This is a genomic window from Mesorhizobium sp. M8A.F.Ca.ET.218.01.1.1 (assembly GCF_004791165.1).
GTDB lineage: Bacteria > Pseudomonadota > Alphaproteobacteria > Rhizobiales > Rhizobiaceae > Mesorhizobium.
This window is the reverse complement of record NZ_SRUZ01000008.1, coordinates 230,925-288,225: the sequence shown is the minus strand read 5'-3', so window position 1 is coordinate 288,225 and position 57,301 is coordinate 230,925. Positions and strand designations below refer to the sequence as shown.

The 57,301-nt window shown below is 63.6% G+C and carries 51 protein-coding genes and 2 tRNA genes (2 of these 53 only partly in view); 33 read left to right on the top strand and 20 right to left on the bottom strand.

Going from position 1 to position 57,301, the window contains the following annotated elements:
* From EN861_RS27480 to EN861_RS27470, 3 genes are all read left to right on the top strand, one after another.
* Positions 1-155: the final stretch of a hypothetical protein gene (locus EN861_RS27480; RefSeq protein WP_135866767.1), read on the top strand. 283 nt of this gene lie to the left of the window's left edge; the window shows 155 of its 438 coding nt (coding positions 284-438); the start codon falls outside the window, past its left edge; its stop codon occupies positions 153-155.
* A 98-nt stretch (positions 156-253) separates the two neighbouring features.
* A complete protein-coding gene (locus tag EN861_RS27475) occupies positions 254-1,303 on the top strand; it encodes an energy transducer TonB (RefSeq protein WP_245512119.1) in 1,050 nt (349 codons plus the stop codon).
* A 59-nt stretch (positions 1,304-1,362) separates the two neighbouring features.
* Positions 1,363-1,677, top strand: coding sequence for an antibiotic biosynthesis monooxygenase (locus EN861_RS27470; protein ID WP_127872698.1), 315 nt, complete (start codon positions 1,363-1,365; stop codon positions 1,675-1,677).
* 12 nt (positions 1,678-1,689) lie between these two features.
* Here the strand turns inward: EN861_RS27470 and putA are convergent, their stop codons facing one another.
* Positions 1,690-5,298 (bottom strand): bifunctional proline dehydrogenase/L-glutamate gamma-semialdehyde dehydrogenase PutA, encoded by a 3,609-nt coding sequence (putA, locus tag EN861_RS27465; RefSeq protein ID WP_135866765.1) that lies wholly within the window; start codon positions 5,296-5,298, stop codon positions 1,690-1,692.
* 162 nt (positions 5,299-5,460) lie between these two features.
* On the opposite strand from putA, the gene EN861_RS27460 reads away from it, so the two are divergent.
* A complete protein-coding gene (locus EN861_RS27460) occupies positions 5,461-5,913 on the top strand; it encodes an Lrp/AsnC ligand binding domain-containing protein (RefSeq protein WP_135866762.1) in 453 nt (150 codons plus the stop codon).
* Positions 5,914-5,970: 57 nt separating this feature from the next.
* On the opposite strand, the gene EN861_RS27455 is transcribed toward EN861_RS27460, so the two are convergent.
* A complete protein-coding gene (locus EN861_RS27455; protein WP_135866760.1) occupies positions 5,971-7,170 on the bottom strand; it encodes a cytochrome c peroxidase in 1,200 nt (399 codons plus the stop codon).
* Between the two features lie 7 nt (positions 7,171-7,177).
* The gene (locus EN861_RS27450) at positions 7,178-7,627 is read right to left on the bottom strand and encodes a FixH family protein (RefSeq protein WP_135866758.1); all 450 of its coding nucleotides are present in this window, start codon (positions 7,625-7,627) and stop codon (positions 7,178-7,180) included.
* A gap of 151 nt (positions 7,628-7,778) precedes the next feature.
* Here EN861_RS27450 and EN861_RS27445 point away from each other — a divergent pair, with 151 nt between their 5' ends.
* Positions 7,779-8,702, top strand: coding sequence for a sugar kinase (locus EN861_RS27445; RefSeq protein WP_135866895.1), 924 nt, complete (start codon positions 7,779-7,781; stop codon positions 8,700-8,702).
* 5 nt (positions 8,703-8,707) lie between these two features.
* Here EN861_RS27445 and EN861_RS27440 read toward each other — a convergent pair whose 3' ends face one another.
* From EN861_RS27440 to EN861_RS27430, 3 genes are all read right to left on the bottom strand, one after another.
* On the bottom strand, positions 8,708-9,730 hold the full coding sequence (locus tag EN861_RS27440; RefSeq protein WP_135866756.1) for an aldose epimerase family protein: 1,023 nt from the start codon (positions 9,728-9,730) through the stop codon (positions 8,708-8,710).
* 86 nt (positions 9,731-9,816) lie between these two features.
* The gene (locus EN861_RS27435) at positions 9,817-11,274 is read right to left on the bottom strand and encodes an NAD-dependent succinate-semialdehyde dehydrogenase (RefSeq protein WP_127280496.1); all 1,458 of its coding nucleotides are present in this window, start codon (positions 11,272-11,274) and stop codon (positions 9,817-9,819) included.
* 182 nt (positions 11,275-11,456) lie between these two features.
* The gene (locus EN861_RS27430; RefSeq protein WP_135866754.1) at positions 11,457-12,407 is read right to left on the bottom strand and encodes an AEC family transporter; all 951 of its coding nucleotides are present in this window, start codon (positions 12,405-12,407) and stop codon (positions 11,457-11,459) included.
* Between the two features lie 106 nt (positions 12,408-12,513).
* On the opposite strand from EN861_RS27430, the gene EN861_RS27425 reads away from it, so the two are divergent.
* Entirely contained in the window at positions 12,514-15,534 is a 3,021-nt protein-coding gene (locus tag EN861_RS27425; RefSeq protein ID WP_135866752.1) for a caspase family protein, read from the top strand.
* Positions 15,535-15,634: 100 nt separating this feature from the next.
* A complete protein-coding gene (locus EN861_RS27420) occupies positions 15,635-16,183 on the top strand; it encodes a histidine phosphatase family protein (RefSeq protein ID WP_127872704.1) in 549 nt (182 codons plus the stop codon).
* On the opposite strand, the gene EN861_RS27415 is transcribed toward EN861_RS27420, so the two are convergent.
* Both EN861_RS27415 and EN861_RS27410 read right to left on the bottom strand, forming a co-directional pair.
* Entirely contained in the window at positions 16,180-16,650 is a 471-nt protein-coding gene (locus EN861_RS27415; RefSeq protein ID WP_135866750.1) for an SRPBCC family protein, read from the bottom strand. The two genes, EN861_RS27420 and EN861_RS27415, sit on opposite strands and share 4 nt — an antisense overlap.
* Positions 16,651-16,667: 17 nt before the next feature.
* The gene (locus tag EN861_RS27410) at positions 16,668-16,904 is read right to left on the bottom strand and encodes a hypothetical protein (protein ID WP_245464499.1); all 237 of its coding nucleotides are present in this window, start codon (positions 16,902-16,904) and stop codon (positions 16,668-16,670) included.
* A 261-nt stretch (positions 16,905-17,165) separates the two neighbouring features.
* On the opposite strand from EN861_RS27410, the gene EN861_RS27405 reads away from it, so the two are divergent.
* The 8 genes from EN861_RS27405 to EN861_RS27370 all read left to right on the top strand — a co-directional run bounded on the left by EN861_RS27405 (position 17,166) and on the right by EN861_RS27370 (position 23,971).
* A tRNA-OTHER gene (locus EN861_RS27405) sits at positions 17,166-17,239 on the top strand.
* Between the two features lie 2 nt (positions 17,240-17,241).
* Positions 17,242-17,310, top strand: a tRNA-Leu gene (locus EN861_RS27400).
* A gap of 358 nt (positions 17,311-17,668) precedes the next feature.
* A complete protein-coding gene (locus EN861_RS27395; protein ID WP_189343748.1) occupies positions 17,669-18,811 on the top strand; it encodes a slipin family protein in 1,143 nt (380 codons plus the stop codon).
* Positions 18,812-19,041: 230 nt separating this feature from the next.
* Positions 19,042-19,335, top strand: coding sequence for an acyl carrier protein (locus EN861_RS27390; protein ID WP_027029416.1), 294 nt, complete (start codon positions 19,042-19,044; stop codon positions 19,333-19,335).
* Between the two features lie 55 nt (positions 19,336-19,390).
* The gene (locus EN861_RS27385) at positions 19,391-20,581 is read left to right on the top strand and encodes a beta-ketoacyl-ACP synthase (RefSeq protein WP_127872705.1); all 1,191 of its coding nucleotides are present in this window, start codon (positions 19,391-19,393) and stop codon (positions 20,579-20,581) included.
* A 50-nt stretch (positions 20,582-20,631) separates the two neighbouring features.
* Positions 20,632-21,909 (top strand): beta-ketoacyl-ACP synthase, encoded by a 1,278-nt coding sequence (locus EN861_RS27380; protein ID WP_127279729.1) that lies wholly within the window; start codon positions 20,632-20,634, stop codon positions 21,907-21,909.
* Between the two features lie 36 nt (positions 21,910-21,945).
* Positions 21,946-22,974, top strand: a complete 1,029-nt coding sequence (locus tag EN861_RS27375) for a zinc-binding dehydrogenase (protein ID WP_127279730.1) — start codon at positions 21,946-21,948, stop codon at positions 22,972-22,974.
* Between the two features lie 13 nt (positions 22,975-22,987).
* Complete coding sequence (locus tag EN861_RS27370; protein ID WP_189343747.1) at positions 22,988-23,971, top strand: lipid A biosynthesis lauroyl acyltransferase; 984 nt, start codon at positions 22,988-22,990, stop codon at positions 23,969-23,971.
* 70 nt (positions 23,972-24,041) lie between these two features.
* Here EN861_RS27370 and EN861_RS27365 read toward each other — a convergent pair whose 3' ends face one another.
* Positions 24,042-24,470 carry a L,D-transpeptidase gene (locus EN861_RS27365; protein WP_127278311.1) on the bottom strand — a complete coding sequence of 143 codons (429 nt, stop codon included), beginning with the start codon at positions 24,468-24,470 and terminating at the stop codon, positions 24,042-24,044.
* A gap of 217 nt (positions 24,471-24,687) precedes the next feature.
* Here EN861_RS27365 and EN861_RS27360 point away from each other — a divergent pair, with 217 nt between their 5' ends.
* The 5 genes from EN861_RS27360 to EN861_RS27340 all read left to right on the top strand — a co-directional run bounded on the left by EN861_RS27360 (position 24,688) and on the right by EN861_RS27340 (position 31,075).
* Complete coding sequence (locus EN861_RS27360; protein ID WP_127278310.1) at positions 24,688-25,968, top strand: acetylornithine deacetylase/succinyl-diaminopimelate desuccinylase family protein; 1,281 nt, start codon at positions 24,688-24,690, stop codon at positions 25,966-25,968.
* Between the two features lie 161 nt (positions 25,969-26,129).
* Positions 26,130-27,608 carry an ABC transporter substrate-binding protein gene (locus EN861_RS27355; RefSeq protein ID WP_127278309.1) on the top strand — a complete coding sequence of 493 codons (1,479 nt, stop codon included), beginning with the start codon at positions 26,130-26,132 and terminating at the stop codon, positions 27,606-27,608.
* Between the two features lie 34 nt (positions 27,609-27,642).
* Positions 27,643-28,590: an ABC transporter permease gene (locus EN861_RS27350; protein WP_127278308.1), complete on the top strand. Its 948-nt coding sequence runs from the start codon at positions 27,643-27,645 to the stop codon at positions 28,588-28,590.
* The gene (locus tag EN861_RS27345) at positions 28,587-29,456 is read left to right on the top strand and encodes an ABC transporter permease (protein ID WP_127278307.1); all 870 of its coding nucleotides are present in this window, start codon (positions 28,587-28,589) and stop codon (positions 29,454-29,456) included. Before EN861_RS27350 ends, EN861_RS27345 begins: the two co-directional genes overlap by 4 nt.
* Entirely contained in the window at positions 29,453-31,075 is a 1,623-nt protein-coding gene (locus EN861_RS27340) for a dipeptide ABC transporter ATP-binding protein (RefSeq protein ID WP_135866746.1), read from the top strand. Before EN861_RS27345 ends, EN861_RS27340 begins: the two co-directional genes overlap by 4 nt.
* A 103-nt stretch (positions 31,076-31,178) precedes the next feature.
* Here the strand turns inward: EN861_RS27340 and EN861_RS27335 are convergent, their stop codons facing one another.
* Positions 31,179-31,610 carry a TerB family tellurite resistance protein gene (locus EN861_RS27335; RefSeq protein WP_127278305.1) on the bottom strand — a complete coding sequence of 144 codons (432 nt, stop codon included), beginning with the start codon at positions 31,608-31,610 and terminating at the stop codon, positions 31,179-31,181.
* A gap of 119 nt (positions 31,611-31,729) precedes the next feature.
* Here EN861_RS27335 and EN861_RS27330 point away from each other — a divergent pair, with 119 nt between their 5' ends.
* The 4 genes from EN861_RS27330 (at position 31,730) to EN861_RS27315 (ending at position 34,163) form a co-directional block, all read left to right on the top strand.
* On the top strand, positions 31,730-32,515 hold the full coding sequence (locus tag EN861_RS27330) for a TSUP family transporter (protein WP_127278304.1): 786 nt from the start codon (positions 31,730-31,732) through the stop codon (positions 32,513-32,515).
* A gap of 51 nt (positions 32,516-32,566) precedes the next feature.
* On the top strand, positions 32,567-32,737 hold the full coding sequence (locus tag EN861_RS27325) for a hypothetical protein (RefSeq protein ID WP_127278303.1): 171 nt from the start codon (positions 32,567-32,569) through the stop codon (positions 32,735-32,737).
* Positions 32,738-32,840: 103 nt separating this feature from the next.
* Positions 32,841-33,671, top strand: a complete 831-nt coding sequence (locus tag EN861_RS27320; protein WP_127278302.1) for an AraC family transcriptional regulator — start codon at positions 32,841-32,843, stop codon at positions 33,669-33,671.
* Between the two features lie 72 nt (positions 33,672-33,743).
* Entirely contained in the window at positions 33,744-34,163 is a 420-nt protein-coding gene (locus tag EN861_RS27315; protein WP_127278301.1) for a VOC family protein, read from the top strand.
* Positions 34,164-34,166: 3 nt separating this feature from the next.
* Here the strand turns inward: EN861_RS27315 and EN861_RS27310 are convergent, their stop codons facing one another.
* The gene (locus EN861_RS27310) at positions 34,167-35,642 is read right to left on the bottom strand and encodes a cobyric acid synthase (protein ID WP_135866744.1); all 1,476 of its coding nucleotides are present in this window, start codon (positions 35,640-35,642) and stop codon (positions 34,167-34,169) included.
* A complete protein-coding gene (locus EN861_RS27305; RefSeq protein WP_127279365.1) occupies positions 35,642-36,256 on the bottom strand; it encodes a dimethylsulfonioproprionate lyase family protein in 615 nt (204 codons plus the stop codon). Before EN861_RS27305 ends, EN861_RS27310 begins: the two co-directional genes overlap by 1 nt.
* Before the next feature lie 136 nt (positions 36,257-36,392).
* On the opposite strand from EN861_RS27305, the gene EN861_RS27300 reads away from it, so the two are divergent.
* On the top strand, positions 36,393-37,559 hold the full coding sequence (locus EN861_RS27300) for an isobutyryl-CoA dehydrogenase (protein WP_127279364.1): 1,167 nt from the start codon (positions 36,393-36,395) through the stop codon (positions 37,557-37,559).
* A 26-nt stretch (positions 37,560-37,585) separates the two neighbouring features.
* Positions 37,586-38,470, top strand: a complete 885-nt coding sequence (gene mmsB / locus EN861_RS27295; RefSeq protein ID WP_127279363.1) for a 3-hydroxyisobutyrate dehydrogenase — start codon at positions 37,586-37,588, stop codon at positions 38,468-38,470.
* Positions 38,471-38,751: 281 nt separating this feature from the next.
* On the opposite strand, the gene EN861_RS27290 is transcribed toward mmsB, so the two are convergent.
* From EN861_RS27290 to EN861_RS27270, 4 genes are all read right to left on the bottom strand, one after another.
* A complete protein-coding gene (locus tag EN861_RS27290) occupies positions 38,752-39,396 on the bottom strand; it encodes a cytochrome c oxidase assembly factor Coa1 family protein (RefSeq protein ID WP_127279362.1) in 645 nt (214 codons plus the stop codon).
* Between the two features lie 105 nt (positions 39,397-39,501).
* A complete protein-coding gene (locus EN861_RS27285; RefSeq protein ID WP_127279367.1) occupies positions 39,502-39,867 on the bottom strand; it encodes a hypothetical protein in 366 nt (121 codons plus the stop codon).
* Positions 39,868-39,990: 123 nt separating this feature from the next.
* Positions 39,991-41,370, bottom strand: a complete 1,380-nt coding sequence (locus tag EN861_RS27280; RefSeq protein WP_127279361.1) for an aspartate aminotransferase family protein — start codon at positions 41,368-41,370, stop codon at positions 39,991-39,993.
* Positions 41,371-41,613: 243 nt separating this feature from the next.
* Positions 41,614-43,689 (bottom strand): prolyl oligopeptidase family protein, encoded by a 2,076-nt coding sequence (locus EN861_RS27270; protein ID WP_135866742.1) that lies wholly within the window; start codon positions 43,687-43,689, stop codon positions 41,614-41,616.
* A gap of 122 nt (positions 43,690-43,811) precedes the next feature.
* Here EN861_RS27270 and EN861_RS27265 point away from each other — a divergent pair, with 122 nt between their 5' ends.
* Positions 43,812-44,363 carry a hypothetical protein gene (locus EN861_RS27265; RefSeq protein WP_135866740.1) on the top strand — a complete coding sequence of 184 codons (552 nt, stop codon included), beginning with the start codon at positions 43,812-43,814 and terminating at the stop codon, positions 44,361-44,363.
* Positions 44,364-44,382: 19 nt separating this feature from the next.
* On the opposite strand, the gene EN861_RS27260 is transcribed toward EN861_RS27265, so the two are convergent.
* Entirely contained in the window at positions 44,383-45,543 is a 1,161-nt protein-coding gene (locus EN861_RS27260) for an MFS transporter (protein WP_135866738.1), read from the bottom strand.
* Positions 45,544-45,639: 96 nt separating this feature from the next.
* Positions 45,640-46,815, bottom strand: a complete 1,176-nt coding sequence (locus tag EN861_RS27255) for an MFS transporter (protein ID WP_127278736.1) — start codon at positions 46,813-46,815, stop codon at positions 45,640-45,642.
* 255 nt (positions 46,816-47,070) lie between these two features.
* On the opposite strand from EN861_RS27255, the gene EN861_RS27250 reads away from it, so the two are divergent.
* From EN861_RS27250 to EN861_RS27235, 4 genes are all read left to right on the top strand, one after another.
* A complete protein-coding gene (locus EN861_RS27250; protein WP_127278737.1) occupies positions 47,071-48,648 on the top strand; it encodes a trimethylamine methyltransferase family protein in 1,578 nt (525 codons plus the stop codon).
* A 135-nt stretch (positions 48,649-48,783) separates the two neighbouring features.
* Positions 48,784-49,269, top strand: coding sequence for a DUF559 domain-containing protein (locus EN861_RS27245; RefSeq protein WP_135866736.1), 486 nt, complete (start codon positions 48,784-48,786; stop codon positions 49,267-49,269).
* Entirely contained in the window at positions 49,266-51,836 is a 2,571-nt protein-coding gene (locus tag EN861_RS27240; RefSeq protein WP_135866734.1) for an FAD-dependent oxidoreductase, read from the top strand. The genes EN861_RS27245 and EN861_RS27240 overlap by 4 nt, the downstream gene beginning before the upstream one ends.
* 9 nt (positions 51,837-51,845) lie before the next feature.
* Positions 51,846-53,201, top strand: a complete 1,356-nt coding sequence (locus EN861_RS27235) for a Xaa-Pro peptidase family protein (RefSeq protein WP_135866732.1) — start codon at positions 51,846-51,848, stop codon at positions 53,199-53,201.
* Here EN861_RS27235 and EN861_RS27230 read toward each other — a convergent pair.
* Together EN861_RS27230 and EN861_RS27225 are read right to left on the bottom strand one after the other, a co-directional pair.
* Complete coding sequence (locus EN861_RS27230; RefSeq protein WP_135866730.1) at positions 53,166-53,993, bottom strand: PhnD/SsuA/transferrin family substrate-binding protein; 828 nt, start codon at positions 53,991-53,993, stop codon at positions 53,166-53,168. The two genes, EN861_RS27235 and EN861_RS27230, sit on opposite strands and share 36 nt — an antisense overlap.
* 93 nt (positions 53,994-54,086) lie before the next feature.
* Entirely contained in the window at positions 54,087-55,106 is a 1,020-nt protein-coding gene (locus EN861_RS27225; protein ID WP_189343746.1) for a fatty acid desaturase, read from the bottom strand.
* A gap of 230 nt (positions 55,107-55,336) precedes the next feature.
* On the opposite strand from EN861_RS27225, the gene EN861_RS27220 reads away from it, so the two are divergent.
* The gene (locus EN861_RS27220; protein WP_127280234.1) at positions 55,337-56,194 is read left to right on the top strand and encodes a helix-turn-helix transcriptional regulator; all 858 of its coding nucleotides are present in this window, start codon (positions 55,337-55,339) and stop codon (positions 56,192-56,194) included.
* Between the two features lie 118 nt (positions 56,195-56,312).
* A protein-coding gene (gene bmt / locus EN861_RS27215; RefSeq protein ID WP_189343755.1) for a betaine--homocysteine S-methyltransferase crosses the window boundary here: on the top strand, positions 56,313-57,301 show its 5' portion. The gene runs 34 nt beyond the window's last position; the window shows 989 of its 1,023 coding nt (coding positions 1-989); it begins with the start codon at positions 56,313-56,315; its stop codon lies off the right edge, out of view.

Here is a 57,301-nt window from a genome sequence, read left to right as displayed (position 1 = left end):
TGACGCGCTTTGACCTGGCCGGCACTGACTGCGCCAAGGTCAGCCGCGTGCTGATCAACAGCGCCACGGAATGCGCCGGCACGGGCGTCGAGCCGGCCGCCTGCATGCGCAAGCTGAAGACGGACACCAGGACCGGCATCGCTTTCGGCGTCTGAGGGCGGCGGTGGGACTGGAACCCGACTTGGCGCGACATATGGTGGCCCGGCCGCTGGCCGGCCTTCCGCTGTTTGAGCCAGTCCATCTTGATTTGACAATGACGCCTGGGCCGCTGCATTTTCCGCCGCGCGACATGCAGGAAATCAGTCCCCTCCCCAACGTCGGCGACGAGTTGGCCATCGTGCCGGCCGAGCCGCTTGCCCAGACGCGGCCGCCTGCCGGCAACGGCAAGTGGGCAACGGCGATCGCCATCTCGGGCCTGCTCCATGCCGCGGTAGCGGCGGCTTTTCTGATCTCACCCGCCGGCACGTTTGTTTCCAGGCAGGCGGAGCAATCGGAAGGCGGCGATCACACGGGCGACAAGGTAGCCGGCAGTGCGCTGGACAAGGACCCCGCGGCAATGAATGTCACGTTGGTGCCGAACCAGCCATCGGCCAAACCACATCGGGCAAAGGCAGCCAGGCCGGCGCCGCCGACGGAACCTTCGCGGCCCACGCCGGAAGCTGTGACACAGGATCGCGAGCCCGTCCGGGACGCCGCGAAGCAGGCTTCGGAGCCCTCGCAGGAACCGGCCAAACAGCCAATGGTGACACCCGACATACTGGTGACGGCAAAACCCCGCCCGGACGACCAGAGCGTGGCCGCCAGGAACGAAACGCAGGCGCAGCCGAGCGTCCAGGCCGAAACCGTCGAGATGCCTGTCGCCGCTCCCGATCACCCGCCGACACCCTATGCAAGGCCGACTCCGGCGGCCGCGCCTGCGACAGCTGCAGCGGCGGATGAACGGAGCGGTACGGCCGACGGCCAGGATCGGCCGGCGCAAGCGGCCAGCATGGGCAAGAGGCAGAAAGAGGCCGGCAGCGCCGCGGAAGACAGCTACCGCGGCGACGTCTTTCGAAAGCTCGGCAGCGTCAATCGAACTCTCCCGCCTTCGCTGCAACTGGCCGCGCGAAACAATGCGGTTGTGGCATTCGCCATAGGCAAGAAGGGCAACATAGATCAGTTGCGTATTCTGGAAAGCTCGGGATCGAAGACTTTCGATGAGGCCGCGCTTGGCATCGTGCGCAAGGCTGCTCCCTTCCCTCCAATTCCGCCACAGGCCGCGAATCCGGGTTTGGAATTCGAGGTCGGGATCGGCCCGTTCTAAGATGTGAGCAGCACAAACGTTGCGGCGCCAACCATCAACATCCGCAGGAAAGGGACCCCATGTATATCGCCATGAACCGCTTCAAGGTGCAGACCGGCTCCGAGGCCGATTTCGAAGCCGTGTGGAAGAACCGCGATTCCAGCCTTGCCGAGATGAAAGGCTTCCGGGAATTCCATCTGTTGCGCGGCCCGGCCAACGAGACCGAAGGCTACACGCTGTTTGCCTCGCATACGGTCTGGGCGAGCCACGCCGACTTCGTCGCCTGGACCAAATCGGAGAACTTTCGCGCCGCCCACCGCAATGTCGGCACGACAAAGGTCCATTATCTCGGCCACCCGCAATTCGAGGGTTTTTCCGTCGTCGAAGGCGCGTAAGTACCGACTAATCTATGCGGCGGCCAACAGGCTGGCATTGCCGCCGGCCGCCGTGGTGTCGACGCAGACGGCCCGCTCATGCGCATAGGCCGCGGGATTGAGCACCTCGCTGACCAGCGGCACGATCGGCCCGCTGCGCTCGGCGATGACCTTGCGCACGATGCGCGCCGCCTCGGGCGTGCCTGAAAAAGCAACGACATCGACGCGCAGCGAGCGCGCCTCGACCGGATCGGGGCGGCCATCGATGGCCGCCAGCGGCAGGCCTTTGCCGGTCAGCGCCGACAGTGCCGCCGGGGCACCTGGCGCCACGGCCAGCACTGCATTGCCGGCGGCGAGCGCCTGGATGGTCTGCGCCAGCAGCGTGTCGGCGTCCGGCCCCAGGCACAGCACCCGGCCGCGCGGCGACAGTGACAGCGTGTTGGCCTCGCCGGTCGGGCCGGGCAAATCGACCTGACCGAAATCGATTGCAGCGGCGGCACCGATCGCCGCCGCGCCCTTGCCGCGCAGATGTTTCCTCAGGATGGCGATCCGGTCCGGCCGCGTCGACCAGCCGCCCAGCGACGGATCGGGCAGATTGTCGGCCAGTTCGGTGGCGGTGACCTTGTGCCCGTCGGCCAGGTGCGTGCCAGCTTCCGGCCCCTTGCGGAAGCGCCTGAGATAATGCGGGCCGCCGGCCTTCGGCCCGGTGCCGGAGAGGCCCTCGCCGCCGAACGGTTGCGAACCGACCACGGCGCCGATCTGGTTGCGGTTGACGTAGATGTTGCCGGCATGAATGCCGTCGACGAAATGCTGGACGCGGCCCTCGATGCGGGTGTGCAGGCCGAAGGTCAGGCCATAGCCCTTGCGGTTGATGGCGGTGATGACGCTGTCGATCTGGTCGGCATCGAAACTGGCGACATGCAGCACAGGCCCGAACACCTCGCGCTCCATGTCCTCGATGCCCTTGACCCGCAAGACATGCGGCGCGACGAAGCGCCCATCCTTGGGGGCCTCGAGCTTGGCGATCAGCCGGCCCTCAAGACCCTTCTTCGTGCAATAGTCGCGGATCGAGGCCTGCGCCTCATCATCGATGACCGGGCCGACATCGGTCGAGATCAGCCAGGGATCGCCGATATTGAGCGCCTCCATGGCGCCCTTCAGCATCTCCAGCATCTTCTTCTCGACGTCCTTCTGCACATAGAGCACGCGCAGCGCCGAGCAGCGCTGGCCCGCACTCTGGAAGGCCGACGCCAGGATATCGCGCACCGCCTGTTCGGGCAGCGCTGTGGAATCGACGATCATGGCGTTGAGACCACCGGTCTCGGCGATCAGCATGGCGTCCGGCACGGCGGTCTCGGCCAGTTGTTTCTCGATCAGCTTGGCGACTTCGGTCGAGCCGGTGAAGCAGACGCCGGCAATGCGCGGGTCCGCTGTCAACGGGCCGCCCACCGATGGGCCGTCGCCGGGCAGGAGCTGGATGACGTCTTCCGGCACGCCAGCCTCGCGCAGCATCTCGACCGCGCGGAATGCGATCAGCGGCGTCTGCTCGGCCGGCTTGGCGATCACCGAGTTGCCGGTGACGAGTGCCGCCGCGATCTGGCCCGTGAAGATGGCGAGCGGGAAATTCCATGGCGAGATGCAGACAATGGCGCCGCGCGCTTGCGTGCCCGCCTCGGCGTTTGCCGCCTCGGCGGCGTAGTAGCGCAGGAAGTCGACGGCCTCGCGCACCTCGGCGACGCCGTCGGCCAGCGATTTGCCGGCCTCGCGCGTGGCGAGAGCGAAGAACTCGACCGCATTGGCCTCGTAAAGGTCGGCCGCGAGGTTGAGGATCGCGGCACGCTCGGCAACCGGCCGTTTTGCCCAGGCCGGCTGCGCCTCGACAGCGTTGCGCACCGCGGTCGCGACCTGCTTGGCGGCGGCCTCGTGAACCGTGCCGACGACCTCGGAAGGCTTTGCCGGATTGACGATCGGGCGCTGCTTGCCGTAGCCGGCGGCGCGCGTGATCGGCTTGGCGTGCCAGCGATCCGACCCGGCAAAGGCCGCTTTGGCCTTGTCGATATCAGCCAGCGTCACCGTGTCCGTAATGTCGAATCCTTTCGAGTTGCGGCGCCCGATCCCAAAGATCTGGGATGGCTTGGCGATCGCCGGATTGGCGGCCGGCCCCTGGCTTTCGACCGTTTCCAGCGGATCACGCGCGATGTCCTCCGGCTCGACGTCCTCGTCGGTCAATTGGTGCACGAAGGAGGAATTGGCGCCGTTCTCCAGCAGGCGACGGACCAGATAGGCAAGCAGGTCCGAATGTGCACCGACGGGAGCGTAAATGCGGCAACGCGTGCCCTCTGACCGGCGCACGGTTTCGTGCAAGGCCTCGCCCATGCCATGCAGGCGCTGGAATTCGAAGGTATCGCGGTTGTCAGCCATCGACAGGATGGCGGCGACGGTGTGGGCATTGTGGGTGGCGAATTGCGGATAGATCCGGTCGGTCATGCCAAGCAGTTTTCTCGCGCACGCAATGTAGGAAACGTCGGTGTTGGCCTTGCGCGTGAACACGGGATAGCCTGAAAGGCCGAGCGTCTGCGCCCGCTTGATCTCGGTGTCCCAATAGGCGCCCTTGACCAGCCGCACCATGATGTTGCGATTGTACTTTTTCGCCAGTGCATAGAGCCAGTCGATGGTGAAAGCCGCGCGCGGACCGTAGGCCTGCACGACGACGCCGAACCCGTTCCAGCCGGCGAGTTCCGGCTCGGCCAGCACCCGTTCGATGACGTCAAGCGACAGGTCGAGACGATCGGCCTCCTCGGCATCGATGTTGAGGCCCATGCGCGAATGCCTGGCCGCGAGTGCCAGCGACAGCAGCCGCTCGGCCATCACAGGCAGCATTTCCTCCTTCTGCGCCAGCTCGTAGCGCGGATGCAACGCTGAGAGCTTGACCGAGATTCCATGGTTGAAGCGGATATCAGGGCCGTTGGAGCCGGCATCGAGCGAGGAAATGGCGTCGGCATAGGCCTTGTGATAGCGCAGCGCATCGGCCTCGGTGCGGGCCGCCTCGCCCAGCATGTCGAAGGAATAGAGATAACCCTTCTGCGTCATCGGCCGGCCGCGCTTGACGGCCTCGGCGATGGTGCGACCCAGCACGAACTGTTCGCCCATCTCGCGCATGGCGGCGGCCACCGCCTTGCGGATGACCGGCTCGCCCAGCCTGCGCACCATCGAACGCAGCGTGCCTTCGATGCCGCCCTCGCCTTCGTCGAGCACGCGGCCGGTCAGCATCAGCGCCCAGGTCGAGGCGTTGACGAAGATGGAACTCGAACCGCCCGAATGCGCCGACCAGTCGTGCGGCGCGATCTTGTCGGCGATGAGGTCGTCCATCGTCTCGGTGTCGGGCACGCGCAGCAGCGCCTCGGCCAGGCACATCAGCGCCACGCCTTCCTTGGTGGAGAGACCGTAGGCGGAGAGGAAGACTTCCATCAGCCGGGGATCTGTAGAGCCCCGCACCGCCCGCACCAGGTCGGCCGCGCGGGCCGAGATCGCCTTGCGGTCTCCGGCCGAAAGTCCGGTCGCCTCGGCCAACCGCGTTACCGCCTCGTCTTCGTCGGGCAAATAGTTGGCGCGGATCTGCTGGCGGATGGCGTCGAGCGGCATGGCGGTCCTATGAGCAACCATAAGGGAACGGGCCGGCGGTCACCGGACCGAATGGCGCAAGCTAGCACAGGGTGCGGATTTCAGTCGGTCCAAAGAAATCGACACCGCAGGTCATTTGATCTATCACTACGGCACAAACTCAACAGATTGACCGCATTTTCCATGACAGAAGACCAATTGGACCGCATCGACAGGAACATCCTGTCGGCGCTGGCCGGCAATGGCCGGCTATCCATGTCGGAATTGGCGGCCAAGGTCGGCCTGTCGAAGACACCGGTGCAGGCGCGGGTGAAGCGGCTGGAGAGGGATGGCTACATCAGGGGCTACCAGGCGATCATCGACCGCGAGCGCATGGGTGAAGGCCATGTCGCCTTCGTCCAGGTGAAACTGTCGGACACTCGATCCGCGGCGCTCGATGCCTTCAACCGGTCCGTACAGGCCGTGCCGGAGATCGAGCAGTGCCACATGATGGCGTCGAGCTTCGATTATCTCCTGAAGGTCCGCACCCGCGACATCGCCGCCTACCGGCGCGTGCTCGGCGAGCGCATCTCGGCCCTGCCCCACGTCGCCCAGACCTCGACCTTCGTGGCGATGGAGACGGTGACGGACCGATGACCATGATCCGAAAAGTGGAAGCCGGTTCTCGGACAAGATCACGGTCAACCAGAAGGGCTATTCCGACAGCGTCTTCAAAAACGCCACGAGTGCGGCGCGCTCGCGGTCCGATAGCTCCAGGGGGTGGACCTCGGATACCCCTTCGACGCTTGGTGCGGCCTTGGCATAGTGAGCCACCACCTCGTCGAGCGATGAAAACTGCCCGGCATGCATGTAGGGCGGCCGTGTCGTAGCACCGCGCAGCGACGGCGTCTTGTAGGCGCGCACCAGTTCCGGCGCATCCTTGACCATGAAGCGCAGCTCGCCGCAGGCACTGGCCTCGCCATCGCGATAAGCGCCGAAGCAGTTGAAGGGGTCGGCCTCGACCTGCGCTACCGCGTCGACGCGCCCGCGATCCGCCGGCAAGCCGGCAACAGGCGGCACACCCGTATTGTGAAAACCGTTGTCGGTGAAACGCGGGCCATTGTGGCAGGTCACGCAATTGGCCTTGCCGATGAACAGTTTCAGCCCAAGGATTTCTTCCCGCGAAAAGGCCGCATCGCCTTTCGGCTCGGCGCCTGTGGCAAGGTCCAGCGCAAAGCGGTCGAATCGCGTCGGCGTCGGCTCGATCGAGCGTTCGAAAGCGGCAATCGCCTTGCCTATATTGGCATAGACGCTGTTGATGGCGTCACGCTGCGCATCGCTCATCGCGTTCCAGGCAGCTTTTTCGGTATCGCTTCCAAGCGGGCTGGCATTCAGCGGAATGCCGGAAAAATCGGGCAATGGCCCGAAGATGCGCTCATAGCGTTCGCCGAAGCGCGCCTTCATGTAATGCGCGTAGGCGGTGCGGTTTCCCGCCTGTTCCAACGGATTTTCGAGGGGTGTCAGCGCCTGCGCCCACAGGCTGTCGCGGCGGCCATCCCAGAAGAACCAGGGGTCGCGCGCCACACCGGCCAGCGGCATGGTGCGCCGGTTGGTCCGGCCGACACCCACCGCCTGTGGCAGGTCGTCCTGGAATTGGCGGTCGATCTTGTGGCAGGTCGAGCAGGACACGGTGCCGTCGCGGCTCATCCCAACATCGAAGAACAGCGTCGAGCCGAGCGCTGCGGCGGCCGGCACATCGGCGAAGCGGTTGGTGGTGTCAGGCTTCAGCGCCGGCAGCGTATTCAGCGCGAGCGAAGCAATCGTCTTCTTCTCGGCATCGGAAAAATCCGGCTTGCCGCAACCGCCAAGGAGCACGGCCACCGTCAGCGCCAAAAAGCAGAAAAGGCGCCTCATCGACCGCTCACAGCACCACGTTGAACAGCACAGTGTCGGAGCCCGCGCCGGACGATATGGCGAAACGCAGTTGCCACCAGCCGCTCATGGTGAATTTGAGCCCCTCGATGCGGTAGCGTCCCTCGCCGAGATAGTCGGTCGCCTGCGGACTGGTCGGCAGACCGTGATTGTGCTGCGGCATGCCGCCGGAGATGGCGATCGCGGCTCGCTCCACCGAAGCCCCTGTCTTTGTCTTCAGCGTCAGCACCCAGGATTCCAGCTCGCCCTGCCGCACCACGCCGCGTTCCGGCACGAAACTCGCTACGTACAATCCGTTGTCGGTTTTCTTCGTCCTCGAGACATCCGGACCGACAGGCTGTGCCGAATGCGGCACGGTCAGATAGACGACCGCGAGAACGCCGACCAGCAAAGCAGCCAGACCAAGACCTGCCAGGAGATAACGCCATAACGATGCCAAACCGGTTCCTCTTCTGCGGATAACGTTCTGCCGGACGGATCGCATCCCGCCAGCCTGTGGGAAAACGCTGTGGCGGAAAAAAGCCTGCTTGCCAAGCATGGCGCTGCGTCCGGCAAAAAGCTACAGCACCGACATCACTGGAGGATTGCAGATGATGGGAAACGGCGTCGCCTCGATTGGCGAATGCATGCTGGAACTGTCGGGCCAGACGGGCCCGAACTGGCGCATGGGTTTTGCCGGCGACACGTTCAACACGCTGTGGGCGTTGCATGCGCTGAGCGCTGACCTGCCGGCAACCTATGTCTCGGCCTTCGGCGACGACCCCTTCTCCCAAGGCCAGATCGCTTTCTTCGCTGAAAACGGCATCGGCATCGGCTCCAGTCCGGTCATACCGGGCGCGCGCCCCGGCCTCTATGCGATCACGCTGACCGGTGCCGAACGCTCCTTCACCTACTGGCGTGGCGACGCCGCCGCGCGGCAGCTGGCTTCGGATCCGGCGGCACTATCGAAAAGCATGCAGAATCAATCGCTTGTGTACTTTTCCGGAATCACTTTGGCAATTCTCGACGATGCCTCGCGCAAGACGCTGCTGGCGGCCGTGGGCAAGGCGCGCGCGGCGGGCTCGACGATCGCCTTCGATCCCAACTACCGGCCACGACTGTGGCGCGGCCGCGACGAAGCGCAGGCAGCGATCGTCGAAGCGCTTGCCGTCACCGACATCGCGCTGCCGACCTTCCCTGACGAGCAGATGCTGTTCGGCGATGACACCCCGCGGGCGACCGCCGAGCGGCTCAGGCAATGGGTTGGCGAAGTTGTCGTCAAGAATGGCGAGCAGCCGGCACTGATTGCCGAAAACGGATCATTGCAGGACGTGCCTGCGATCCATGTCGCGGCCCCCACCGACACCACCGGCGCCGGCGATTCCTTCAATGGCGGCTATCTCGCCGCCCGTCTTGCCGGCCACAACCCGCAGGAGGCCGCCCGCAGAGCCCATCGCGTTGCCGCTGCCGTCGTGCAGGTGCGCGGCGCGCTGGCACCGTTCGAGACGCTGAGGGCGGCGTTCGGCAAGCCCTGAAAAAGCTAACCTTGCCGGAACCGGTATTCGGTCACGTGGTGATAGATCGCGCCAGACCATAGCGTCGCCTGCGGGAAATAGGGCCGGTTCGGCGCGTCAGGCCATATTTGCGGCTCCAGGCAGAAGCCGCTGAAGGCCTTGTAATTCCGCCCTTCCAGGCCGGTGCGTGGCGTCACATATTGCCCGGTGTAGAGCTGGACACCGGGCTCCGTTGTCCAGACTTCCATCTCGACGCCGGAATTCGCCCCTTGCACCCACGCGGCCTGCTTGAGCGGCCCGCGCGCCGCGGCCAGGCAGAAATTCTGGTCGTAGGGCAGTTGTTCGCCCTCGGTCTCCATGCGCAATGGCCGCGCCTGGCGAAAATCGAAAGGCGTGCCGTCGACCGGCTTCACCACGCCGGTCGGGATCATGTCGCCGTCGACAGGCAGATAGGCACCGGCGTTCAGCATCATCCTGTGGTCGAGAATGTCGCCCGTGCCGCCATCATCGAGGTTGAAATAGGAATGCTGGGTGAGATTGCACGGCGTCGGCTCCTCGCAGGTCGCCGTCAGTTCGACGCTCAGCGTGCCGGGAATTTTCAGCCGGTAGGTGCAAGTAACGTCGAGCGCGCCGGGAAAGCCCATCGCACCGTCGGGATCATGCAGCGTCAGAGTGACGAAATCCCTGCCGTGCAGCGAAACCGTCCATGGTCGGTGGGAGTAGCCTTGCGAGCCGCCATGCAGCGTATGCTTGTCGAGGAAGTTGCGCTCGGTCTGGTAGCGGTTGCCGCCAATTGTGAAGCGGCCTTCGCCGATGCGGTTGGCGTAGCGCCCGACCACGGCCCCGAAGAAGCCAGTGTCGGTCTCATAGGCCTCCAGATTGTTGTAGCCGAGGACCAGCGGCGCGTCGTGCCCGGTCAGGCGCAGGTCCTGGACGATGGCGCCAAGCCCGATGATGTTGGCGGTGAGGCCGCCGCCCCTGATCGTAAAGCGGCGGATCGGTTCGCCTGCCTGTGTCGTGCCGAAAACCTCGCCGTCCTTCATCGTCATGCCCGCAAATGCCAGTGGATCCAAACGACTTCGGCTGGTTGTTCAGCCTGGGGCAGGTTTACCAGCCTGCCCCACGCACTAGCCTATCAGAGCCCGAGGCCGCCGATGCACACATATTTGGTATCGAGGTAATCCTCGATGCCCTGATGTCCGCCTTCTTTGCCGAGGCCCGATTCCTTGACGCCGCCAAACGGTGCTTCAGGTGTGGTGATCAGCCCTTCATTGACGCCGACCATGCCGTATTTCAGGCCTTCCATGACCCGGAAGGCGCGGCCGAGATCGCCGGTGTAGAAATAGCAGGCAAGGCCGAATTCGGTGTCGTTGGCGAGCGCGATGGCTTCTTCCTCGGTTTCGAACTTGAACACCGGTGCGACCGGGCCAAAGATCTCTTCCTTCATGAAGCGCATTTTCGGCGTCGCATTGGCGATGACCGTCGGCTGGAAGAACGAACCGCCCAGTGCATGGCGATGACCGCCGGCGACGACCTTGCCGCCCTTTGAGGTGGCATCGGCGATCAGTTCCTCGACCTTCTCGACCGCCTTCTCGTCGATCAGCGGCCCCTGCTGGACGCCCTCTTCGAGGCCGGAACCGACCTTCAGTCCGTTGCTGGCCGCGGCGAGCTTTTCGACGAACTTGTCGTACACACCAGCCTGGACGAGGAAGCGGTTGGTGCAGACGCAGGTCTGGCCTGAATTGCGATATTTGGCGGTGATCGCGCCGGCAACGGCACGCTCGATATCGGCGTCGTCGAAGACGATGAACGGCGCGTTGCCGCCGAGTTCCATCGACACCTTCTTGACCGTGACCGACGACTTCTGGATGAGAAGCTTGCCGACCTCCGTCGAGCCGGTGAAGGTGATTTTCGACACCAGCGGATTGGCGCAGATCTCGTCGCCGATCTCGCTCGCCGAACCGGTCAGGATGTTGACGACGCCCTTGGGGAAGCCGACTTCCTCGGCCAGCGCACCCCAGGCAAGGCCGGAATACGGCGTCTGCGAGGCCGGCTTGACGACGGCGGTGCAGCCGGCGGCAAGTGCGGGACCAAGTTTGCGGGCCAGCATCGAGGACGGGAAATTCCACGGCGTGATGGCGGCAATGACACCGACCGGTTCCTTGGTCACCAGGATGCGGCGGTCCGCCCATGGCGACGGCACGACGTCGCCATAGGTGCGGCGACCTTCTTCGGCGAACCAGAGGATGTAGGCGGCAGCCGAACCGATCTCGCCCTTGGACTCGAACAGCGACTTGCCCTGCTCGATGGTGAGCAGTTCGGCCAGCACGTCCTGATTGTCCATCATCGCGTCATGCAGCTTGCGCAGCAGCTTGGAGCGCTCGAGCGCGGTGGTCTTGCGCCATGACTTGAAGGCGGCGTCGGCAGCCTCGATGGCACGGCGTGTCTCGGCCTTGCCCGACTTCGGCACGGTGCCGATCTTGAGGCCGGTAGCTGGATTGTTCACATCGACCGTCTGGCCGCTGTCGGCCTGGACCCATTCGCCGTTGATGAGATTGGCCTGGCGCATGAAATGGCTGGTTTTCTGAAGCATGGTCTAGCCTCCGTTCGGCGCTCACGGGCCGCTATCTGGATGTCTTCGGTAAAGCGCAGGCAGGGCCGCACGCTGGAGCCATTGCTCTTAACCTAGGGAAAGCCCCGCAAGCAATCGCAAGATGGCATATAGGGGTTGGACCAGCGCAAGACGAGAGCGGGTTGGCGCAGCTGTCGCCAACCTCACCCGAAAACATGCAGGACAACCGTCAGCCAGAAAGCAGTAGTGATGACCGCGCAAGCAGTGGCGATGGTCATCTGGTTCGATGCTAGCGCCTGGCCGGTGTTGAACTGGACGGCGATGAGATAGGAATTGATGCCCGACGGCAGCGCCGCCACCACGACCGCCACCTTGGCCGTCAACGGCGGCAGGCCGAGCAGCCAGACGAAGGCAAGAACCAGCGCCGGCATCAGGAACAGCTTCAGCACCGAAAGTACCAGCGCTGGCCGGACATTGCCTGATATGCCGAAGCGGCGCAGGCTGAGCCCCATGGCAAACAGCGCCACCGGCCCGGCCGTGTTGGCCAGCGCATCGACCAGCCGCATGACAAGACCGGGCAGCGGCACGCCGCTGGTGCGCCATGCCAGCCCCAGCAGAATGCCGATGATCAGCGGATTGATGAACAGCCGTCTCAGGAAGCTGCGCAGGACACGCAACGGATGCACATGTTCGCCGCCGCCTCGGCCGAACATCTCGAACAGCACGATCGAAGCCATCATCATGATCGGCAGATGCACCGAGACCAACAGCGACAGCACTTCGAAGCCGCTCGGACCGAATATGCCAAGGATGAAGGGAGCGCCGAGCAGCACGACATTGGAATAGGCGGACGATACGCCGCCGACGACCCCGGCGCGCGCGTCGCGTCCGAATATGCGCGTGGTGACGAGATGGCCCGCCGCCCAGGTGATCGCCGCGGCGGTGAAATAGGCGCCCCATAGTGGCCATGGCGCGACGCCATGGAAATCAGCGTTGACCATGGTCTGGAACAGGAGCAGCGGCATGGCCACCGAGACCGCGAAGTCGGATATCCCCTCGCCGCTCGCCGGTCTCAAATAGCCTGTGAACCCAGCAAGATAGCCGAGCGCGACAAGACTGAAGACGAACAGGACGGTTTCGGTGAGTGGAGACATTTTTCAGGGATAGTCGAGCCACCGCCGCGGCGCAATCGCGCCCGAATTTGATCATCGTCGGCTGGCAGGGTTATAGAGGGTTTGGATCATCAGGGCGGAACGACAAATGACCTTTGTCGACACCTCGAAACTGCGTCTTTTCCGGCGTGCGCGGGTGACGTTGTTTGTCGCCATGCTTGTCTCCGTTGCCGCGTCGATGCTTCAGGCTGCCGAGGCAAAAGACCTCAAGGGCGTGGCGCTGGTCGTCGGCCAGTCCAAATACGAACACATCGCTACCCTGCCCAACCCGGCCAATGATGCCCGCGACATGGCCAAGATGTTGACCGATCTCGGCTTCGAGGCCCGCAATGTCACCGATCGCGATGCGGCCAAGCTGAAGCGCGACCTCGAACGCTTCGTCGAGGACGCCGAGGGCGCCGACGTCGCCCTCATCTACTATTCGGGTCACGGCATCGAGGCCGGCGGCGAGAACTATCTGGTCCCGGTCGACGCAGACGTCTCGTCGCTCAAGGATGCCGATCAGGCACTGGTGCCGATTTCCGCCGTCATGGCCGAACTGAAGAAGACCGTGCCGGTGACGATCATGCTGCTCGACGCCTGCCGCACAAATCCGTTTCCATCAGACGCCGTGGTGCGGCGCGCACCGACCGCCTCCGCCGAGCCTATCGGCGCCGGGGGACTGGAGCCGGTGCGCGGCGCCAAGGCCCTCGGCAATCCGCCGGCGGCCGACGCGAGTCTCGGCACGGTGATCGGCTTCGCCGCGGAACCCGGCCGTCCGGCGCTCGATGGCGCCGCTGGCGAAAACAGCCCCTATGCGGCGGCCCTGCTGCGCCATCTCGCGGCGATGAAAGGCACCGAGTTCGGCTCGGTCATGCGCATGGTGACGGAAGAGGTCTATCTCGACACCAAGGCGAAGCAGCGCCCCTGGGTCAACGAAAGCCTGCGCCGGCTGCTCTATTTCGGTGTCGCGCCGCCCGAACCGGCCGGCGACGACGGGTTGATCACCGGCGAGCGTCGGCAGTTGTTGCTGACCATCTCCGAGCTGCCCGACCCCAAGCGGGCACAGGTGGAACTGGCGTCGCTGCAGGAAGGCGTCCCGCTCGACGCGCTTTACGGCGTGCTGAGGGCGCTCGGCACGGAGAAAATCCCGGAAGATCCGGCCGACCTGCGGAAAGTGCTCGACGCCCAGGCTGAGCGTCTGAGGAAGATGATGTCCGAGCGCGCAGCGTTGCGCACCGACGATCCGGAGATCAAACGCCTGGTCGCTTCCGCCGACAAGGCCATCGGCCAGGGCGCGATCGCCACGGCGCGAAAATTCCTCGATGATGCCGTGGGGCGGGTCGAAGCGACCAATGACACGGTCGACAAGGCTGAGGAATTGATCAAGCAGAAGCGCGTCGCCGATGCCGCGATCTATGCCAAACGGGCCGACGCCTCGGCGCTGGTCTTCGACTACAAGTCGGCCGCCAACGACTATGCCAAGGCGTTCTCGCTGGCCGAGAAATGGGACGACAAGCTGCGCTGGAACTACAAGAACCAGGAGGCGGAAGCACTTAATTCCTATGGCTACGCCACCGGCGACCTGGATGCGCTGCGGCACGCGATCGAAGCTTATCGCGCCATCTTGAACTTCATTCCCAATGGCGAACAGAATCGCGACTGGGCCATCACCCGCAACAACATGGCGGTGGTGCTGCAGAACATCGGCGAGCGCGAGACCGAGACCGCGCATCTCGAAGAGGCCGCGCAGATCTTTCGCGATTCGCTTGCCGTGTTCGAACATGTGAAGGACGATCTCAACTGGGCCGCCGCCCAGAACAATCTCGGCAATGTGCTGCTGAAGATCGGCGAACGCGAAAGCGACCCGAAACGCTTGAACGAGGCGGTGGCGGCGATGCGCGCCACGCTGGACAAGCGCCCGCGCGACAAGGTTCCGCTCGACTGGGCGTCCTCGCAGAACAATCTTGGCCTCGCGCTCTATGCGCTCTCGGAACGCGAACCCGGCGGCGAGCATCTGGCCCAGGCGGAAGCGGCCTATCGGCTGGCGCTCGAGGAATATACGCGCCAGAAAACGCCAGTCGAATGGGCGATGGTCCAGAACAATCTCGGCAACACGCTTGTGACGCTCGGCATCCAGCTCAACGACAAGCCCAGGATCAACCAGGCCGCCGACGCCTTTCGCGCCGCGCTCGAAGTGCGAACCCGCGACACATTCCCGGTCTCCTGGGCCACCAGCCGGCTCAACCTCGGCAATGCGCTGAGTGGTGTCGCCCGTTTCGACATGGGCACCGGCACGCTTGAAGAGGCGGCGGCAGCCTATGACGATGCGCTCACGGTGTTCACCAGGCAGCGCTTCCCGATGGACTGGGCGTCGGCGCAGAACAATCTCGGCTCGATCTACCAGACGCTTGGCCAGCGCACCCGCGACGCATCCAGGCTGGAGCAGTCGGTTGCGGCATTCCAGGCGGCCCGCCAGGTCTATGTCAGGCGGAAATTCCCGCTTGACTGGGCGATGAGCTACTACAATCTCGGCAACACGCTGCAGCTTCTCGGCGGCGTGACGGACAAGCCCGAACACTATGGCGAGGCGGTCGACGCCTACCGCAACGCCTTGCGCGAATACAAGCGTGAAACCAATCCGCGGCAATGGGCGCTGACCCAGGCCGGCCTCGGGTCGACGCTGCACTGGTTGAGCATGAGCAATGCCGACCCCAAGACCTTGCGGGATTCGATCGCCGCGCGGCGTGCGGCGCTCGAAGTGCTGACCATCGAGACCGCGCCGGTCGACTGGGCGAACGCGCAGAACGGCATCGGCATGAGCCTGCTCAACCTCGGCAACATCGAACGGACCGGCAAATATCTCGACGAGGCCGAGGCGGCTTTCACGGCGACGCTGAAAGTGTTCACCAGGGAAAGTCAGCCCATGCAGTGGGCCTTCGAACAGAACAATCTTGGCGACATCCATTGGAACCGCGCCAGCTATGGCGGCGGCAAGCCGGAATATCTCAAGGCGATCGCGTTCTTCGAGAACGCCAAACAGGGCTTTACCGAAGCCGGCTACACAATCCCGATCCCGCTGACCGACCAGAAGATCGATCTGGTGAAGCAGCAGCTCGCCAAAAAGTGAGGCTTGAGACGCGACCGGCGCCCGGCTTGTCTTTGTGCCCACTTTCCAATCCCTATATGCGAATGGTTGGAGCCCGATACGGACTCATGGAAGGGTGGCGATGATCCGGTTAGCCTTGGCGTTGTTCCTGCTTGTCGTCCCCGCCGCCGCGCACGCGACCGACGCCGGCTGGGCGCTGCTGCGCGATGGCGGCCATGTGGTGCTGCTGCGCCACGCCATGGTCACCGGCACCACCGACCCGGCCAATTTCGACATCGGCAATTGCGCCACCCAGGTCAATCTGTCGGCGCGCGGCAAGCAGCAGGCAAGCAAGATCGGCGCCCTGTTTGCCGCCCGCGCGGCTCCCATCGAGCGCATTCTGTCCAGCCGCTACTGTCGCTGCCTCGACACGGCGCGCACCGCCTTCGAGGCCGAGCCGGAACTGTTCGCACCGCTCGACCTCTTGAAGGGCGACGATGCACAGAAAGCAGCGCAGATCGCCGCCATCATGAAGGAAATCCGCGCTTATTCCGGGTCCGACAATCTGATCATGGTCACCCATCTGGAAGACATCGTGGCGCTGACCGGCATCTCGCCGCGCGAAGGCGAAGCCGTGGTGGTCGAACCGCAGGGCGACGGCCTTCGCGTGCTCGGCCGCGTCACTTTCTAATCGTGGCCCGACCCGGCTGATACATCCGAGAGCAGCGATGCATCGATGCGAACTTTCCACGTCTCGATCATGCCTGTGAACGCATCCTCCGTCAGTTCGGACAGATACGACCTGCCGGCCTCGCTTAACGCCGTCAAAGTATAGGAAATCAATGCCTCGGTGTCTCCGCTGGTTACTTGGCGGCAAGCCACGTCAACAAATCCGAACCGCGAATCCGGCGTAACCCTCACATAGCGAACCTGATGGATTCGTGGATCCCAATGCGTACAGGCCCAAAGCGTTGTCTCGTCGCCGTGAGTAGTCCGGAAGACCATGCCTTGCCGCGTTTCTCCGCTTTGCGGGTGCAGAAACTCCGGATCCCAGCCCGCTACCCACAAGCTCTCGCCGATCGGCGAGAACAGCGGGAAGACGCGGTCGACCGGACCGGAGAGCACGATGCTATGACTGCGTTCAAGATGGCTCGTCATCCGCTTTCCCTTTCCATTCAATCAGAGGATGGCGCTTCAGCCAGACCGTGGCTGTCCGCCGCGCCAAGTTCCAGCCCGTAGATGCGCTTCAGCTGGCTGATTGTGTCGAGCGTCTCGGGCGAAAACGGCGTCTGCCCTTCGAAAGCGTGCAGGACGATGCCTTCAATGAGATCGCCAAGGCTCATGTCGCGATGCTCGGCCAATGCCTTGAGCACCTTCACCAATCGTTTTTCCAGACGAACCCCGGTCTGCACGCGTTCTATATCCATAATCTATGTTGTACCACGGTACATTGGTACAGGCAACTGCCGACAGGCTGAAGTTGCTGAAATGTCACTGCCGGAATAAGCCGCAAATCCGCCGCCACAATGTCGCTTGCGACAACCCGTCGCAGGGGCTATAGGCGCGCTCCCGGTCACGAGAACCGAGGTGAGCACAGCGGTTGGAGCTTTCGTCTCCGCCCGTGCAGGCGGCTTTGCCGCCCTGTATACGGCGCCGCTTTGGGGATTGGGATCGCGGATGTAGCTCAGAGGTAGAGCACCGGATTTGGGTCCGGAGGTCGCAGGTTCGAATCCTGCTGTCTGCACCACGGATAGCTCAGTTTGGTAGAGCATCAGATTTAGGTTCTGATTGTCGAAGGTTCGAATCCTTCTCCATTGGCCTGATAAGCCAGCACCCTGCCACGGTGTTATCTGAAAAACGGTCCGGGGACTGGAATGCTGAAGACTTGACGGACGGCCGAAGCCTTCGGGCCAAGGCCGGATCGAAAGGTCCGATGCCATCGGCTCGCGGCCAGGCTGGCGGTGATGGTCAAGGCGCAGCGTCGCCGGCAAAGGAGGCCAAGGCCTCCGGCGCCCGCTTCGCTGCCTCGCGATCCGCTCCCGAGGGCCCGCCACGGATTGATGCCACCGGTCCCCGGATCATTCGTGCCGGAATTGGAAGTGAAACGAGAAACGAAGGGAAGATCGACGCATGACGTGACGCCTCGCATGGGGCCATGCCCGACAGGAGTAAGACAATGACTATTCTCGATCAGGTTCTTGGGCGCGAGCGCGTCCTCGTAAAGGAAAATGAGCGTGCCCTCACTCTCTACAAGGGAGAGATCAAGGCTGTCCTGCTGCCGGGTGAGCACTGGCTCGCCAACCGGCGCGGCAGCCTTGAAGTCTCGCGGCACGATCTGAGGAACCCGGAATTCGTTTCGGCGTACGAGAAGGCGTTGTTCGACAAGCTCCCGGACGTGGCCGCGCGTCATTTCACCGTCGTCCGCACCGGGCGCACGGAGGTCGCCGTCATCGAGCGCGACGGCAATTTGCACAGCGTGCTGGCGCCGGACCGCAAGCTGGTGCTGTGGACCGATGCCGGACCGTGGAAGGTGACGATGGTCGACACCTCGGCCGATCTTGCCATCGATTCGGCGGTCATGCGCCGGCTCGGCCAGGCTCGGAAGGCGGAATTGATGTCCGTCCATCCGGTTCTGGATGGTCAGGCCGGGCTGCTGTTCGTCGACGGTGTCCTCATTCGGACGCTTGCCGCCGGCGTGCACGGCTTCTGGAACGTCGGACGGATGGTGCAGATCAAGGTCGTCGACCTCAAGCGCCAGTCGCTCGACGTCGCCGGGCAGGAAGTGCTGACCAGGGATCGCGTCACGATCCGCGTCAACATCGCGGCCGAATACCGGGTCGTCGATCCGGTCAAGGCGGTGAGCGCGGTGAAGGACTTCTCCGAGGCCCTCTACCGAGCCCTGCAGTACGCCTTCCGCAAGACGCTGGGCGCACTGACGCTTGACCAGATCCTTGAAAAGAAGGTGACGGTCGATGAGGAAGCCGCGGCCAAGGTCCGGGCCGACATGGCCGAGATCGGGGTCGAGGTCAGCGATATCGCGCTCAAGGATGTCATCCTGCCGGGCGAGATGCGCGAAATCCTCAACCAGGTGGTTTCGGCCGAAAAGCAGGCCGAGGCCAACGTCATCCGCCGCCGTGAGGAGACGAACGCCACGCGTTCCCTGCTCAACACGGCCAAGGTGATGGCAGAGAACCCGGTGATGCTGCGGCTGAAGGAGCTCGAGGCCCTGGAAGCCATCGCCGGCAAGGTCGAGCGGCTGACCGTCCACAACGGGACGGGCGGGCTGTTGAACGACCTGGTCAAGCTTCGCGAGAGCTGATGCATGTCCCTAAGTGGTTCCGGTTTTGGGATGACGACATGCATCGAACCAAGCATTGACCTTACGTCAATGGGAAGGGCCGCCGGGTTGACCGGCGGCCCTTCTTGCCTTTTCAACGCGCCCTCCCCATCTGCGCGCGGCTTATCAGGCCTTTTCCTGCCGGGAAAAACCGATTAGACAGCGCCCAAACAAGCTGCGGTCAGATTCCGCCCGCAAAGAAGGAAAAGCCCTTGTCCACCACGAACTCCACCACGTTCGACAAAGTCGCCAAGATCATTGCCGACACCAGCGAGATCGATATCGACACCATCACGCCCGAGAGCCACACGATCGACGATCTCGGCATCGACAGCCTCGACTTCCTCGATATCGTCTTCGCCATCGACAAGGAATTCGGCATCAAGGTGCCGCTGGAAAAGTGGACCCAGGAAGTCAATGACGGCAAGGCCTCGACCGATGACTACTTCGTCATGAAGAACCTGTGCGCCAAGATCGACGCGCTGGTTGCCGCCAAGACTGCCTGACATCGGCCGGCGCGTGGCCTTGACGGGCCGCGCCGCCTGACCCACAAAGCCGCTCATGAGCAGCCCCCACGACGTCGTCATCACTGGTATCGGCATTGTCTCCTCCTTGGGAGAAGGCCCTGACGCACACTGGCAGAAGCTCGCGCAGCCGGGCTTGCAGCCGGTGCTCGAAGCCGCGCGGTTCGCGCCCTATACCGTCCATCCGCTGCCGGAGATCGACTGGAACCTGCAGATCGCCAAGCGCGGCGATCAGCGGCAGATGGAAACATGGCAGCGGCTCGGCACCTATGCCGCAGGCCTGGCGTTGGACGATGCCGGCATCAAGGGCAATGACGAGCTCTGCACGACCATGGACATGGTTGTGGCTGCCGGCGGCGGCGAGCGCGACGAGGCGGTCGATGCCGCCATCCTCGCCGCTTCGGAAAGCCGCAACGACCGCGACGTGCTTCTCAACGAGAAGCTGACCACCGAGTTGCGGCCGACCTTGTTTCTGGCCCAGCTCTCCAACCTGCTCGCCGGCAACATCTCCATTGTCCACAAGGTGACCGGCTCGTCGCGCACCTTCATGGGCGAGGAAGGCGCCGGCGTCGCCGCCGTCGAAACGGCCGCCGCGCGAATCCGCTCCGGCCAGTCGACGCACATCCTGGTCGGCGGCGCCTTCCAGACCGAACATTCCGACATGCTGCTAGGTTACGAGCTTGCCGGCTATTTGCATCGCGGCCCCTGGAAACCTGTGTGGCAAAGACAGGGTGCCGAGGGCGGCGGCATCGTCACTGGATCCGGCGGTGCCTTCCTGGTGCTGGAGCAGCGCGAACACGCCGTGAGCCGCGGGCGCAAGATCTATGCGGAGCTCGGACCGGTGGTTTCCGGCCGCGCCAGGCGCTCACGCGGTGAGCTCGGCGCCGAGATCGCAGCACTACTCAGCCAGGCTGCGCTGCCGGACGGCAAGCTGCTTGCCCTGTCGGGTGCCTCGGGCGCGCATGCCGCAACCACCGCCGAGAAAACGGCGCTCGATGCCAATCCTGCGATTGCCACGCGCGGCTTCTCGACGCTGACCGGGCATATGAAGGAAGCGCAGTTTCCGTTCGCCGTGGCGCTGGCGGCACTCGCCGTCGACCGCAAGGCCGCCTACCCTGTTTTCGATGCCACAGCCGAGAAGCCGTTCGAAGGCGTTCCCGCGACCGTCCTTGCAACGGCGATCGGCTATCACCAATTCGAGGGCATGGCGCTGGTCAACGCCGCGTAACGCGGCGCTGCGCGATCCATGCTGCAACGATAAACGCTCGAGGGCTCCAGATGGCCAATCTGAACGATCACATGGGCAGGCCAATTGTCGCCGTCACCGGCATCGGCGTGGTCACCTCGCTTGGTGTCGGCAAATCAGACAATTGGGCGGCGTTGACATCAGGCAAGTCGGGTATTCACCCGATCACCCGCTTTCCCATCGATCAACTGAACACCCGCATCTCCGGCATGGTCGATTTCCTGCCGTCGAGTTCGAAAGGTGCCAGCCCGCTCACCTATGAGCTAGCCGAGCTTGCCGGCCTCGAAGCGGTGACTGAAGCCGGTCTTAATTCCAGCGATTTCGGCGGACCGCTCTTCCTCGCATCGCCGCCGGTCGAACTCGACTGGGCCGAGCGCTTCTCGCTCTACAATTCCGACAAGGACAAGGACGACACCGCCGCCGAAAGACTGCTTCGGGTGGCGCGTAGCTTGAAAGAGCTGGATATTTTCGAGACCACCCAGTTCGGCTCGATCGCCGACCGCCTTGCCGACCGCCTTGGCACACGCGGTCTGCCGATCACCCTGTCGACGGCTTGCGCTTCGGGAGCGACCGCGATCCAGCTCGGTGTCGAGGCGATCCGGCGCGGCGAATGCGACCGTGCGCTATCGATCGGCGCTGACGGTTCTGCCACCGCCGAGGCTTTGATCCGTTTCTCATTGCTCTCGGCGCTCTCCACGCACAACGACATTCCCGAAAAGGCATCGAAGCCCTTCTCCAGGGATCGCGACGGCTTCGTGTTGGCCGAGGGATCCGGGGCGCTGGTGTTGGAATCGCTTGAAGCGGCATTGGCTCGCGGCGCGACTATTCTCGGAGTCCTGGGCGGTTGCGGCGAGAAGGCCGACGACTTTCACCGCACCCGCTCGAAGCCGGACGCTTCGCCGGCCATTGCCGCGGTTCGCGCCGCCCTCGCCGATGCGGGCCTGAGTGAAGACGAGATCGACTATGTCAACGCTCACGGCACGTCGACCCCCGAGAACGACAAGATGGAGCATCTGGCGCTGTCGACCGTGTTCGGAGAGCGGATTGGCTCGATGCCGGTCTCGTCGAACAAGTCGATGATCGGCCACACACTGTCCGCGGCCGGCGCTGTCGAAGCGGCGTTTTCGCTGATGACGATGCGCGAAAGCGTCATTCCGCCGACCATCAACTATGACAATCCCGACCCCGCGATCGCGCTCGACGTCGTGCCAAACAAGAAGCGCGACGCGCAGGTTCGCACCGTTCTGTCGAACTCCTTCGGCTTCGGCGGCCAGAACACTTGCCTTGTCATGGCGCGGGAACCGGTCTAAGCGAGCCCTTTCCGCTTAACAGAACCGACAGGCTCCATGCGCGCACTGCAACTTATCGAGGACCGCCGCCTTGAAACGGTGGACCTGCCGCCCCCACCGCCACCCGCGCTCGGCGAAGTGACGCTGCGCATCAGGGCAGTGGCGCTGAACCACATCGACGTCTGGGGCTGGCGCGGCATGGCCTTCGCCAAGCGCAAGCTGCCCCTGGTCGTCGGTGCCGAGGCTTCCGGCGAGGTCGAGGCGGTCGGCCCCGGCGTTTCCAGCCTGCTGCCCGGGCAATTGGTATCGATCTACGGCGCACGCACCTGCGGCCTGTGCCGGGCCTGCCGCGAAGGCCGCGACAATCTTTGCGAGCATGTTTCGGGCGTTCACGGCTTCCATCTCGACGGCTTCGCGCAGGAGAAGATCAACCTGCCGGCGCGCCTGCTGGTCCCCGCCCCGCCCGGCGTGACCGACATTGGCGCGGCGGTAGCGCCCGTCACCTTTGGTACGGTCGAGCACATGCTGTTCGACAACGCCAGGCTGCAGCCCGGCGAGACGATCCTTGTCCATGCCGGCGGATCCGGCATCGGCTCGGCGGCGATCCAGTTGGCCAAGCGGATGGGCTGCACGATCATCACCACGGTCGGTTCGAATGACAAGATCGACAGGGCCAAGGCGCTCGGCGCCGACCATGTCATCAACTACCGCGACGACCGCTTCGAGGGCGTCGTGCGCAAGCTGACCAGGAAGAAAGGCGTCGATGTCGTGTTCGAACATGTCGGCGCCGACACCTTTGCCGGCTCGATGCTGTGCCTGAAACGCGGCGGCCGCCTGGTGACCTGCGGCTCGACCTCGGGCGTGTCGACGCAGATCAACCTGATGCAGCTTTTCCAGCAGCAGTTGAAACTGCTCGGATCCTTCGGTTGCCGCATGGAGAACATGGCCAACGCCATGCAGAAGATGGCGGCGGGACAGGTCGCGCCGGTCATCGACACCGAGGTCGGCTTCGACGATATCGATGCCGCGCTGAAGCGCATGGAAGGCCGCGACGTCTTCGGCAAGATCATCCTGCGCGTCGCCTAGAGCCTCGATTTCCGTGCTCAAGAAGCTTCGCCGGGATCTGAAATTTCGCTATGGCAGGCAACTGCGCCAGGTGAATTACTGGCTTGTCGCGCGGGCCGCGATGATCATCATGTCGCTGCTGCGCCTGCTGCCGGTGGACAGCGCGCTGAATTTTGCCGACCGCGTCGCTCGCCTCATCGGTCCGAGGGTCGGACGCCACCAGGTCGCCCTCGACAATCTGCGCAAGGCCTATCCGGAAAAGAGTGATGGCGAAATCCAGGCCATCGCCTCCGACATGTGGGGCAACATGGCCCGCCTTGCCGCCGAATACATCTTCCTCGACGCCCTGTTCGACTATGATCCCGCCGCCGGCAAGCCCGGCCGCGTCGAGGTCAAGGGAACGGAGCATTTCGTCGAGATCGCGGCCGAGAAGCAGCCGCACATCGTCTTCACCGGCCATCTCGGCAATTTCGAGCTGCTGCCGGTGGCGGCCGCGACCTTCGGCATGAACATCACGGCGCTGTTTCGCCCGCCCAACAACCCCTACCTCGCCGACTACATCCTTTCGACAAGGCGCTCGACCATGGGCGGCTTGCTGCCGTCGATGGCCGGAGCCTCGTTCGCGCTGGCCGGGGTGTTGGAGAATGGCGGCAATATCGGCGTTCTCGTCGACCAGAAATTCTCCAACGGCCTGGACACGACCTTCTTCGGCCGTCCCTGCCAGAGCAACCGCGTGCTCGGCACCCTTGCCCGTCACTATGACTGCGATGTCTACCCGGCGCGCTGCGTCAGGTTGCCGGGCAACCGCTTCCGGCTCGAGATCGAGGACAAGCTGGTCTTGCCGCGCACCGCCGACGGCAGCGTCGACGTCCACGCCACCACCCAGATGTTGAACGACGTCGTCGAGCGCTGGGTCCGCGAGGACCCCGGCCAGTGGATGTGGTTCCACAAAAGGTGGGAGATCAGCAACTGGCGGCGAAAAAAGCGCACCAAGGTGGCTCCCGTCGCAAACGCCTGAGCGAGCCGCCGGCGGGAACGTGAGTTCCTCCGCCGACAGACAAAGCCAATATCAGCGAATCGCCAACCGCCTAGTTCGTGACGACAATGCGCGTATTGCCGAATCCGACTTCGCGCACCATCGAATAGAAGGCCGCGGCATTGGCCGTATGCAGCCTTACGCAGCCATGCGAAGCTGGGCGGCCGAGTTGCCTGACGGCGCCTGTTCCATGGATGGCATAACCACCATGGAAGAACACGGAATAAGGCATCGGCGACATTTCGTACTTGCGCGAATACCACATCCGCGCCGTGCGCTGCGGCCGGTAGGTGCCGCGTGGCGTGAAATAGCCCGGACGGGCGGTCGACACGGCCCACCGATAGACCGAATCACCATAGCGGACCGTCATTGTCTGCGACGACACGTCGATATTCGCCACCAACGTGGCCGCCTCGCTCGCGACCGATGCGCCAAACAGCGCGACGGCCAGCACCGTTGCCTTAAGGAACGACATTTTCATGCGATCAAACCCCTTTGATTGCCCCTTGCCTGCCCGCCATCACGTTATTTTTCACCTTTTTAATGGCAGTGAACAGATAGCACACACTCCTTGACCAATTCGCCAATCCAATGCAGCGAATTTGAACGATTTCCCGCGATAGTTGCCGCCAGGACACGTTGCACCGATTTGGTCGACGGGCTTGCAAAACCGTGGGGTTCGCTGCTCAACTCGTGGCATGAACGAGAGACTCCTCAAGGCAATCGACAGCAAGCGCGACGAGTTGGTGGCGCTGACCGCCGACCTGATCCGCTTTCCGACCATCAATCCACCCGGCGAAGCCTACAGGCCATGCGCCGACTATATTGGTGCGCGGCTAAGGAAACGCGGCTTCGAAACCGAGTTCATCCGCGCCGAAGGCACGCCCGGCGACACCGATCGCTATCCGCGCGTCAATGTCGTTGCCCGTTTCGATGGCCGGTCACCGGGCGCCTGCGTCCACTTCAATTCGCATATCGACGTGGTCGAGGCCGGCGAAGGCTGGACGGTGGATCCCTTTGCCGGCGTCATCAAGGACGGCAAGGTCTATGGCCGAGGCGCCTGCGACATGAAGGGCGGCCTGGCTGCCTCCATCATCGCCGTCGAGGCTTTCATGGAAGTCTTCCCCGACTTTCCCGGCGCCATCGAGATCTCGGGCACGGTCGACGAGGAGTCCGGCGGCTTTGGTGGCGTCGCCCATCTCGCCGGGCTCGGCTATTTCTCGAAGCCCAGGGTCGACCACGTCATCATCCCCGAGCCCTTGAACAAGGACCGCATCTGCCTTGGCCATCGCGGCGTCTGGTGGGCGGAGATCGAGACCAAGGGCGAGATCGCGCACGGCTCGATGCCGTTTCTCGGCGACAATGCGGTGCGCCATATGGGCGCCGTCCTCAGGGCATTCGAGGACGAATTGTTCCCCGCACTCGACCGCAAGATCACGCGCATGCCGGTCGTACCGGAGGGCGCCAGGCGCTCGACCATGAACATCAACTCCATCCATGGCGGCCAGACCGAGGATTTCCGGCCCGGCCTGCCCTCGCCCAACGTGCCCGATTCCTGTCGTTTGACCATCGACCGCCGCTTCCTGCTCGAGGAGGATCTGGCCACGGTCAAAAGCGAAGTGACCGGCATTCTCGATCGGCTGAAGCGGGAGCGCAAAAAATTCGACTACGAGATACGCGACCTGATGGAAGTGCTGCCGCTGATGACCGAACGCGACGCGCCGGTGGTCAAGGCGGTGGCGCAAGGCATTCATGCCATCTTCGACCGCGAGCCCGACTATGTCATATCCCCCGGCACCTACGATCAGAAGCATATTGCCCGCATCGGCCACATCTATGACTGCATCGCCTACGGACCCGGCATTCTCGACCTCGCCCACCGGCCGGACGAATGGGTCGGCATATCGGACATGGTGGAATCGGCCAAGGTGATGGCGATCGGGCTCGACGTGCTGCTGCGTGGCACCTCCACGGGATAACCCTCCATCGCGACAAGCTTCGACCTTCCTACACGGCTGGCACGGCAAAAACATTCCCAGCCATCCTGCCTGACAGCACGAAACGCAATTTACTCCCGCGCGAAATCACGCTTCTATCGCCCGGTTTGAGCACGTGTCCTGAACGCATGGGGAGTTGCACGATGAGACTGTGGAAAACCATTCTGGCCGCGGCGGTCCTTGCGCTAGCCGCTGGAAGCCAGGCCTTTGCGGCCCGGACCGACCTGGTCATCGGCATTCCGCTCGAACCTCCGCATCTCGATCCGACCGCGGGCGCCGCGGCGGCGATCAAGGAAGTGCTCTACGCCAATGTCTTCGAGGGCCTGACCCGGATTGGCCCCAATGGCGAGGTGCTGCCGGATCTGGCCGAGAGCTGGACCATTTCCGATGACGGCAAGGTCTACACCTTCAAGCTGCACACCGGAGTCAAATTCCATGACGGCGCCGATTTCAGCGCCGACGACGTGAAATTCTCGCTCGACCGGGCCCGCGCCGACAATTCGGTGAATGCGCAAAAAGGCCTGTTCGCGGCCATCGACAAGGTCGAAATCGTCGATCCGGCAACGGTCAAGGTCACGCTGAAGAACCCGCAAGGATCCTTCCTCTACGATATGGGCTGGGGCGACGCGGTGATGGTGTCGCCAAAGTCAGCCGACACCAACAAGGAGAACCCTGTTGGTACCGGCCCGTTCAAGTTCCAGAACTGGGCCAAGGGATCGTCGATCACCCTGGTAAAAGCCGACCATTACTGGGGCGCTCCGGTGTTCCTCGACAAGGTCGAGTTCCGCATCGTGCCGGATGCCGCGGCCTATGTGCCGGCCCTGCTGTCCGGCGACATCCAGGCCTTCCCCTTCTTCGATCCCGACAGCCTGGCACAGGTGAAGGACGATCCGCGTTTCAAGGTGGTGATCGGCTCGACCGAAGGCGAGACCATCCTGTCGATCAACAACAAGAAGCCGCCTTTCGACAAGCTGCAGGTCAGGCAGGCGATCTCCTACGCGCTCGACCGCAAGGCGATCATCGACGGCGCCTCGGCCGGTCTCGGACTGCCGATCGGCTCGCACATGTCGCCGGCCAACAAGGACTATGTCGACCTCACCGGCCTCTATCCGCACAATGTCGACAAGGCCAAGGAACTGTTGAAGGAGGCCGGGCTGGAGAACGGCTTCAAGGCGACGCTGAAACTGCCGCCGCCCAGCTATGCCAGGCTCGGCGGCGAGATCATCGCCTCGCAACTTCGCGACGTCGGCATCAATCTCGAGATCATCCCTGTCGAATGGGCGCAGTGGCTGGACCAGGTGTTCACCAAGAAGGACTACGACCTGACCATCGTCTCCCACACCGAGCCCAACGACATCGATATCTATTCGCGCAAGGACTACTACTTCAACTACGACAATCCGACCTTCGACAAGGTGATCGCCGACCTCAACCTCACCTCCGACGAGGCCAAGCGCAAGGAGCTGCTTGGCGAGGCGCAGAAGATCCTGGCCGACGACGCCGTGGTCGGTTTCCTCTACGAATTGCCCAAGGTCGGTGTCTGGGACGCCAAATTGCAGGGCCTGTGGGAAAACGCGCCGATCCAGGCCAATGATCTCACCAAGGTGAAGTGGAGCGAATGAGGTCTGTGGTGCGAGCGCCGCTCCTTCGCCTCCCATGACCGCCTACCTCCTCAAGCGCCTTGCCATCGCCCTTGCCACGCTGGTGCTTGCCTCGATGGTGGTCTTCGCCGTGCTGGAAATCCTCCCCGGCGACCCTGCGCGGCTGATGCTGGGCATGAACGCCAGCGCCGATCAGGTGGAACTCTTGCGTAACCAGATGGGCCTCAACGCGCCGCTCGTCCTGCGCTATTTGCACTGGGCAGGCGGCCTGCTCAGCCTCGATTTTGGCCGCTCCTATACCTATTCGGTGCCGGTCATCGATCTCGTGCGTGAACGGCTCGCCGTCTCGCTGCCGCTGGCGCTGATCGCGCTTGCGCTCTCCACCATCATCGCCGTTCCGGTCGGGCTTTATTCCGCCAGCCGGCGCGGACGGGCCGGCGACACGATTTCAATGGGCGTGGCGCAGCTTGGCGTCGCCGTGCCCAATTTCTGGTTCGCGCTGATGCTGATCTATGTCTTTGCCGTCTGGCTGCGGCTGGTCCCGGCCGGTGGCTTCCCGGGCTGGAGCGCCGGCGCCTGGCCGGCGCTGAAATCGCTGCTGTTGCCGGCGGTGGCGCTTGCCCTACCGCAAGCGGCGATCCTGGCGCGCGTCACCCGCTCGGCGCTGATCGAGATCCTGAACGAGGACTATATCCGCACCGCCCGCGCCAAGGGTCTGCCCTATCGGGCCGTGCTGTGGCGGCACGCACTGCGCAACGCCATGATCCCGGTGCTGACCATCCTTGGCTTGCAATTCGCCTTCCTGCTCGCCGGCACCATCATCATCGAGAATGTCTTCTACTTGCCCGGGCTCGGCCGGCTGGTGTTCCAGGCGATCACCCAGCGCGACCTGATCGTCGTCGAAAGCGTCGTCATGCTGCTGGTCGCAGCCGTCATTGCCGTCAACCTCGTCGTCGACCTTTCCTATGCGGTGGTCGACCCGCGCCTGAGAAGCCGGCAATGACGCTGCGCATCGACATCCCCGAGGAGACGTTCCGCAGCATTCTGGCCAAGGCGTTTGGAAATACCGCCTTCGTCACCGGCTTCGCCATCACCGTGCTGATCGTGGCGATGGCTGTGATCTCTTACGTCTGGACACCCTACGATGTGACGAAGCTGGTCATAGCCGACAAGACGCAAGGCCCCTCGCTGGCCCATTGGTTCGGCACCGACCATTTCGGCCGCGACATCCTGTCGATGATCATGGTCGGCGCCCGCAACTCGATTGCCGTGGCGCTGGTCGCGGTCGGCATCGGCATGGGAGTCGGCGTGCCGCTCGGCACCTTTGCCGCCGCGCGCGGCGGCCTCGTCGACGAGGCGCTGATGCGCGTCAACGACCTCGTCTTCGCCTTCCCGGCGCTGCTCTCGGCGATCATGATCACCGCCATTTTCGGGCCCGGCGCCGTCAACGCCATCATCGCCATCGGCATCTTCAACATTCCGGTCTTTGCCCGCGTCGCTCGCGCCGGCGCGCTTGCCGTCTGGCCGCGCGAATTCATCCTGGCCGCGCGCGCCGCCGGAAAAAGCCGCACGCAGATATCGATCGAACATGTGCTGCCCAACATCGCCACGCTGCTCCTGGTGCAAGGCACCATCCAGTTCGCGCTGGGCATCCTGGCCGAAGCGGGGCTTTCCTATCTCGGCCTCGGCGCGCAGCCGCCAATGCCGAGCTGGGGCCGCATGCTGTTCGACGCCCAGACGCGCATGGTGGTGGCGCCGTGGATGGCGATCTTCCCCGGCATGGCGATCGTCGTCACCGTGCTCGGCCTGAACCTTTTGGGCGACGGCATCGCCGATATTCTCGACCCGAAATCGCGGCGGCAGCGATGAGCCTGCTAGAGATCGAAAACCTATCGTTGACCATCGGCGACACGCCGATCCTGAAGGAGATCGAACTCTCCGTCGCGCCCGGCGAGATCATGGGATTGGTCGGCGAATCCGGCTCCGGCAAATCCATGACCGCGCTGACGGTGATGCGACTCCTGCCCCATGCCGCACGCGCCACCGGGCGCGTCACATTCGACGGCATCGATATCCTCGCGGCAACCGAGGACCAGATGTGCGCTTTGCGCGGCGACGACATCGGCATGGTGTTCCAGGAACCGATGACGGCGCTCAATCCTGTCAAGACGATCGGCGAACAGGTCGCTGAAGGCATACGCTGGCACACCAGGGCAAGCCGAGCCGACGCAGAGGAGCGGGCGCGAAAAATGCTCGACCGCGTCGGGCTGCCCTCGGCAAAGTTCCCGCTGTCGCGCTATCCGCACGAATTGTCCGGCGGCCAGCGCCAGCGCGTCGTCATCGCCATTGCCTGCGCGCTGAAGCCGAAGCTCTTGATAGCCGACGAGCCGACGACAGCGCTCGACGTGGTGCTGCAGGCACAGATCCTCGACCTGCTGCGCGACCTCGTTGCGGAAAGCCGCATGGGCTTGCTGCTGATCTCCCATGATCTCGCTGTCGTGACCGAGATGGCCGACCGCATCACCATCCTGCGCCATGGCGAGGTGATGGAGGCCGGCGACACGGCGAGCACGCTCTCCGGTCAGCTTCATCCCTATACGCGCCAACTGGCGCAGGCCTCGATGCATGTTCCGGCGCGCGCCAAACCTCATCTCGTCGGGACGGACCAACCTCTGCTGCAGGTCGAAGGCATCACCCGCGACTATCCCGGCCGCCGGACTTCGCTGTTCAGGCGCGCGCCTGCCATCCGCGCGGTCGACGACGTCTCCCTGTCGATGGCGCCGGGCCAGTCGGTGGCGCTGGTCGGCCGCTCCGGCTGCGGCAAGTCGACCCTTGCCCGCATGATCCTGGCGCTGGACCGGCCGAGTTCGGGCGCGATCCGCTTTCGCGGCGAAGCCATCACCGGCAAGAGCGAAGCCGAGTTGAAGCCCGCCAGGCGCGATATGCAGGTCGTCTTCCAGGACCCCTACGGCTCCTTCGATCCGCGCCAGAAGGTCGAAAAACTGGTCGCCGAGCCCCTGCATGTCCTGGAGAAAAAACCGACGCGCGCCGAAAGCCGGGAGATGGTGGCGCATGCGCTGCACGAGGTCGGCCTCGACCAGCGTGACATGGACAAATACCCGCACGAATTTTCGGGCGGCCAACGCCAGCGCCTGTCGATCGCCCGCGCCATCATCACCCGCCCAAAACTGGTGGTCGCCGACGAGCCGGTCTCGGCACTCGATGTCTCGATCCGCGCGCAGATCCTGGACCTTTTCGCCGGGCTCAACCAGAAACTCGGCATCGCCTATCTCTTCATCACCCATGATTTGACCGTCGCCCGCGCCATCACGGACGAAGTGCTGGTCATGCATGAGGGCAAGATCGTCGAGCGGGGCAAGACGAACGACGTGCTCGACCATCCGCAATCCGAGGCCGCCAGGGCGCTGGTAGCGGCGGCGCCGGATCTGCACCGCGCAATCGCCAAGCGGATGCAGGAACAGGGGTGATCGACCGGTTCTCGATGCAAATCCATCGTGCCAGTGGCTCGATGGAAGGCCGCGAACGCTGGGGAGATGCCGCAGGCAGCAGGCCCGGCCGGGACCTCCGCCCCTACTCTTCCGGCTTCACCACGTCGACCGGGCTGATGTCGAGCAAATCGAGCGTGCGGCGCAGCAGCCGCACCTCGCTCTCGGCCAGTTGCGAATCCGCCTTGGCGATCTCCGCCATGTGCTGCGCCAATTGCTTGCGGCGTTCGACGTCGAGGTCGCGGAACAGCGCGATCGCTTGCGAGCCGTTGGTCTCGTAGCCGAATTCGTTGAGATATTCGATGACGCTGTCGATGCTGGTTTCCGGAATGCCGAAAGCCCCCTTGCAGATGCGCCGGAAGGCAACCATCTCGCTCTCGCTCACCGTGCCGTCGGCCAGGATCATGCGGAACAGCATCAGCAGTTCCGCCGACAGGACTGGATCGTCCGCGACCTTGCGCACGCCCGGGTCGCCGTCGAAGATCGAGCGTATCTGGTCCAGCAACGCGAATGCCATGAACGGCCCCCTTTCCGATTCCTCTTTGATAGAATTAGCGCGGAATCGGCCTTGCGCAAACGGGGTGGTCGTGGTCGAACGCGCGCTATCTCAGCCGACCGGACATCTCGACACATCAGATGATCGACCTCACCGCCCAGTCCATCGCCATCCTCGCCTTCGCGGCTTTCGCCGCGGGCTTTGTCGATTCGATTGCCGGCGGCGGCGGATTGATCACCATCCCCGCACTGCTGCTTGCCGGTTTTTCACCGGTCGAGGCGCTTGGAACCAACAAGCTGCAAGGCATGTTCGGCTCGGGGTCGGCGACCATCCACTATGCCTCGAAAGGTCATGTCGACCTGCGCCGGCAATTGCCATCGGCGCTGCTGGCACTTGCCGGCGGCGCCATCGGCGCATTACTGGCCACGATCGTGCCCGGGGACCTGTTGCGCGCGGCCTTGCCGCTGGTGCTGATTGCCATCGCGCTATACTTCGCCCTCAAGCCCAACATGAACGATGTCGACCGGGCCGAGCGCCTGTCGCCCTTCCTGTTCGGCGTGACCCTGGTGCCGGCCATCGGCTTCTATGACGGCGTGTTCGGGCCGGGCGCCGGTTCCTTCTACATGCTGGCCTTCGTCGCCCTTGCCGGCTACGGCGTGCTCAAGGCGACAGCGCACACCAAACTGCTCAATTTCGCTTCCAACATTGGCGGCTTCATCGTCTTTGCCGCTGTCGGCGTCATCTCCTGGAAGATCGGCCTGATGATGGGCGTTGCCCAGTTCCTCGGCGCCCGGCTTGGTGCCAGCCTTGCCATGCGCATCGGCGCCAGGTTGATCAAGCCGCTGCTGGTGGTCGTCTGCGTGGCTCTGGCGGTGAAGCTGCTGGCCGATCCGGCCAACCCGCTGCGTGTCATGATTGGTGTGTGATCACGCGCCTGTTACAATATCGCTGTTCGAATCATGTTGCAGGAGCCAGACATGAATCTCAACGCGCCTACCCAGATTGTTTTCATCATTTCCCTGGTCATCGCCATCATCGGCATTCTCGCCGCGCTTGGCGTTCTTGCGTTCATACCTCTTGCATCGGTGTGGATCGTGCTTGTCGCCTACATCGTGCTCGCCGCCGGCTGCCTGATGCGCGGCGCCTGACAAGTTTCCCTCGACAAGTGGGGACCGAGAGCGCCCGGCCAAAGCCGGGCGTTTTTGATTCTGATGCGGCCTCTGCTAAATTCGCTTGGCGGAAGGATGGCCGATGCCAATCGAGATGCAGCGCCCGAAAGAACAGGATCGCTCCATATCGGGGCTGTTCGAAATGCGCCGGCGGCTTCCCAACGCCGCGCTTGACGGCGTTGTCACCGACATCTGCGGCTATCGCGAAACAGCTACCGGCCATTTCCGCAATGTCGAATACGCGTCGCTGACGGTGCCGCTGGTGATCAGCTTCGCCGAGCCGTTCGCCATCGGCCTCGGCAGGACGCCTGATGACAATGACCGCGTCGCCAGTTTCGCCGCCGGCCTTTTCGCCGGTCCGGTGATGATCGAATCCTTCGGCGGCGCCTGCTGCATCCAGGTGAATTTCACCCCTCTTGGCGCACGCCGCTTCTTCCGCCTGCCGATGAGCGAATTGACTGACAACATGGTCGTACTCGACGACGTGCTTGGCGCGGAGGGCGCGGCGCTGCGCGAACGGCTGGGCAACACGCCTGACTGGACGGCACGTTTCGATCTTGCCGAGGCCTTCGTCGCCGCACGTCTCGAGAGCGCCGCCGAAACACCGCTCGAAATCGCCTGGGCCTATGACCGCATCATCACATCAGGCGGCCGGACCCGGATCGCATCGCTTGCCGAACAGTTGGGCTGGAGCCGCAAACATCTCGCCGACAAATTCTCCGACGCGACCGGCATCGGCCCCAAGACGCTGTCGCGCATCGTCCGCTTCAACCGGGCGCTCCGCCTGTCGAGCGAGCCGACCGCCGACTGGGCGGATGTCGCCGCCGATTGCGGCTATGCCGACCAGGCGCATCTGGTGCGCGAATTCCGCGAGCTCGCCGGTGAGACACCAACGGCACTTTCGGTCAGGTAACATTTCTTCAAGACGCAGGAACGGCCCTTGGCCAGAGTGAGGCATAGACCGATCCAGATGAAGGAGGTTCCGATGCCCACCACCACTGAAGCACCCCGGCTCTACCCTGCCCTGCGCTACAAGAATGCGGCGGGGATGATCGACTGGCTGGGCGAAGCCTTCGGTTTCAGTGTCCGTGCCCGCTATGGCGAAGGCGATGTCGTGCACCATGCCGAACTGGTCTTAGGCTCCTCGATGATCATGCTGGGCACGGTGCGCGACGACGACTACGGCAAGATGGTCGGCGAACCCGGTTCAGGCGGCGGCAAGTCGATCTATATCGCCGTCGACGATGCCGACGCCGCCTACGCCAAAGCCAGGAAGGCCGGCGCGACGATCATCCAGGAACTGACGAACCGCGATTATGGCAGCCGCGAATTCATCTGCCGCGACCCTGAAGGCAATGTCTGGTCGTTCGGCACCTACTGGCCGAAGGCCGGTGAGAAGGCCTGACCTTCAACGTGCCAATGAAAAAATCGCATCACAGTCGAGATGGGTTTCCAGCTCGGCGGCGACCTCGTCCAGCGCGCGCTCGACCTCGGCTCGGTAATCTATGCCACCGCTCCTGACACCCAGGCTTTCGAGGAATTTCCCGCGAAAGCCGTCGGCGCCGAACAGGCCATGCATATACGTGCCGATCACCTTGCCATCGGCCGAGATCGCGCCGTCCTCGGCGCCATTGATGATCGCCGACGGCCGCCTGGTGTCCGGGCCCGTCGTGCGGCCGAGATGGATTTCGTAACCCTCGAGCGGCAGGTCGAACGGCACCGAGCGGGCGCTGACATTGCGCACCGTCTTTTCCGGCTCCATCACCGTCTCGACATCGAGCAGGCCGAGGCCCACGGCTTCGGTGACGTTGCCTTCGATACCGTCGGGATCGCGCACCATGCGGCCGAGCATCTGGAAACCGCCGCAAATGCCGACGACATGGCCGCCGCGCTTGCGGTGCGCCGCGAGATCCCGGTCCCAGCCGTTCTCGCGAAATTTCAGGAGGTCGCCGATCGTCGACTTGGAGCCGGGAATGACCACCAGCCCGGCATCGACCGGCAGCTTCTTTCCCGGCGGCACGAACACCACTTCGACCTGCGGTTCGGCCTTGAGCGGGTCGAGATCGTCGAAATTGGCGATGCGGCCAAGCATCGGCACCGCCACTTTCAACGCGCGCGCCTCGCCGGACGCCAGCCGCTCCAACACCACGGAATCCTCCGAGGGCAGCCGCGCCGCCGCCTTGAGCCACGGCACGACGCCAAAACAGCGCCATCCGGTGAATTTCCCGATCGCCTTCAAGCCATCATCGAACAGCGAGACGTCTCCCCGGAACTTGTTGATGAGATAGCCGGCGATCATGCGCCGGTCCTCTTCCGGCAGGATCAGATGCGTGCCGGCGATCGAGGCGATGACGCCGCCGCGATCAATGTCCCCGACCAGCACCACCGGTACATCGGCCCGTGTGGCAAAACCCATATTGGCGATGTCGCGGCTTCTGAGGTTGATTTCGGCTGGCGAACCGGCACCCTCGACAATGACAAGATCGGCGCCCGCGCCGACCTTTCCCCAGGACTCCAGCACGGCATCCATCAGCCGGCCCTTCAGCGCCTGATAGTCACGAGCCCTCGCCTCGCCGAACACCTTGCCCTGGACGATGACCTGGGCGCCGACATCGGTCTGCGGCTTGAGCAGCACCGGGTTCATATGGACCGACGGCGCAACCCCGCAAGCGATCGCCTGCAGCCATTGCGCGCGGCCGATCTCGCCGCCGCCATGGTTGTTGTCGCCGGGAATATCGGCGACGGCGGCGTTGTTCGACATGTTCTGCGGCTTGAACGGCCGCACTTTCAGGCCGCGATTCCTGGCGGCACGGCATAGCCCTGCGACAAGCACCGTCTTGCCGACATCCGAGCCCGTGCCTTGCAGCATGATTGCCCTGGCCATCAGCTCCTGTCCTGCACCGAGGTTCCGGTGATCGTGGATTTCTGCGCCAGCGGCCCGCCGCGCCAGATATAAAGCGCCAGCAGCGGCTCCTTGCCGGTACGCATGGCGTGGTTGACGTTGGAAACATGGTGGACGACCTCGCCGGCCTCCCGCTTGCGAAAGCCGCCCTCGCCCATGCGCCACTCGGTGCCGCCGGTCAGCGGAATATAGATCTCCTCGGCGACGTGATGATGGTCGGGATAGACGATCCCGGGTCCGAGCATCAGCAGGCCTGCGGCGACCTCGTCATTGGCGAAATGGCCGCGCGTGCCGAACATTTCCAGCCAGCCGTAATTGTCGATGAAGGCCTTGCCGAAATCAGCCTCGGTATAGGTCTGCCCCCAATGCAATTCGTTGCGCCGCTCGGCCAGCAATCGAACCAGGGGTTTCGCATCCGGCGGTGCCAGTTCGGCGGCGCGGTCGAGATGGCGCAGGCAGCCAAGCGGACGCGGCTCCAAATCGCGGGCCGGCATATCCCAGCCGATACGCGCCACGGCGTCGCGCACCAGGGCATCATCGACGGAAGCAAGATAGGCGTGGAACTGTCCCAACAGCTCGTCGAATTTTGTCGTCACATCTTGCTCCGGACATGCATTGGTGCACAGCCGCTCCGCGGCGGCTCGGGTTGCGCGGCGGCATCATTGGTCTAGATTGGTGCGCGCGCAAAGCCAAAAACGACAGGCCAGCAGGTCAGACATCAGGGAGCACGCCATGGACGCCGCGGTCGATGCGAGCACCAGCCAGTTCGAACTCACCGAGGAACAGCGCGCCATCCAGGAGATGGCGCAGGCCTTCGCCGCCGATCGCGTCGCGCCGAACGCACTCGACTGGGACCGCAGGAAACACTTCCCCGCCGACGTGATCCGCGAGACAGGGCCGCTCGGCCTCGGCGGCATCTACATCAGGGATGATGTCGGGGGATCGGCTCTCGGACGCCTCGACGCAGTGCTGATCTTCGAGGCGCTGTCGCACGCGGATCCGGCCTTTTCGTCCTTCATCTCTATCCACAACATGGTGGCATCGATGATCGACCGTTTCGGCAATGAGGAGCAGCGACAGCGCTTCCTGCCGAAGCTCACCTCGATGGAATGGCTGGCGAGCTACTGCCTGACCGAGCCGGGTTCCGGTTCCGATGCCGCCGCCCTGAAGACGCGCGCGGTGAAGAGCGGCGGCGACTATGTGCTCAACGGCGCAAAGCAGTTCATCTCCGGCGCCGGCGACAGCGATGTCTATGCCGTCATGGTGCGCACCGGCGCCGATGGCCCGAAAGGCATCTCCACCATCGTCGTGCCCAAGGATGCGCCAGGCCTGTCCTTCGGGGCCAACGAGCACAAGATGGGCTGGCACATGCAGTCGACCCGCCAGGTCATCTTCGAGGACTGCAAGGTGCCGGCCGAGAACCTCCTGTCGGGCGAAGGCGCCGGTTTCGGCATCGCCATGGCCGGGCTCGACGGCGGCCGGCTGAACATCGCCGCCTGTTCGCTGGGCGGCGCGCAGTCGGCGCTCGACAAGGCGCTGGCCTACACGGCTGAGCGCAAGGCCTTCGGCTCGAAGATCAACCAGTTCCAGGCGCTGCAGTTCAGGCTGGCCGACATGGAGACCGAATTGCAGGCAGCGCGCATCTTCCTCTATGCGGCGGCCTCGAAGCTCGACCGCAAGGCTCCGGACGCCGGTAAATGGTCGGCGATGGCAAAGCGCTTCGTCACCGACACCGGCTTCAACGTCGCCAACGATGCGCTGCAACTGCTCGGCGGCTATGGCTATCTGCATGATTACGGCATCGAGAAGCTGGTCCGCGACCTGCGCGTCCACCAGATTCTGGAAGGCACCAACGAGATCATGCGCGTCATCATCGCGCGGGCGCTGATAGGACGCTGAAGCCAGCAAACTCCGGGAGTGAGACAATGACGACGATCGCCTTCATCGGCCTCGGTAACATGGGCAATCCGATGGCCGCCAATCTCGTCAAGGCGGGGCATGCGGTGCACGGCTTCGACCTGATGACAGAGAACCTGACGATCGCGCGCGAGCATGGCATCACAATCATGGCCAACGCCGTTGCCGCCGTGAAGGATGCCGATGTCGTCATCACCATGCTGCCTGCCGGCAAGCACGTGCTGTCGGTCTATGAGGATATCGCCCCCAAGGCGAAGAAAAATGCCTTGTTCATCGATTCCTCGACCATCGACGTGGAATCGGCGCGCAAGGCGCATGCAATCGCCGCCAAACACGGCCTGCTGTCGATCGATGCGCCGGTCTCCGGTGGCACCGGCGGGGCGACAGCCGGCACGTTGACCTTCATGGCCGGCGGTTCCGACGATGCCTTCGCCGCCGCCGAGCCGATCCTGAAGCCGATGGCCGGGCGCATCGTCCATTGCGGCGGTGACGGCGCCGGCCAGGCCGCCAAGATCTGCAACAACATGATCCTCGGCATTTCGATGATCGGCGTTGCCGAGGCCTTCGTGCTGGCGGAGAAACTCGGCCTGTCGCATCAGGCGCTGTTCGACGTCGCCTCGACCTCGTCGGGCCAATGCTGGTCTCTGACCACCTATTGCCCGGTGCCCGGCCCGGTGCCCACTTCGCCCGCCAACAGGGATTACAAGCCGGGATTTGCCGCGGCTCTCATGCTGAAAGACCTGAAATTGTCCCAGGAAGCAGCGCTTGGCGCGGGCGCCGTGACACCGCTCGGCGCCGAGGCGGCGCAGCTCTATGCGCTGTTCAACGCCCAGGGCCATGGCGGCGCCGATTTTTCCGGCATAATTAATTTTCTGCGCGGCAACCCGGCCTAAACAGCGGATTCGATAGACTTTTCCCGGGTCTTTGCGGAGAAAGACCCGCAAATTTAGATTTGCTTAAGCTCTCGATAACTCTGCGGTAACGATGTCCCTATAAAACGGATTGCGAGGCGGACATATCGCATCCGCCCGGCGCTCCGGATCAGGTCTCGCGTACCGGAGCCCGTAAGTTTCGCAAGTGTCTTCGTAGCGAAACGCCATGCGTATCTGGCAAAGCCGCGTTCCCGATGGGGCGCGGTTTTTGCATTTCAGGCCCCTTTCCTATCCACGATCATCTATATTCCGATCGCCGCACCCGGGATCGGCACGTGATCTTCATTGGTCAGCACGATCGGTGCATCGACGCCGTCGACGCGGACCACGAGCAGGCGCGTGCTCCATGTGCCTGCATTGCGAACGAGATGCGAAAACACGGTGCCCTTGCCCTTGGCGCCGTGGACGGGAATACTGAACTGGGCGTCGCCGGCGCCATTCGCATTGACATTGAGATTACCGCCGACCCAGAAATTATCGGCCACATCGTCGCCGATCGTGGCCTTCACCCGGGTGTCGGCACGGACGGCGTCCATGGTCATCCGGTAGGCGTCGCTGCCCTTGAGCACGAAAGGGATGCTGCCGACCATCGTCGCACAGCCGCCGATACTGACCACCCAGACGGCAAGGCCGGCGATCGCCCAGTTGCGCTGCGTCTTGCGGAATTGCTCCGCATCGCGCCAGGCGCGGTTCCGCCAGGCCCAGCGGCTGCCGCGCGCGCCGAGCACGAAGATCATGATGAGGTTGACGACGGGGATCAGCGCCAGCAGCGCGATGAAAGTGCTGTTGCCGATGCCCCAAATCCAGTTGAGGAAGAAGGCGCCCCAGTTCCAGCGATCAAGCTCGGCTGGAATTTCAGCCGGCTGGTTGAGCGGTTGTCCGGCCATTGCATCCCCCACTGTAACTGCACCGGCTGGTTCTAGCCCATGATCTGGACGATGCGCAAAATCAAAGTTCCGCGCACCCCCATGCGCCTGAGCAGACACTGTGGATCAGGTCTTTGTGGAAAGCCGGCGAAAATTCGCCTTCACCGCTCGGCTGGCGGGCTTCAGCGCGGCGCTGATTGATCGTTCCGCCGCAATGCCATTGAGCAGCGACGGGGTAAGGCCGGAAAGGATTTCGGGCCAGAAACGGGTCGCCGATTGCAGCAGGGACATCTGCGCCGCGAAGACACCTTCAGCCAGTGCAACCGTCTTCTCGTTGACGGCCCGCGCGGTTTCGGTTCCCCACGGCTGGCCGCTTCCGGCGTCCATTGCCATGAGAGGCAGGCGCATCATCGCCACCATCGGCGCCAGCATGAGATCGCTGCCGATCGTGACCGCTTCTCGGCGGCGCCGGCTCCTGCCAGTCCTGCTCATGAACACAATCCCCATAGGGCAGCCGCTGCGCTGCGCCATCAACTACGCGCGGTAGCAATATTCGTTCCGACCGCGACGATATTTTGAGGCAGGCGTCCGATTGGTGGGCGCCTGCCTCGTTTCTTAGCGCTTGCGCAGGTCGGCCTGCGCCAGGTCGAGCGCCTTGCCGATGCGCTCGCAGGCCATGTCGATGGTGTCGCGGGTCCAGATCAGCGGCGGCGACAGGATCATCGTGTCGCCGGTGGCGCGCAGCATCATGCCGTTGGCGATCGCGTGGTCGCGCACAACAACCGCAGCACTTCCCGACGGCAGGAAGCGCTCCTTCGTCGCCTTGTCCTTGACGATCTCGATCGCGCCCATCAGGCCGATGGAACGCACCTCGCCGACCAGATCATGCCCGGCGATGCGCTCCTGCAGCGCCTTGGCGAAATAGGGTCCGGTGTCGTTCCTGACGCGGTCGACCAGGCCTTCCCTCTCGATGATCTCGAGGTTCTTCAGCGCCACGGCGCAGGCAACGGGGTGCCCCGAATAGGTGTAGCCATGGTTGAACTCGCCGCCCTTCTCGACCAGCGCCGACGCAATGCGATCGCCCACCAGCAGCGCCGAGAGCGGCTGATAGCCCGACGTCAGCGCCTTGGCCGTGGTGATGGTGTCCGGTTCGATGCCGAAGGTCTGGGCCGCGAACCACTCGCCTGTGCGGCCATAGCCGGTGATGACCTCGTCCAGCATCAACAGCACATCGTATTTGCGGCAGATGCGCTGCACTTCGGGCCAGTAGCTTGCCGGCGGGATCTTGACGCCGCCCGCGCCCATCACCGGCTCGCCGATGAACGCCGCGACCTTCTCGGCGCCGGCCTCCAGGATGGCATCCTCGACCGATTTGGCCGCGCGCAGGCCGAAATCATGGTCGCTTTCGCCAGGCAGAGCCAGCTCATAGGCATAGGGCATCATCACATGGACGATGTTGGGCACCGCGCCGTTGAGCTGCTTGTGCATGGCATCCATGCCGCCGAGCGAGGTGCCGGCGATGGTCGAGCCGTGATAGGCCATCTTGCGCGAGATGACGCGGTTCTTCTCCGGCTTGCCTTCCAGCACCCAATAGTGGCGCACAAGCCGCAAGGCGGTGTCGTTGGCCTCTGAACCGGACGAGCCATAAAACACCTGGTTGACGTTTTTCGGTGCGATCTCGGCCAGCTTCTTCGACAACAGCACCGGCGTCGGCGTCGAGCATTTGAAGAAGGAATTGTAGTAAGGCAGTTCCTTCATCTGGGCATAGGCAGCCTCGGCCAGTTCGTCACGGCCGTAGCCGATATTGACGCACCACAGGCCGGCCATCCCATCCAGCAGTTCCGTCCCTTCGGAATCGTAGATGAACGGGCCATTGGCGTGAGTGATGACGCGCGCGCCAGCCTCGCGCAACTCCTTATGGTCGGTGAAGGGATGCAAGTGATGCGCGGCGTCGATCTGCTGAAGCTGCTTCAGCGAATAGTTCTGATAGGTCATTGATTTGATCTTTCCTCTGAAATCATTCCGGCGGCGCCGGGGCGAATTCGTCAGAGGACGGCAGGTGGCGAATAACCGATACGGGCGCACAGCCGCAAAAGCTCGGCGCGCAGCGTGCGCGATGACGGTGTCACCGCGACCCGAAACGCACGAGCTGATAGTCTAGCGAGAGCCATGAAGGTACCTTAGAGCAAAGGGCGGTCGAGGTGAACCACCCTTTGCTCAAGTGGTGCTGGAATGAGATCAGGCTTCGCCGCTCAGCGCCCGCTGCAGAAACACATACTTCATCGCCGTCTGCGCCGCCTGCGGCCGGCGGTCGCCGCGCCCGCCATGTCCGCCTTCGGTCTCCTCGAAGAACAGCGTTTTGCCATGTCCGGCCTCCAGCAGGCGGGCCGCCATCTTGCGCGCGTGGCCGGGGTGGACCCGGTCGTCGGCGGTCGAGGTGGTCAAGAGTACCGGCGGATAGGCGGCATCCGCCTTGACATGTTGATAGGGCGAATAGGCCGAAAGCCACTGGGCATCTTCCGGCTTTGACGGATCGCCATATTCGGCCATCCACGAAGCGCCCGGCGGCAATTCGGTGTAGCGCAGCATGTCGAGCAGCGGCACCTCGATGATGACGGCGCCGAAAAGCTCGGGATGCTGTGTCAGGGAAGCGCCGGTCAGCAGGCCGCCGTTGGAGCCGCCCTGAATGCCGAGCGATTGGGCTGTCGCAATACCGCGCCTGACGACATCCTCGGCCACCGCGGCAAAGTCGTCGAAGCCGTTCTGGCGCTTGCCTTTCAGCGCCGCCTGGTGCCAGCCAGGTCCGAATTCGCCACCACCGCGAATGCAGGCCTGCACATAGGCATTGCCTTTCTCCAGCCACAGCCTGCCGCGCACGCCGGCATAGCCAGGCAAGAGCGGCACTTCGAAGCCGCCATAGCCATAGAGCAGCGTCGGCACCGGCCCGTTCTGGTCCCGCCGCCTGACGACGAAGTAAGGGATCATCGTGCCGTCCTTCGATCGTGCCTCGAACTGTTCCGAGATCAGCGGCGAGGCATCGAAGCGGGCCGGCTGCGACTTCACGGTGGCCAGCGTCTCGCCATCGTCATCGGACCAGATGATCGAGCTTGGCGTGAGGAAATCGGTGAAGGAAAAGGACACGGTGGAGCCGAAATGCTCTGCATGGCTGATGCCGACAGTGCCGTTTTCAGGCAGCGCGACAGGCTTCAGCGACCAGGCGCCATCCTTGCGCTCGCAGACGATAACTTTGCCGCGGACATTGTCCATCAGGTTGATGAACAGGCGGTCCTGCGTTCTGGCGAGCCCGGCAATCGAGACGCGATGCGCCGGCGCCAGCAAGGTCTCGATGGCGCCAAAACCGCCAGTTTCGATCCAATACGCGAAGTCGAGCGAATAAAGCCCGTCCGGCTGGCATGCGGTGCCGTCCGGCGCCGTCCACGGAGTGCGCACCCCGAACACCAGCTGATCCCTGAAGAGCGCGGTGTCGGTAACGTCGTCGGGCAGCGGGATGCGGCGGTTCTCGCCCGAAGGGAGGCGCAGGAAACTGTGCGATGCGAAGAAGTTGAGTGTCCGCGCCAGAAACAGATGGCGCTTCTCGCCGTCGAACTCGACGCCGGCGCCAACGGCGAGATCCTCGGTCTTTCCCTCGAAGATCGGGGTTGCCTCTTCCAGCCTGGTGCCGCGCTTCCAGAGCTTGACCACGCGCGGATATCCGGACTCTGTCTTGTCGGCCTCTTCGAACGCGGCCGAGACGATGACCGTGTCCTCATCCAGCCAGCCGAAGCCCGATTTCGAGGCCGACGCCTGAAAACCGCCTTCGACGAAGGACTTGGCCGCGATGTCGAACTCGCGCATTGCACTGGCATCACCGCCATCGGGCGACATCGAGACCAGGCAGCGGTTGAAATCGGGGTAGAGTCTGACAGCGCCGCCGAACACCCACTTTATCCCCTCCTTCGCCGCCAGTTGGTCGAAGTCGATGATCGTTTCCCATTCGGGCTTGTCGGTCTTGTAGGAAGCGACTGTCGTGCGCCGCCACAGGCCGAGCGCATTGGTCTTGTCCTGCCAGAAATTGTAGACATGGCCCGCGATTGCCGCGCCGACCGCGATATTGTCCTCGGCCGTCATCAGGTCGAGTGCCGTCTGGAACGACGCCTGATAGGACGGATCGCCCTGCAATTGCGCCACCGTCACCTCATTCTGCTGGTGAACCCAGTCGAGCGATTGTTTGCTGGTCCTGTCCTCCAGCCAGAGAAAGGGATCTTGCGTCTCGTCAACTGGCCCTGGCTGCCTTTGTGCGATCGAATTGGTCATGCGGGTCTCCGAAAAATTCATCAGGCTCGGTGCCACAAACATCGGCATGACGCTACCGACATTCAACGGGAACACGTAAAACGGTTCGCGGACGCGACAGCTGTTCAGAGCAGGCAGCCGGCATGCAACATCTTCACATCGCAACCGAGAAGTTCAGCCCATTCCACGGAAGCGGGTGGAGGGAATACATCGAGTGGTCGGGCCTCACCCAGTTGACCGAAGTCGTTACGCTCGACGGAATGCTTTGCCCGGTTGCGCTCCCGCAGATCAAGGACAACTACTGGCCTCACATCGTCAACGAAGACAACATGCTCGATTTCTTTGTCGACCTGGACTTCCTGCTCTCGGAATTGGGCGATCCCGCCAACTTCAACATCCTTGGCGTCATCCGAAGGCCTCCGGCAGACGTACGATCGCTTGGTTGGGACGGGTTCACCTTCATGGGCTATGACCTGATGGATCAGGCTGTCGGCGTCAGCGCTTTGACCAATTGCGGTGGCTTCCCAGACGTGTTTGCAAATGCAGAGCTGTCCAGGGTCGGGCTGATTGATGACTTCGATCGAGCCGTGGAGATTCGGGATTCGCCGCGCAGGATGCATCCCGAAGAACGCCATGCCGACTGTGACCTCTGGGCCATTTTCAGGCTGGCGAGCAAACCGGGACCAGGGATTTGAGCATCCCGATACCCCGATGCTACACAACCCGTCTTCGAATAAGCGTCGCCAGCGCCAGCGTGGCGCAGATCGCGCCAAGCGTGGCCGGCAGGCCACCCGCGCCAAGCACATCCATCATGCCACCGGTAAGCGGCGGGACCAGAATGCCGCCGACGCCCCACATCAGCGAGAATGCCGCATTGCCGGCAACCAGCGCCGAGCCGGTAAAGCGCTCGCCGAGCTCGATGATCGACATCGTGTAGATGCCGTAGGACACCGCGCCCCAGACGAAGACGCAGGGCCATATCAGCGGGGTTTCGATCAGCAGCGGCAGCAGCACACAGCCGCCCAGCGTCAGCAAGACGCAGAGGAAACGTACCAGGCGGGCCGTCAGCCGCTCGGCCAGCAGGCCAAGCGGCACCTGCATGGCAATGTTGCCGGCAATCATGACCGCCAGCAGCGCCGACATGCGCGCCTCCGCGATGCCATGATGCGTGCCATAGACAGGCAGCAGCGCCAGCGCCGCCTGCTCGAAGCCGGCGGCCACGACCACCGCCGACAGAAGCAGCCAGGCAAGCGGCATGAAACCCATCACCGAAACCCGATGCCCGGCCTCGTCCACCCTGGGCAGCTGCGGCAGAACCGACGCCAGGCAAAAGCCGCACAGCACGAAGGCGCCAATCCCGACAAGGAATGGCGGCCAGCCTTCCGTGCCGACGGCAAGCAGGCAAAGCGGCCCGGTCGCGAAGCCGGCGGAAATGATCGTCGAATAGAGACCCATGATGCGGCCGCGCCGGGCCGGCGGTGCCAGCGCGATCACCCAGATTTCACTGAGCACATAGAGCGGGTTGGTCACCACGCCGATCAGGAAGCGCAGCGGAAACCAGAGATAGACGTTCTGCGTCCAGCCGATCAACGCCAGCACGATAGCCGAGAATGCGGCGCAGGTGAGCGCCGTGCGCCCTGCCCCGAACCGGCGCGCCAGGCCAGGTATCAGCGGCGATGACAGGATGAAGCCGACAGGGGTCATTGCCGCCGACAGGCCGATCATCGCTGGCGAGACGCCCTGGCGCTGCAGGATGAAGCTCAAAAGCGGATAGGACAGGCCCTGCGCGATGGCGAACACGGACACGGTCGCGATCACACCGGTGATCGCCGCCCACTGCATCCTCTCGTCGCTTTTGGTGTCCACCAAGTCCATGATCCCCAGTGCCGTCGCGGTTGCAGACTTAGCGGTTCGGCCCGATGGCGGTAAGCCCTGCGGCCCGAACCGACGCGCGGCTCCAGCCAAACCTTGTCAGGAGCCTCCGCGGCGGGCCGATCTATAGAGCGCGAAGGCGACCAGCAAAGCGTCGAGGCCAATGATTACGGTCGGCAATCCCAGTGGTCCGATCGCTTGCATCAGCAGGCCCGCGCCCGGCGGACCGACGATGCCGCCGACGCCCCACAGCAAGGCGAAAGCCGCATTGCCGGTGACCAGCAGCGAGCCCCCGAAGCGGCTGCCGAGTTCGACGAGCGCCATCGTATAGACGCCGTAGCCGACCGCGCCCATTACCAGAAGCACGCCCCAGATCAGCGGTGTGGTGATCAGCAGCGGCAGCAGGACAGCGCAAGTGGTCGTCGCCACCGCACAGGCCAGGATCATCGGCCGGCCGCCGAAGCGTTCGGCGAGCAGGCCAAGCGGTATCTGCAAAAGGATGTTGCCAAGCGACAGCGCCATCACCAAAGCAGCCAGCACGGCCTCGGGCAGGCCATAGCCGGCGCCGAAGACCGGGACCAGCGCATAGGTGCTCTGCTGGACGGCAGCCGAGACCAGCACGGCCAGAAGCAGCGCCGGCGCCAGCCGGGCAAAACCCACAAAACTTCCTGCCGGCTGGCCGTCATCCTCAAAGCCGGCAAGCTTCGAGGAGACGAGACGCAGGATGACCGCGCAAAGTACAAAGCCGCCAATGCCGACGCTGAAAGGCCCCCATCCCTCTATGCCGACAAAGGTCAGGGTGAACGGACCCGCCGAATAGCCGGCTCCCATCAGCGTGTTGAACACGCCCATGACGCGCCCGCGTCGCGACGGCGGCGCCAGCGACAGCGCCCACACCTCGCCAAGGATGTAGAGCGGATTGATGACCACCCCGATGATGAAGCGGATGACGTACCAGGCCAACCAGTTCTGCAGATAGCCGATGCCCAGGAAGCACAGCGCTCCGATCAGCGAGCATCCGACTGCCAGGTTTCGCGCACCGACCAGCCGAACCGCCGCCGGCACGAAGGAAGCCGACAGGATCAGCCCGAGCGGCATCATCGCCGCCGACAGGCCGATCAGGCCTGGCGACATGCCTTGCTTCTGCATCAGCAGCGTGAACAGCGGCGAACTCAGCCCTTGCGCCGCTCCGAACATGGCCAGCGCGGCGGTGACGCCGGCGAGCGCTGCCCACTGCGTTCCCGCTTCGCCTTCGCTCGAGCCGGTTGCGACCATGCTGTCATTCCATGTGAGGCGCCGGCTGACCTCCCCGGCGACAGGCTCACCAGCTACTGGCTCGATCCAGGGAAAGAAAGGGCCGCCGAGGAAAATCCGCTTGCGCCAAGGGATGAATGATCAGGCGAATGTCGCGGCAGCGCGGTTGCCGTCCGGGCATGTCGCTTCCCTCGCCCTAGTGGTCGCCGCCTCCGCAATGGCCGGACGGGCGCCGGTCCATTATGCCGCCCGTTATCGCATCCTACGAGGACCATCATGACCGCCGCCCTACAACCCTCAGAGCCGGCTTTGGCACCCGACCGTGCCCGCCGTGGCGGTCGCGCCGGCAAGCGCGCCGGAGGCTCGGCCGCCTTCGAGCAGCCAGCTTTCCGCCAACTGAAAAATCCACTGACGCCGACCAAGCTGGTTTCCGAGGACGAACTCGAATCGATCCACCTCGCCTCCCTGCGCGTGCTCAGGGAAATCGGTGTCGATGTGCTGCACGACGAAGCCCGCCGCATCATGAAGGCGCATGGCGCCGATGTCCGCGAGGGCTCTGAGCGGGTGCGCTTCGACAGCGACATGATCCTCGATCTGGTGTCGAACTGCCCGTCCGAATTCACCATTCATGCCCGCAATCCCGCGCACAATTTGCGCTTCGGCGGCGACAATCTCATCATTTCGATGATGGCCTCGGCACCCAATTGCTCCGACATCGATCGTGGCCGCCGACCGGGCAACCAGCAGGATTATCGCAATTTCCTGCGGCTGGCCCAGATGCACAACATCCTGAACTGCACGGGCGGCTATCCGGTCGAGCCGACCGATATCCACCCGTCGGTCCGCCACCTCGAATGCATCCGCGACCTCGCAACGCTGACCGACAAGGTGTTCCACATCTATTCGCTCGGCAAGGAGCGCAATGTCGACGGCATCGAGATCACCCGCATCGCGCGCGGCATCAGCCACGAGCAACTGCTCGCGGAGCCGTCCGTCTTCACCATCATCAACACCAATTCACCGCTCAAGCTCGACGTGCCGATGATGGAAGGCATCATCCAGATGTCGAGCAAGGGCCAGGTCGTCATCGTCACGCCCTTCACCCTGTCGGGCGCCATGGCGCCCGTCACCATTGCCGGCGCGCTGGTGCAGCAGAACGCCGAGGCGCTGTCGGGCATTGCTTTCGCCCAGATGGTGCGCAAGGGCGCGCCGGTCGGCTATGGCGGCTTCACTTCCAATGTCGACATGAAATCCGGGTCACCGGCATTCGGCACGCCCGAATACATGAAGGCGCAACTCGTCGGTGGCCAGCTTGCCCGCCGCTACAACATTCCCTACCGCACCTCCAACACCTGCGCGGCCAACACGGTCGACGCGCAGGCAGCCTATGAAAGCGTGTTCTCGCTGTGGGGTGCCATCCAGGGCGGCGGCAATCTGATGATGCACGCCGCAGGCTGGCTGGAAGGTGGCCTGCGCTGCTCCTACGAGAAGACCATTCTGGACATCGACCTGTTGCAGATGGTGGCAGAATTCCTGACCCCGCTCGACCTCTCCGAAGAGGCGCTCGGCTTCGACGCCATCCAGTCGGTAGGCCCCGGCGGCCACTTCTTCGGCACCCAGCACACGCAGGATCGTTACAAGACCGCCTTCTATTCGCCCATCCTGTCCGACTGGCGCAATTTCGAGACCTGGGCCGAAGCCGGCTCGCCGACAGCGCTGGAAAAGGCCAACAAGGTCTGGAAGGAGCGGCTGGCGTCCTATGAGGAGCCTTACATGGACCCGGCGATCCGCGAGGAACTCAACGCCTTCGTCCAGAAGCGCACCGCCGAAGGCGGCGCACCGACCGATTTTTGATCTATATTGCTGATGAACGGTCGACCCCCACTCCGTCGAGCTTCGCTCGACACCTCTCCCCCGATCGACGGGGGAGAGGAAAGGCGCGAGCTTATGCCGGCTGGCTCCCTTCCTCTCCCTCCGGAGTGGGGAGAGGTGGCGCCGCGAAGCGGCGACGGAGTGGGGGAAGCCGGTCACGCAACGCGCAGCCGCCGAAAAGCAGGCACGACCCCGCGAGCACGAAAACTCCGGCAAGCCGGCAATCAGGCGGAAGCATTGCTTTGGCTTGAGCTGAAGGCGCGCAAGCTTGGCGGCCATCGCTTTACCCGTCAGTTTTCCATCGGCCCCTTCTTTGCAGACTTCGCCTGCCGCGAAAAATGGCTTGTCGTTGAGGTCGACGGCCACCGACACGCCGACAGCCCCTATGACCGTCGCCGCGACGATTTCATGCGCCCCCAAGGCTATTCGATCCTGCGTGTCTGGAACCATGATGTCCTGAAACAACGTACTTCCGTCTGTGAAACCATCCTTGCCGCGCTTGATGGAAGGCTCGCCGAAAACACGGCTGCATCCGACCTCCGCCTTGTTTTCACGCCCCACTCATTCGATTCAATCTCTTCAAAAACGGACCTATCTTCATGAAATCTCATGTAAAAGCGGTTGTCATCGGCGGTGGTGTCGTCGGCTGCTCCGTGCTCTATCACCTGGCCAAGGCCGGCTGGACCGACATCATGCTGATCGAGCGGTCCGAGCTGACCTCGGGCTCGTCCTGGCACGCGGCGGGCGGCTTTCATACGCTGAACGGCGATCCGAACGTCGCCAAGCTCCAGGCCTACACCGTCCAGCTCTACAAGGAGATCGAGGAGATTTCGGGCCAATCCTGCTCGCTGCACCTGACCGGCGGCGTGATGATGGCTGATACGCCCGAGCGCATGGATTTCCTGCGGCTGGCCCACGCCAAGGGCCGCTATCTCGGCATGGACACCGAGCTGATCACGCCGTCCGAGGCCAAGGCGATGTTCCCGCTGATGGACGAGACCAATTTCATCGGCGCGATGTGGGATCCGGTCGAAGGCCATCTCGACCCCTCCGGCACCACCATCGCCTACTCCAAGGCGGCCAAGAAACTCGGCGCCGAGATCGTGCTGCGCAACCGCGTCGTCGACCTGACGCAGCAGCCGGACGGCACCTGGAACGTCGTCACCGAACAGGGCACGGTTCACGCTGAACATGTCGTCAACTGCGGTGGCCTGTGGGCGCGCGAGATCGGCCGCATGGTCGGCGTCGAGCTGCCGGTGCTGGCCATGGAGCACATGTATCTCCTGACCGAGCCGATGCCGGAGGTCGAGGAATTCAACAAGTCGACCGGCCGCGAAATGATCGGAGTGCTTGACTTCAAGGGCGAGATCTACACCCGCCAGGAACGCAACGGCATCCTGCTCGGCACTTACGAGAAGGCCTGCAAGCCGTGGTCGCCGGTCAACACACCGTGGGATTTCGGCCATGAACTGCTGCCGCCCGATCTCGACCGCATCGCGCCGTCGCTCGAAATCGGCTTCAAGCATTTCCCCGGTATCGAAAAGGCCGGCATCAAGCAGATCATCAACGGCCCCTTCACCTTCGCGCTCGACGGAAACCCGCTGGTCGGCCCGGTGCAGGGCCTGACCAATTTCTGGTGCGCCTGCGCCGTTATGGCCGGCTTCAGCCAGGGCGGCGGCGTCGGCCTCGCTCTCTCCAATTGGATGGTCCATGGCGATCCGGGCTTCGACGTCTGGGGCATGGATGTCGCCCGCTTCGGCGAGTGGGCCGGCCTGCGCTACACCAATGCCAAGGTTCGCGAAAACTATTCGCGCCGCTTCTCGATCCGCTTCCCCAACGAGGAACTGCCGGCCGCCCGCCCGGCCCAGACGACGCCGCTCTACGACACCATGCTCACCAACAACGCCGTCATGGGCGACTCGTGGGGCCTCGAAACCCCGCTCTGGTTCGCGCCTAAGGGCAAGGAGCCGAAGGACATCGTCTCCTTCCACCGCTCCAACGATTTTGGGCCGATCGGCGAGGAAGTGCGCGCCACCCGTGAAAGGGTCGGCGTCACCGAAATCGCCAACTTCGCCAAATACGAAGTATCGGGGCCGGGTGCGGAAGAGTTCCTCAACCGGCTGATGACCAACCGCATGCCGAAGACCGGCCGCATCGTGCTGACGCCGATGATCAACGAATTCGGCAAGCTGATCGGCGACTTCACCATCGCCAAGGCCGGTGAAGACCGCTTCATGATCTGGGGGTCGTCGGCCGCGCAGAAGTACCACATGCGCTGGTTCGAAAAGCATCTGCCGAAGGATGGTTCGGTGCGCATCCATCGCTTCGACCAGACGCTGGTCGGCCTGTCGATTGCCGGGCCGAAGTCGCGTGACCTCCTGCAGAAGCTGGTCGATGTCGACATTTCGACCAAGGCGTTCCGCTTCATGGATTTCCGCGAAATGGCGGTCGGCGGCGCACCGTGCCTGGTCAACCGCATCACCTACACCGGCGACCTCGGCTATGAAATCTGGATGGCGCCGGCCTACGAGCGCCTGGTCTATAAGGCGATCAAGGAAGCGGGCGAGGAATTCGGCCTGGTCGATTTCGGCATGCGCGCCTTGCTGTCCATGCGCCTGGAAAAGAACTTCCCGACCTGGTTCCGCGAGCTGCGGCCGATCTACGGCCCGTTCGAAGGTTCGATGGACCGTTTCATCAAGCTAGAGAAGAACGACTTCATCGGCCGCGACGCCGCCGCCAAGGAACAGGCGGAAGGTCCAAAACTGCGCCGCGTCTCCTTCATCGTCGACGCGGCCGATGCCGACGTGATGGGCGACGAGCCGATCTGGGCCAAGGTCAGCAAGGATTACGGCACCGTCGAGAAGCCGCATGGCTACGGCGCGCCGCGCTTCGACACTTCAGGCAAGGAAATACGCGGTTCAAAGGCCGCCGAAGGCGCGTCCGCCGTGCGCGGCATCGTCGACGGCGACTGGCGCGTGGTCGGCTGGGTGACGTCGGGCGGCTATGCGCATTACGTGCAGAAATCGATGGCGCAAGGCTATGTGCCGGCGGCACTCGCCGAGGATGAAAGTGCCGGCCTGTTCGAGATCGAGATCCTCGGTCACCGGCGTCCGGCCCGCATCAATGTCGAGGCGCCCTTCGACCCGAGTGGCGAGAAGATGCGGAGCTGAGGTTTCGCCATGGACAGCGCGGCGCCAAAGGGAAGCTTCGGCCGCCACCGCAAGATCATGCCTTTTGTATCAGGCTCGATCGAGGCGCTGCGCGACGCCTCACGACAGAAGGCCGCTGGGCTCAACCAGCATGTGCTGGGTTATGGCGCGGTGGCTGAAGCGGAATGGGCCGCGGCAGACATTGCCGCTCCCGACCTGCCCGCCATGCGGCAATATCGGCTCGACCGCATTCGCGCCGAGCTGAAGCGCCGCGGCTATGCCGGCGCCCTGCTCTACGACCCGGTCAATATCCGCTATGCGACCGACAGCACCAACATGCAGCTCTGGGTGGCGCACAATCCGACGCGGCATTGCTTCGTCGCCACCGACGGGCCGGTGGTTCTGTTCGACTACTTTTCCTGCGAGCATCTTTCCGACCACTCCGGTGTCGTCGATGAAGTCCGCCCCGCCATTTCATGGATGTATCTCTATGGCGGCGAACTGACCGAGCAGAAAGTCCGCCGCTGGGCCGCCGCCATCGCCGATCTGGTCAGGGAGCACGGCGGCGGCAACAACCGCATCGCCGTCGACCACATCAATCCGGAAGGCGTCGAAGAGCTCCACCGCCTTGGTATCTCCCTCGGCAATGGCGAAGCCGTGATGGAAAATGCCCGGCTGATCAAATCACCGGACGAAATCCTTGCCATGCGCCGCGCCATTGTCGCCTGCGAGGCGGCAATGGGCGAGATGGAACAGGCGTTGAAGCCCGGCATCTCCGAGAACGAATTGTGGGCCGAACTGCATCGCGGCAACATCGCGCGCGGCGGCGAATGGATCGAAACGCGGCTGCTGACATCGGGACCGCGCACCAATCCGTGGTTCCAGGAATGCTCGTCGCGGATCATTGTATCAGGCGATCTTGTCGCCTTCGACACCGACCTGATCGGCCCCTACGGCTTCTGCGCCGATCTCTCACGCACCTGGCTCTGCGGCGATATAAAGCCGACCAACAAACAGCGCGACCTGTTCCGCATCGCCGCCGATCAGATCGAACACAACACGGCACTGATGCAGCCCGGCATCTCCTTCCGCGACCTTGTCGAACGCTCAGCAGTGCCGCCAGGAGACTGCTTCCCGACCCGCTACGGCGTTCTCTACCACGGCGTCGGACTTGCCGACGAATACCCGACCTTGCCGCATGCCAGCGACTGGACATCCGATACGCCCGACGGTGTGCTGGAACCAGGCATGGTGCTGTGCGTGGAGAGCTATATCGGCCGGCTCGGCGGCGGCGAAGGCGTCAAGATCGAGGAGCAGATCCTGATCACCGAGACCGGCAACGAAAAACTTTCAACCTACCCGTTGGATCAGCGGCTGCTCGGCTAGGCCGCCAAGCGCCTCGCGCATCGCGCGCACGGTCTTTTCCGGCGTCGTTTTCGCGGTGATGAACGGCAGACCTTTGCGCCGTGCTGTCCAGCCGACGATCACGACCTTGCGCGCCGCCGGCTCGAAGCGTTGTGCCAGCGCCCAGCTTTCGCAATCGAGCGCGGCGACATCCGCCATGCCTTCGGCGACCGCCACGATCGAGTCGCGATGGCCGCCGCTTTCGCCACGCGATGAAAAGATGTCCAGGTTTTCGCCGACCGCTTCCAGGTCGCGCGTCAGCGCGATGATGCCCGACATGGAATCGAGGCTGTTGAAGGTGAAGCGCTTGCCTCGGATGAGATCGAGCGGCAGCAAGGCCTTGCCGTCGGCGGGTGACCGAACCTCCGGCCCCTCGCCCGAGCGCATCACCAGCGCGCTCGAATAGAGCTCGCCCTGTCCGCCCTCATAGGCGTCATAGCTTGGCTGGCCGACCACCTGCACATGCCGGGACAAACCGAGTTCCATCGGCCCCCAACAGGTCTGCGCGAACAGCAGCGCCGGATGCAGCCAGAGCTTGTGGAAATCGAGCTCGTCCGGCGGCAGGGTCGCCGGATCCGGAGCGATCAGCCCCCCCTGGGCGTCGTGGATACCGCCTGGCACGGCGGGCAGGTCAGCGTTGCGCCGCACGATGGATTGCGGCGCATCGATACCCCTAGGCCGGAAAGCATCGCGCAACGACGCCCATTGCGCGTCGACCTCGTCGCGCACTTCGGGCCAGTCGTACATCGGCAACGCCGCAATCAATTCGCTCATGCCGATATCAAACCACATGCCTCGAAAAAAGTTCGCAAAAACGCGGCGCCCAATCAGAATTGGCCGACACGGCATCCACCCTATCGGCGGATCCTATTCCTTGGGTGGCTCGGCCGGGACCGGCACCGTGCCAAGTCCATTGATGTTGCGCGCCCTGACGCGCGGCTTGAACGCCCTGCCTGGCTCGGGCGCACGCCGCAGCACCGGATGCACGATCGGCTCCTTGGCCTTGAAGGCATAGGATTTGAGCAGCGCGAAATAGTTCGGGTAGGCATAGCCATTGTTCATCCGCAGCCATTCCTCGCGCCGGTCACGAAACAGCTTCGGCAGCCGGTACCAGGCGATCGTCGGGCTCTTGTGATGGACGAAGTGCAGATTGTTGTTGAGGAACAGGAACGACAGCGGCGAGCGCTCGACGATCACCGTGCGGCCTTCCGGATGCTCCGACCACTGATGCTCGGCATAGGTGCGGATCGAGATCAGCGACTGGCCGAGCCACACCGGCACCAGCACATACAGCCAAACCGGCATGCCGAACCCGAACTGCACGACCGGCAGCACCACGGCAAGGCCGATCGCATGCAGCAGCCAGGCCTTGCGGATCGCCTTGTCGCCGGCAATCACATGCTTGGCATCGTCGATGAAGAAGCCGATGCAGGACAGCCACGGGCCGAGCACCAGACGACCAGCCATGGTGTTGTTGACCTTCAGCACGAATTTCATCAGCGGCGGCATTTCTTCGTGCATCCAGAGCGCCTGGTAATAGCTCTCGGGATCGTCCAGCGGATCGGTCAGGCGCTCGTCCGCATGGTGGCGCAGGTGAATGGTCTTGAAGCGGCGGAACGGCCACGCAAGACCGATCGGCAGGAAGACGAAGGCCTCATTGACCAAAGCGTTGCGGGTCGGGTGACCATGAAGCACCTCATGCATGATCGAGGACTGCAGAGCCAATGTAACGGCCATGACGATAAGGGCCAGGATGGGATAGGATGGCCAGAGGAAGAGGCCGGCGGCGAACCATGTGCCGTAGCAGAAGAAAGTGAGGACCACGGTCGGCCATTCGATGGCCGGTTTGCTGCTTCGACGGATGCTCTTGCCTGGTATGCTTGCCATGCTATCGACCACTGTCCCTCAGTCGCCGGAACCCCAAATGGTTCCTGACAGCATTGTGTCAGGAGAAGTGATTCCACTCAACGCGACAAAGTGCACAAAATGTTGCGATTGCGCATTTTTGACTGCATATGTTGTACATTGTAAACAATCTTAGGGATTCATTTACGCCTGGGAGCCCTGCTGCAGGGGCTTCGGCGCAAATTTTTCCTCCGGAAGACGGGAGCAAGGCCATGGACAAGCGCGATCTGTCGACGATCTTTCGGGAGCGTCTGAAGCTCCTCCTGACACGCTCGGATCTCAATCAGTCGGCGTTCGCGTCAGCGGTCGGCATCGATCGGTCGGCGCTGTCGCAGCTGATGTCGGGCGCGTCGACACGCCTGCCGCGAGCCGAAACGCTGCTCAACATAGCCGCCGAATTCAAGGTGTCGCTGGACTGGTTGCTGGGCTTGAGCCAGGACGAAGGGGTGACCGGCGAAATCCGCGAGAGCCTTGAGATCGAGGAAGCGCCCGATGGCTTCGACCGCACGCTGCTCGCCAAATGGTTCGCCGAAGCCGCTGGCACCAAGATCCGTTATGTGCCGGCCGGCATTCCCGATCTCCTGCGCACCCGCGCGCTCGTCGACTACGAGGCCAACATCACCAACAGGAGCCGCCTGGCGCAGGCCAGCGAGACGCAATACCGCATCGAATACAACCGGCGTCCGGAAACCGACATGGAAGTCTGCATGCCGCGCCACACGCTGGAGATCTTCGCCCGCGGCCTCGGGGTGTGGGACCGTTTCCCGGCAGCCGACCGCCAGCAGCAACTTGCCCATATGGCGACGCTGCTCGACGACCTCTATCCGACCTTCCGCCTGTTCCTCTATGACGGCCGCATGCGCTATTCCATCCCGCTCACCATCTTCGGTCCTTATCGCGCCGCCATCTATGTGGGAGACATGTATGTGGTGCTGAACGCCACGCAGCCGGTCCAGGCGCTGACACAGCATTTCGACAATCTGATCCGTGCCGCCGACATCAACCCGCACGAAGCGGCCGCCTTCGCCCGCAACCTGGCCGGCATGTCGTTCGCATCAGGCTCAGCCTGAACGCGCTCAGCATCGCAATTTCATTGACTAGACATAAAGACTTCTTTATATCCTTATTCGAATTTCCATGTTCGAATTCCCGGGCATGTTCGAATTACAAGACATGAAAGCCAATCCGATGACGACGAGCAATCCGATCGAAGCCCTGCTGGCTGAAAAGGGCGTGCTGCTGGCCGATGGCGCTACCGGCACCAATCTGTTCGCCATGGGGCTGGAGGCCGGCGAGGCGCCGGAACTGCTGAACGAAACGGCGCCCGACACCATCACCAGCCTGCACCAGAATTTCGTCGACGCCGGCGCCGACATCATCCTGACCAACTCCTTCGGCGGCACCCGCCACCGGCTGAAGCTGCATCATGCGCAGGACCGCGTCCATGCGCTGAACAAACGCGCCGCCGAGATCGCCCGCGCTGTCGCCGACAAGGCCGGCCGCAAAGTGATCGTTGCTGGTTCGGTCGGCCCGACCGGCGAATTGCTGGTGCCGCTTGGCGCCATGACCTATGACGAGGCGGTCGACGCCTTCGCCGAGCAGATCGACGGCCTCAAGGAAGGTGGCGCCGAAGTCGCCTGGATCGAGACCATGTCGGCGCCCGACGAGATCCGCGCCGCCGCCGAAGCCGCCATCCGCGTCGGCCTGCCCTACACCTATACCGGGTCGTTCGATACCGCCGGCCGCACCATGATGGGCCTGCCGCCGAAAGATATCCACGGCGTCGCCGACGGCCTGTCGCAGGCGCCGCTCGGCGTTGGCGCCAATTGCGGCGTCGGCGCCTCCGACATCCTGGCTTCGCTGCTCGATATGACGCAGGCGAAGCCGGAGGCGACCGTCATCGTCAAGGGCAATTGCGGCATCCCCGAATTCCGTGGCACCGAAATCCACTATTCCGGCACGCCCGAATTGATGGCCGACTATGTCCGGCTCGCCGTGGATGGTGGAGCCAAAATCATCGGCGGCTGCTGCGGCACCTCGTTTCAGCATCTGGCCGCGATGCGCAAGGCGCTCGACGCCCATACCAAGGCGGATCGTCCGACGGTCGAAAAGATCGTCGAGCGCATCGGTCCGATGCGCAACAAGGTGGCGACGGCAAACACCGCCGAGACCAGCGA

Coding starts and splice junctions, on each gene's coding strand:
- mmsB (WP_127279363.1), top strand. CDS start 37,586: ATGACGACGATCGCCTTCATCGGCCTCGGTAACATGGGCAATCCGATG.
- EN861_RS27310 (WP_135866744.1), bottom strand. CDS start 35,642: ATGGCCAGGGCAATCATGCTGCAAGGCACGGGCTCGGATGTCGGCAAG.
- EN861_RS27380 (WP_127279729.1), top strand. CDS start 20,632: ATGGCCAATCTGAACGATCACATGGGCAGGCCAATTGTCGCCGTCACC.
- EN861_RS27260 (WP_135866738.1), bottom strand. CDS start 45,543: ATGGACTTGGTGGACACCAAAAGCGACGAGAGGATGCAGTGGGCGGCG.
- EN861_RS27285 (WP_127279367.1), bottom strand. CDS start 39,867: ATGAGCAGGACTGGCAGGAGCCGGCGCCGCCGAGAAGCGGTCACGATC.
- EN861_RS27255 (WP_127278736.1), bottom strand. CDS start 46,815: ATGGTCGCAACCGGCTCGAGCGAAGGCGAAGCGGGAACGCAGTGGGCA.
- EN861_RS27300 (WP_127279364.1), top strand. CDS start 36,393: ATGGACGCCGCGGTCGATGCGAGCACCAGCCAGTTCGAACTCACCGAG.
- EN861_RS27340 (WP_135866746.1), top strand. CDS start 29,453: ATGAGCCTGCTAGAGATCGAAAACCTATCGTTGACCATCGGCGACACG.
- EN861_RS27235 (WP_135866732.1), top strand. CDS start 51,846: ATGGACAGCGCGGCGCCAAAGGGAAGCTTCGGCCGCCACCGCAAGATC.
- EN861_RS27240 (WP_135866734.1), top strand. CDS start 49,266: ATGAAATCTCATGTAAAAGCGGTTGTCATCGGCGGTGGTGTCGTCGGC.
- EN861_RS27455 (WP_135866760.1), bottom strand. CDS start 7,170: ATGAGGCGCCTTTTCTGCTTTTTGGCGCTGACGGTGGCCGTGCTCCTT.
- EN861_RS27320 (WP_127278302.1), top strand. CDS start 32,841: ATGCCAATCGAGATGCAGCGCCCGAAAGAACAGGATCGCTCCATATCG.
- EN861_RS27395 (WP_189343748.1), top strand. CDS start 17,669: ATGACTATTCTCGATCAGGTTCTTGGGCGCGAGCGCGTCCTCGTAAAG.
- EN861_RS27425 (WP_135866752.1), top strand. CDS start 12,514: ATGACCTTTGTCGACACCTCGAAACTGCGTCTTTTCCGGCGTGCGCGG.
- EN861_RS27330 (WP_127278304.1), top strand. CDS start 31,730: ATGATCGACCTCACCGCCCAGTCCATCGCCATCCTCGCCTTCGCGGCT.
- EN861_RS27475 (WP_245512119.1), top strand. CDS start 254: ATGACGCCTGGGCCGCTGCATTTTCCGCCGCGCGACATGCAGGAAATC.
- EN861_RS27460 (WP_135866762.1), top strand. CDS start 5,461: ATGACAGAAGACCAATTGGACCGCATCGACAGGAACATCCTGTCGGCG.
- EN861_RS27415 (WP_135866750.1), bottom strand. CDS start 16,650: ATGACGAGCCATCTTGAACGCAGTCATAGCATCGTGCTCTCCGGTCCG.
- EN861_RS27375 (WP_127279730.1), top strand. CDS start 21,946: ATGCGCGCACTGCAACTTATCGAGGACCGCCGCCTTGAAACGGTGGAC.
- EN861_RS27445 (WP_135866895.1), top strand. CDS start 7,779: ATGATGGGAAACGGCGTCGCCTCGATTGGCGAATGCATGCTGGAACTG.
- EN861_RS27470 (WP_127872698.1), top strand. CDS start 1,363: ATGTATATCGCCATGAACCGCTTCAAGGTGCAGACCGGCTCCGAGGCC.
- EN861_RS27435 (WP_127280496.1), bottom strand. CDS start 11,274: ATGCTTCAGAAAACCAGCCATTTCATGCGCCAGGCCAATCTCATCAAC.
- EN861_RS27430 (WP_135866754.1), bottom strand. CDS start 12,407: ATGTCTCCACTCACCGAAACCGTCCTGTTCGTCTTCAGTCTTGTCGCG.
- EN861_RS27280 (WP_127279361.1), bottom strand. CDS start 41,370: ATGACCTATCAGAACTATTCGCTGAAGCAGCTTCAGCAGATCGACGCC.
- EN861_RS27355 (WP_127278309.1), top strand. CDS start 26,130: ATGAGACTGTGGAAAACCATTCTGGCCGCGGCGGTCCTTGCGCTAGCC.
- EN861_RS27225 (WP_189343746.1), bottom strand. CDS start 55,106: ATGGCAAGCATACCAGGCAAGAGCATCCGTCGAAGCAGCAAACCGGCC.
- EN861_RS27350 (WP_127278308.1), top strand. CDS start 27,643: ATGACCGCCTACCTCCTCAAGCGCCTTGCCATCGCCCTTGCCACGCTG.
- EN861_RS27440 (WP_135866756.1), bottom strand. CDS start 9,730: ATGACGATGAAGGACGGCGAGGTTTTCGGCACGACACAGGCAGGCGAA.
- EN861_RS27360 (WP_127278310.1), top strand. CDS start 24,688: ATGAACGAGAGACTCCTCAAGGCAATCGACAGCAAGCGCGACGAGTTG.
- EN861_RS27345 (WP_127278307.1), top strand. CDS start 28,587: ATGACGCTGCGCATCGACATCCCCGAGGAGACGTTCCGCAGCATTCTG.
- EN861_RS27250 (WP_127278737.1), top strand. CDS start 47,071: ATGACCGCCGCCCTACAACCCTCAGAGCCGGCTTTGGCACCCGACCGT.
- EN861_RS27290 (WP_127279362.1), bottom strand. CDS start 39,396: ATGGCCGGACAACCGCTCAACCAGCCGGCTGAAATTCCAGCCGAGCTT.
- EN861_RS27220 (WP_127280234.1), top strand. CDS start 55,337: ATGGACAAGCGCGATCTGTCGACGATCTTTCGGGAGCGTCTGAAGCTC.
- EN861_RS27230 (WP_135866730.1), bottom strand. CDS start 53,993: ATGAGCGAATTGATTGCGGCGTTGCCGATGTACGACTGGCCCGAAGTG.
- EN861_RS27420 (WP_127872704.1), top strand. CDS start 15,635: ATGATCCGGTTAGCCTTGGCGTTGTTCCTGCTTGTCGTCCCCGCCGCC.
- EN861_RS27265 (WP_135866740.1), top strand. CDS start 43,812: ATGCAACATCTTCACATCGCAACCGAGAAGTTCAGCCCATTCCACGGA.
- EN861_RS27335 (WP_127278305.1), bottom strand. CDS start 31,610: ATGGCATTCGCGTTGCTGGACCAGATACGCTCGATCTTCGACGGCGAC.
- EN861_RS27385 (WP_127872705.1), top strand. CDS start 19,391: ATGAGCAGCCCCCACGACGTCGTCATCACTGGTATCGGCATTGTCTCC.
- EN861_RS27270 (WP_135866742.1), bottom strand. CDS start 43,689: ATGACCAATTCGATCGCACAAAGGCAGCCAGGGCCAGTTGACGAGACG.
- putA (WP_135866765.1), bottom strand. CDS start 5,298: ATGCCGCTCGACGCCATCCGCCAGCAGATCCGCGCCAACTATTTGCCC.
- EN861_RS27365 (WP_127278311.1), bottom strand. CDS start 24,470: ATGAAAATGTCGTTCCTTAAGGCAACGGTGCTGGCCGTCGCGCTGTTT.
- EN861_RS27325 (WP_127278303.1), top strand. CDS start 32,567: ATGAATCTCAACGCGCCTACCCAGATTGTTTTCATCATTTCCCTGGTC.
- EN861_RS27315 (WP_127278301.1), top strand. CDS start 33,744: ATGCCCACCACCACTGAAGCACCCCGGCTCTACCCTGCCCTGCGCTAC.